Genomic DNA, 55,196 nt, shown 5'->3' with positions numbered 1-55,196 from the left:
CGGTCAGGAGGCGGTCGAGCTGGCCGATCGCCTCATGCCCGACGTGGCGTTGATGGATGTACGCATGCCGCGGCAGGACGGCATCGAGGCGACCAAGGGCATCAAGGCCTCGGTGCCGAGCACCCGCATCATCATGCTGACGGTGAGCGACGAGGAAGAAGACCTCTTCGAGGCCATCAAGGCCGGCGCGACCGGCTACCTCCTCAAGGACGTCCAGATCAACGACGTGCCAGCGGCGGTCCGCGGCGTCCACGAGGGGCAGTCGCTGATCAACCCGGCCATGGCGGCCAAGCTCATCAACGAGTTCGCCAGCATGAGCCGCAAGGAGACCGAACGCCCGCCGCAGGTGCCGGTCCCGCGGCTGACGGAGCGCGAGATGGAGGTCCTGCGGCTCGTCGCCAAGGGCATGAACAACCGGGAGATCGCCAAGCAGCTGTTCATCTCCGAGAACACGGTGAAGAACCACGTCCGCAACATCCTGGACAAGCTGCAACTGCACTCGCGCATGGAAGCCGTGGTGTACGCGGTCCGCGAGCGCATGCTGGAGATCACCTGATCCGCCCTAGCCCCGCCCGCCCCTCCCCCTGAGGGAGGGCGGGCTAAGGCGACGGCAGGCCCGGCGGCTCGCCAGCCCGGGAACCTCAGCGGGCCAAGGTCCCGCGAGGGGCGGCTCGCCGGCCGGGGAACCTCAGTGGGCCAAGGTCCCGCGAAGGGCGGCTCGCCGACCTGGGCAAGTCAGCGGGCCAAGGTCTCGGTCGGGTGGCTCGCCAGCCTGGGAATCAGCGGGCCAGGGTCGTGTTGAGTGCCTCGGCGAGCTCGGGTGGGTCGGCGCGTTCGACGCGTACGGTGTCGCAGCCGACCCAGGTGGCGGCCGATCGGAGCGCGTCGCCCATCGCCTCGACCCAGCGGGCGCTGGTCAGGCCCGGCTCCAGGCTGACCTTCCTGGCCACCAGCGTGGTGCCCTCGCGCGCCGGGTCCACCCTGCCGATCAGGCGGCCGCCGGCCAGCACCGGCATCGTGAAGTAGCCGTGGACCCGCTTGTGCTTCGGCACGTACAGCTCAAGCTGGTAGGCGAAGCCGAAGACGCGCTCGGTGCGGCCGCGGTGCCAGATCAGCGAGTCGAACGGCGAGACCAGGGTCGTGCGGTGGCGTCCGCGCGGCTCCGACTCCAGCGCGGCCGGGTCGGCCCAGGCGTTGGGCACGGCTCCGGACGCCGAGCCGTTGCGGCCGGCCCTGACGGCGGGCCAGCCGGCGACGCGCACCGGCGTCAGCCCGGCGGCGCCGCTCGCGAGGGCCTCGTCGAGGATCGCGGCGGAACGCCCCTTGAGGCGGAGGAAGTCGATCAGGTCGGCCCGCGTGGCGACCCCGAGTGACCGGCCCGCGATGCCCGCGAGCCGCACGACGCACTCCTCGTCGGTGAGGTCCTCGGCCAGCAGTCCGGCGGGCACCACGCGCTCGGCCAGGTCGTAGACCCTGCGCCAGCCCACCCGGCGGGTGCAGACCACCTCGCCGATGTCGAGCAGCCACTCCAGGCCGATCTTGGAGTCGGACCAGTCCCACCACGGGCCGCCGTTCTTGGCCCCGCCGACGTCGGCGGTGGTGAGCGGGCCGTGGTCGCGCACCTGCTGGAGCAGCTTGTCGACGCTGTCGGGCACCTCGTGCCAGCGGAAGCGGCGCTCGCGGTAGGCGCGCCGCCGGAACGCGAAAAGGGGCCAGTTCTCGATCGGCAGGATGCAGGCGGCGTGGCACCAGTATTCGAAGCTGCGGGCCGGGGCGTCCCAGTAGGCCCGCTCGACGGCGGGCCTGCCCACGGCGCCGAGCCGGGCGTAGGCGACGAGCTCGTGGGAGCGGGCGAGCACCGAGATGGTGTCGAGCTGGACGGCGCCGAGCCTGCGGAGCATGCCCTGCACCCCGCCCTGACGGCCGTCGGAGCCGAGCAGCCCCTGGGCACGCAGGATGAGCCGGCGCGCCTCGTCGGCGGTCAGTTCGGTCATGTTCGCGATTCCGTACGGGGGAGCATGGCCGGAATGCTAGCCGCGGCCACTGACAGAACGGGGCCCGGGAATTACCGTCAGCGGGCCCGCGTTCATCATGGGACGAACCCGTCGCCGTCGGGGGTGCTTCTCGGAGGGGCCGCCTCGACGGTGCCCGCTCCGAGGGGGAAACGTCAGCGGTGGTCTTCGGCGTTCAGCCCCACCCGGGGCGCGTCGATCACCACATCGGTGAAGATGTCGAACACGAGGGCGAGGATGCCGCCCACCACGAACAGGCCGACGCCGATCCAGACGACCATCCAGTTCTCCATGGTCAGGCCGAATCCGGCGACGACGCTGCCGAGCAGCATCACCGTCACGGCCAGCCATGAGGACGCGCGGCCGCCGTGGCTACCGAGATTCTCGGTCTGCTCCGACTTCTGTCCCTCAACCATGACAAATCCCTCCTTGCCCGGATATCCCGGTTATCGGGGCGAACCGGCCTTTGACCGGCGTACTATCAGCCCGCCTGACATTCTCCCAGACATGTCCTGCGCCCTTGTCGGCACGGTGGCTGTGTCTGGTTGGAGAACCGCCTACGATGGCAACGGGGAAGTTTGTCTCGGCCTCTCCTCCTGGCGGCGCCGCCGGGGTAGACCTGCGAGGAGCTTTACATAAAGTGGCAGCCATTCTCGACAAGATCCTACGTGCCGGCGAGGGCAAGACTCTGCGTAAGCTCAAGCGGATCGCAGACCAGGTCAACTCCATCGAGGACGACTTCACGAGCCTGTCCGACGCGGAGTTGCGCGCCCTGACGGACGAGTTCAAGCAGCGCCATGCCGATGGCGAGTCGCTCGACGACCTGCTTCCCGAAGCGTTCGCCACCGTACGCGAGGCCGCGCGCCGCGTGCTCGGTCAGCGCCACTTCGACGTGCAGATCATGGGCGGCGCCAATCTCCACATGGGCAACATCTCGGAGATGAAGACCGGCGAGGGCAAGACCCTCACCTGCACCCTCCCCGCCTATCTCAACGCGCTGTCCGGCAAGGGCGTCCACGTCGTCACGGTCAACGACTACCTGGCCAAGCGCGACGCCGAGAACATGGGCCGCGTCCACCGCTTCCTCGGTCTTGAGGTCGGGGTGATCCTGTCCGGCCAGGCGCCCGACGAGCGCCGCAAGCAGTACTTCGCCGACATCACCTACGGCACCAACAACGAGTTCGGCTTCGACTACCTGCGCGACAACATGGCGTGGGGGCTCGACGAGTGCGTGCAGCGCGGCCACAACTACGCCGTCGTCGACGAGGTCGACTCGATCCTCATCGACGAGGCCAGGACCCCGCTGATCATCTCCGGCCCGGGCGAGCAGTCCGGGAAGTGGTACCAGGAGTTCGCCAAGATCGTCCCTCGGCTCCGCCGCGGCGTCGAGGCGAAGAACCCCGGCGAGGAGAGCACCGGCGACTACATCGTCGACGAGAAGAAGCGCACGGTCGGCATCCTCGAGTCCGGCGTCGAGAAGGTCGAGGACTGGCTCGGCATCGACAACCTCTACAAGGCCGAGCACACCCACCTGGTCGGCTTCCTGAACAACGCCCTGAAGGCCAAGGAGCTGTTCAAGAAGGACAAGGACTACATCGTCACCGACGGCGAGGTCCTCATCGTCGACGAGTTCACCGGCCGCGTCCTCCACGGCCGCCGCTACAACGAGGGCATGCACCAGGCCATCGAGGCCAAAGAAGGCGTGAAGATCAAGGACGAGAACCAGACTCTCGCCACGATCACCCTGCAGAACTACTTCCGCCTCTACACCAAGCTCGCCGGCATGACCGGCACGGCGACCACCGAGGCCAACGAGTTCCACCAGACCTACAAGCTCGGCGTGGTCCCCATCCCGACCAACCGGCCGATGGTCCGCAAGGACCAGGCCGACGTCGTCTACAAGACCGAGGACGCCAAGTTCAACGCGGTGGTCGACGACATCAAGGAGCGCCACGAGCACGGCCAGCCCGTCCTCGTCGGCACCACCTCGGTCGAGAAGTCGGAGCGGCTGTCCAAGGCGCTCAGGCGCCGAGGCGTCACGCACGAGGTCCTCAACGCGAAGAACCACGCGCGTGAGGCGTCGATCATCGCCGAGGCGGGCCGCAAGGGCGCCGTCACCGTCGCCACCAACATGGCCGGTCGAGGCACCGACATCATGCTCGGCGGCAACCCCGAGTTCCGCGCCGACCAGGAGCTGCGCCAGCGCGGTCTCGACCCGGTCGAGACGCCGGAGGAATACGAGAAGGCCTACCCCGAGGCGCTGGAGAAGGCCAAGGCCGCGGTGAAGGCCGAGCACGACGAGGTCACCGAGCTGGGCGGCCTCTACGTGCTGGGCACCGAGCGCCACGAGTCGCGCCGCATCGACAACCAGCTCCGCGGTCGCTCCGGCCGCCAGGGCGACCCGGGCGAGTCCCGCTTCTACCTGTCGCTCGGCGACGACCTGATGCGCCTGTTCAACTCGGTCAGGGTCGAGGCGATCATGACGCGCCTCAACATCCCCGACGAGCAGCCGATCGAGTCCGGCATCGTCTCTAAGGCCATCGCCTCCGCCCAGCACCAGGTCGAGCAGCAGAACTTCGAGATCCGCAAGGAAGTTCTCAAGTACGACGAGGTGATGAACCGCCAGCGCAAGGTGATCTACGCCGAGCGCCGGCGCGTGCTGGAGGGCGCCGACCTGCACGAGCAGGTGCGCGGCTTCATCGGCAACGTGGTCGACGGCTACGTCGACGGCGCCACCTCCGACGGGTTCTCCGAGGAGTGGGACCTCGAGAAACTGTGGAAGGCGTTCGCCGGCCTCTACCCGATCTCCGTCAAGCTTGAGGACCTCCTGGAGGAGGCCGGTGGTCAGGAGAACGTCACCGACGACCTGATCAGGGAGCGGGTCAAGGCCGACGCGCTGGAGGCGTACGCCAGGCGCGAGGAGGAGTGGGGCGCCGAGGCGACCCGCGACCTCGAGCGGCGCGTCATCCTGTCCGTCCTCGACCGCAAGTGGCGCGAGCACCTCTACGAGATGGACTACCTGCGCGAGGGCATCGGCATGCGGGCCTACGCGCAGAAGGATCCGCAGATCGAGTACCAGCGCGAGGGCTTCGAGATGTTCAACGCGATGCTCGAGGGCATCAAGGAGGACTCCGTAGGCTTCCTGTTCAACCTGGAGGTGGAGGTTCAGGAGAACCCCATCGTCGAGGAGCAGGAAGACCCGGTGCTGGCCGAGACGCGCTCCATCATCGCGCGCGGCCTCCGCGGTCCCGACCGCCCGGCGGAGCTGGAGTACACCGCTCCCGGCGAGCAGGGCGACGTGGAACACACCCGCGTCCGCACCACCTCGGCCGAGCGCGCCGCCTACGGCAACGTCGAGCGCAACGCCCCGTGCCCGTGCGGCTCGGGCAAGAAGTACAAGCGCTGCCACGGCGACCCGAAGAACGCCGGCAACTGACGCGTGACACGAGGACCCCTCGCCCGGCGGACGGGCGGGGGGTCCTCGTGCGTCCGGCTCAGAGGTGGGTGGCGGCGGATTCCGAAACCCGCTGCACGATCAGGGTGGAGCAGCCGGTCTTCAGCGTGAGGAACGTCCGGTGGCTGTCGGAGGCGTCGGGCCGCCCATCCCCGGAACACCCTGCTCACCATGAGGTCCGGCGGGACCCGTCGCACCCTGGGGCCCCGTCTTGTTCCAGGTGAGCTCCGTCTCGCGGGGCACGAACCGCGCGTGCCCCGCGACACGATCTGGAAGCTCGGTTGGAGCCGGCTTGCCGTCAGGCGGTCTCGAAGTCCGTGCAGAGCCACTGCACGCCCCTGCGCTCCAGGCGCAGGGCCAGGACGCGGTCGCGCTCGCCGCAGTGGACCAGGAGGCACATCTCCACCACGCCGTCGCTGGGCTCCTTGACGTGCGGGACGCCGACGAAGGGCGGGCGGCGGGTGTCGAGCATGCGACCGGCCCGTACGAGCTCGCGGTAGGCCTGGCCGGTGAGGCGGTCGGCGACCGTCTCCGGGGGCCGACGGCCGGAGAGGACCTCGGCGAGCGCCTGGCCGAGGTGGCGCAGCCGGCGCTCGTCCGGGAGCGTGCCGGGCGGGCCCCAGACAAGGGGCGTGTCGAGCGCGAGCGAGCCGTGGACCTGGGGAGAGGGCGACATCGGGAGCCTCCGGGGGCGTTCCTGGTGAGAGACGGTACTAAGAGGTTCCGGCCGGGCCCCGGGATACACGGCACGCCAACTTCCCCGATCCATGCCCTGGTTCGCGGTGGATGGCGAAGAAGGTCAGCGCGAGTTGGGGTGGCCGCGTCCGGGTTGCGGACCCTCGGCCACGCCGCGATGTCATGACCGAATCGGGGTGGCCTCGCCCGAGTCCACGTCCGGTTCCGGCTCGCGGCCCGGGGTCATGATGTTCAGCCGTCTGATGAGGAAGCTGAACACCACGTAGTAGACCGCCCCGTACGCCACCCCGAGCAGCAGGATGCCCGGCAGGTTCTGGGTGTTGGACTTGCTGGCGTTGAGCAGCATGTCGAGCAGCCCGGCCGAGAAGCCGAAGCCGAGCTGGCCGCCGATCAGCGTGGTCAGCGCCATGGCCAGCCCGGTGAGCACGGCGTGCACGGCCAGCAGCAGCGGCGCGACGAAGATGAACGCGAACTCGATCGGCTCGGTGATGCCGGTGACGAACGAGGCCAGCGCCGCCGACAGCATGATGCCGCCCACCGTGGCCCGCCGGTGCGGGGGCGCGGCCCGCCACATGGCCAGCGCGGCGGCCGGCAGCGCGAACATCATGACGGGGAAGAACCCGGCCATGAACTGCCCCGACTCCGGGGCGCCGCCGAAGTAGCAGTTCCAGTCGCCGCCGAGCACCCGCCCGCCCACCTCGCAGGTGGGCACCACGTGCCAGACGATCGAGTTGACGAAGTGGTGCAGCCCGAGCGGGATGAGCAGCCGGTTGATCAGCCCGTACAGGCCGGTGCCGAGCGGCCCGAGGGTGGTCAGCGCCTCACCGGCGTGGCCGATCCACTCGCCGAGAATCGGCCACACCCAGCCGATGAGCACGCCGAGCCCGAGCGCCACGAAGGCGGTGAGAATGGGCACGAACCGCCGCCCGCCGAAGAACGCCAGCCACGACGGCAGCTTGATCCGGTGGAAGCGCTGCCAGAGCAGCGCGGTGACCAGCCCTATCAGGATGCCGCCGAGCACCTTGGTGGGGTTCTGCATGCCGTGGTTGATGATCTCGATGACGCCCTGGTCCGCGGCCTGCCGCAGGGTCACGGTCTCGCGGATGGCCGAACCGGCGAACATCACCTTGCTCACCCGGTCGAACACCAGGTAGCCGACCACGGCGGCGAGCGCCGTCGTGCCGTCGGACTTGCGCGCGAAGCCGATGGCCACGCCCACCGCGAACAGCAGCGGGAGGTTCTCGAACAGCGCCTCGCCGGCCGCCGCCAGCACGGCCGCGACCTCGGTCATCCAGGCGAAGCCCGCCACGTCGGCGAGCCCGCCGGGCTCGGCGCCGTTGGCGCCCAGCATGTCGGGCTGGCCGAAGCGGAGCAGCAGGGCGGCCGCGGGGAGGGCGGCGATGGGCAGCATGAGCGAGCGGCCCAGCCTCTGCAGCACGTTCATCAGGCGTGAGAACGGCGAAGGCCGGGCGGTGGTGGTCTCGTTCACCGGGTGTTCCTCCGGGTCGGGCCCTCAACCCCGTCTTGCGGGCATTTCGAGTATGGTGCGCAGCTGGTAGCGGTCCGCCCGGTAGGTGGACACGCCCAGCTCGGCGCAGACGCCTCCGGAGAACGACCTGCGCTGGAGCAGCAGCACGGCGCCGCCGCGGGGAAGTTTGAGCAGGTCGGCGTCGCTCGGATCGGCTATCCCCCCGTCTATGGTCAGCTCGCCCGCGTCCATGACCAGCCCGTAGCGGCTCTCCAGGAGCTCGTACAGCGATCTGCCGGTCAGGTCGTGGTCGGCCAGGTCGGGGGCGAGCTTGACCGGGATGTGCGCGCGCTCGATCGACAGCGGTTCGCCGTCGGCGGTGCGCAGCCGTTCGATGAAGTGGACCTCCTCGCCCGGCTGGATGCCCAGCTCCTTGGCCAGGTGGGCGCTGGCGCGCATGGTGCGCCGGTCGAGGTCGCGCGAGCCGGGCGCCATGCCCCTGGCGCGCATGTCCTCGGTGAACGACGTGAGCTGCAGGGCCAGCTCGATCTTGGGCCGGGCGACGAACGTGCCCTTGCCCGGCACCCGGTGCAGGCGGCCCTCGGAGACCAGATGGTCGACCGCCTGCCGCACGGTCATCCGCGACAGGCCGAAGCGCTGGCAGAGCTCGCGCTCGGACGGGATCGCGGCGCCGATGCTCAGCTCGTCGCTGTCGATGAGGTCGAGCAGGATCTCGCGGAGCTGGAAGTACTTGGGCACCGGGCTGTCCGGGTCGATGTGGGCCACGGGATCCTCCCTTCGCTCGGGCCAGTCTGATGGGTTATGGTTCTCACTGGTCTAGTCCGGACTAGACCACATGTCTTGAAACAGGGTCAAGTCCGGAACGCTAACTCCCCGAGGAATGAGCCCCCAGATGACCAAGATGCGCAGCGAGATCGCCGAGCAGCCCGAGGCGCTGCGGGCCACGATCGACTCCCTGCTGCCCAGGATCGACGAGGTGCGGGCGCTGGGTGAGCGGACCCGGCAGTTGTTGTTCGTCGCACGTGGCACCTCCGACAACGCCGCAGTCTACGGCCGCTATCTGGTGGAATCCCACGCCGGGCGGCTGTCCGCGCTCGCCGCGCCGTCCATCGCCACCACCTACCGCCGCAAGCTCGACCTGGAGGGCGTGCTGGCCGTCGCGATCTCCCAGTCGGGCCGTACGGAAGAGATCGTGGAGACGCTGGCCTGGGCCAAGGACTGCGGGGCCGCCACTGTCGGGGTCACCAACGGCGGCCCGGACAGCCCGCTCGCCCAGGCCGCCGACCTGGCGCTGTGCACGGTCGCGGGGACGGAGGAGGCGGTTCCCGCCACCAAGACCTACACCACGCAGCTCGCCGCGCTGGCTGTGCTGGCGATCGGGCTCGGCGCTGACGTGGACCGGGCCGACCTGCTGCGGGTGCCCGAGGCCGTGGAGAAGCTGATCGCCGAGCCCGGTGACGTGGACGCCGTCGTGGACGGGCTCGCGGACAAGCACGGCGTGGTCGTCTCCGGCCGCGGCCTGGCCTTCTCCACCGCGCTGGAGACCGCGCTGAAGCTTAAGGAGGCGTGCTACCTGCACGCCATGGGCCTGTCGTACGCCGACCTGCTGCACGGCCCGATCGCCGTGGTCGACCACGCCACCCCGGCGCTGCTCGTCGCCGCCGAGAGCGGCCCCACGCTGCAGGGCACGGTGGCGCTGGCCGAGCGGGTCGTCTCGGCGGGCGCGGCGGCGTACACGATCGGCGGCGGCAGGGCGCTGGCCGCGGCCGGCACGGCCGCGATGAACGGCCCCGACCTGCCCGAATGGGTGGCCCCGATGGGCCTCATCGTGCCGGGGCAGCTGCTCACCGAGGCGCTCGCCCGGCGGCTGGGCATCGACCCTGACGCGCCGCGCGGCCTGAACAAGGTCACCCAGACCGACTGAACCCGGCGCCTGAGTAGCCTGGTCGCACAGCCACGGACGAGGAGGGCCTGATGGCGGCGGACGTGAACGCGCTCATCGCCGGTCTGGGCGGAGCCGGCAACATCATCGACATCGAACCCTGCATCACCCGCCTGCGCACGGAGGTGCACGACACGTCCAAGGTCGACCAGGCCGCGCTCAGGGCCGCGGGCGCCCACGGGGTGATGGCGGCGGGCAACGTGATCCAGGTCGTCGTCGGCCCGGAGGCGGACACCATCGCGAGCGACATCGAGGACATCATCGGCTAGAGGGCGGGGCCATGACGACTGTTCTCGCCCCGGTGGAGGGCGCGGCGGTGGGGCTGGCCGCCGTGCCCGACCCGGTGTTCTCGGCCGGCATGGTGGGGCCGGGGACGGCGATCGACCCCAGCAGGGGGCCGGGCGAGGCAGTCGCCCCCATCACTGGAAAAATCATGAAACTGCATCCGCACGCGTACGTCATCGTGGGCGATGACGGCAGGGGCGTGCTGGTGCATCTGGGCATCGACACGGTGCAGCTCAAGGGGAGGGGGTTCCGGTTGCTCGCGGCGGAAGGCGACCGGGTGAGCGCCGGCCAGCCCGTCGTGGCCTGGGATCCCACCGAGATCGAGGCGGGCGGGCGCTCACCCGTCTGCCCCGTGGTGGCGCTGGACGCGCTCGACTCGGCGGTGACGGCTCTGGCCGAAGGCACGGTACGGGCCGGCGACGAGCTGTTCCAATGGACGTGACGCGACAGGGGTCCGGCTGGTCCGGACCGGAGAAGAAGGAGGAGCCCATGGGCGAACGGAAGGCGACCGTGGCCGCGGAGGTGGGGTTGCATGCCCGCCCGGCGGCCACGTTCGTGCAGATGGCGATGAAGGCACCGATGGACGTCACGGTGGCGCGGTCGTCGGGCGGCGATCCGATCAACGGCAAGAGCATCCTGCAGATCATGGCGCTCGATGTCCGCAAGGGCGAAGAGATCGTCATCAGGGCGGAGGGCGACGGGTCGGAGGAGATCCTCGACCGGCTCGCGGACATCGCCTCGACCCCCTGACCCCCGTCCCTGGCGGTCCTGTGGAAAAAGGGGACGGCGCATCCGCCGGTCATGGATAGCGTGGGATTCATGTTGCGACGGATCGGTACGGCGAGTCTCCTGGCGGTGGCACTCACGGCATGCGGCGGCGGGGCGGCGGACGTCGCCCCCGCCGCGAAGCCGCCCGCGTCCGAGGCGAGTCCCGCCACCGAAGCCACCGGCCGGCCCGCCGAGCCCACCGCCACCGGGTCCAGAGCCGCCCCGGCCGCCGACCCCGTCAAGCGGGCGCTGGCCGGGATGAGCGTTCGGGAGAAGGTCGGCCAGCTGTTCATGCCGGTCGTCTACGGCACCGCGGCCGACACCGTCTCCGGCGAGAACCAGGCCCGCTACGGCGCCCAGACCCCGGAGAAGGTCGTCGCCAAGTACCACCTGGGCGGCGTCATCCTGTTCCCGGCCAACGTCAAGAGCGTCGGCCAGGTTGTAGGGCTGACCAACGGGCTGCAGAAGTCCGCCGACCTCCCGCTGCTGATCGGCACCGACCAGGAGAACGGCCTGGTGTCGCGGATGTCCGCGGTGATGACCCGCTTCCCCGGCGCCGCCAGGATCGGCGCCACCGGCAAGCCCTCGGTGGCGCGCGAGGTGGCCCAGGCCACCGGCGAGGAACTGCGGGCTCTCGGCGTCAACCTCGACTTCGCGCCGGTGGCCGACGTCAACATCGATCCGAAGAACCCGGTGATCGGCGAGCGCGCGTACGGGAACCGGCCCGGCGAGGTGGCCAAGATGGTCGGCGCCGCCGTCAAGGGCTTCGAGGCCGCCGGGGTGGCCGCCACGGCCAAGCACTTCCCCGGCCACGGCGACACCCGGATCGACAGCCACACCGGCCTGCCGGTGATCAAGCACACCAGGGCCCAGTGGGAGCGCCTGGACGCGCCGCCGTTCAAGGCCGCCATCGCCGCCGGGGTCGACGCGATCATGACCGCGCACATCGTGTTCCCCAAGCTGGACCCGTCGGGCGACCCGGCCACGCTGTCCAAGCCGATCCTGACCGGGCTGCTCAGGAAGGAGCTCGGCTTTAAAGGCGTCATCTCCACCGACGCGCTCAACATGGCCGGAGCCCGGGTGAAGTACGACGACGGCGAGGTCGCGGTCCGCGCCGTGCTGGCCGGCGCCGACCTGCTGCTGATGCCCAACGACCTGCCGAAGCAGTATCAGGCGGTGCTGAAGGCGGTCGAGTCGGGCCGCGTCTCCAAGGCCCGGCTGGACGAGTCGGTCACCAGGCTCCTCACGCTCAAGAAGGAGCGCGGCCTGCTCGGCGAGCCGCCCGTCGTCTCGGCGGAGAAGGCGGCCGAGGTGGTGCGCTCGGCCGAGCACCGCAGGCTGGCCGCCCGCGTGCGCTGACGGCGGCGCCCGACCCTTTACTCTTTAACCTGATTTCCGTGAGTAGGGAGGCAGTGTGGTCACCGGGGTGCTGATCGACTGGGGTGGTGTGCTGACCACCAGCATGGCCGACTCCATCGCCAAGTGGATCGACGCCGACCGCATCGACGGTGAGCACTACCGTGCGGTCATGCGCGAGCTGGTCGAGGTCGCCTACAGCGGGGAGGACGAGGAGAACGCGATCCACGCCCTGGAGCGCGGCGAGCTCGACGGGGCCGCCTTCGAGCGCGACCTGGCGGCCCGGCTGCTGACGCTCGACGGCATGCCGCCCGTGGCCGAGGGCCTGCTGACGCGCATGTTCGCCGGGTTCGAACGGGCCGAGGCCATGTACGACATGCTGCGCGAGGTGCGCGGGCACGGCGTGAAGACGTGCCTGCTGTCCAACTCCTGGTCCAACACCTACGAGCGCGACGGCTGGGACGAGGTCTTCGACGCGGTCGTCATCTCCGGCGAGGTGGGCATGCGCAAGCCCGAGCCCCGCATCTTCCACCACGCGCTGGACCTGATCGGGCAGCCGGGCGAGTCGTGCGTGTTCATCGACGACATCGAGGCCAACATCGTGGCCGCCCGCGCGCTCGGCATCGCCGGCATCCACCACCGCGAACCGGACACCACCATCCTGGAACTCGAGTCTCTCCTCCGGCTCCCGCTGCGGCGGGCATGATGGTGCCCGTGCAAGCTGCGAAAGGTTCCTGATGCGCGTCTACCTGCCGTGCACCCTGCCGGCGCTGGCCAGGGCCGTCGAGACCGGCGAGCTCGGCCCCGCCCCGCTGACCGGCTACGCGGTGACGCCCGCGCTGGTCGAGTGGTACGCCTCGGGCGACACCGAGGAGCTCGAGTACGTCGCACTCACCGAGGCCGCCCGCGCCTCGCTGCGCATGCTCGCCGCCGATCTGGCCGACGGCGTGCACGCCGCGCCCCGCCGCGTCGTGGTGGCCGCCGAGGTGGCCGACGGCGCCATCCAGGCGAACGCCGACGTGGAGGAGAAGGGCAGGGTGCGGGTCGCCGAGCCGGTCCCGCTGGCCAAGGTGGCGGCCGTGCACGTCGACGACGAGTACGCGGTCGCCGACGTCAAGGCGGCCGTCGCCGCGCTCCCCGACGCCGACGGGGGCGACGACGACGCCCGGTTCGTCGTCGACGGCGCCGAGGCCCACGAGCTGATGTGGTACGCGACGCAGGAGATCCCCGACCTCCTGACCCTCGACCAGGCAGGCGGGTGACATGACGAAGCACATCGTGTGGGACTGGAACGGCACCCTCTTCCACGACATCGACGCCGTGGTCGGAGCCACCAACGAGGTCTTCAAGGCGTACGAGCTGCCCCCGCTCACCGCCGACGGGTTCCGCGCCGTCTACACCAGGCCCATCTGGGTCGCGTACGAGCGGATGCTGGGCAGGCCGCTGACCGAGGGGGAGTGGGAGCTGCTCGACGACGGCTTCCACGACGCCTACTACCGCCTGAGCGGCGTCTGCGGGCTGGCCGCCGACGCCGAGGTGACGCTGACCACGTGGACGGGTACGCAGTCGCTCTGCTCCATGGCGCCGCACTCCCATCTCGTGCCGAAGGTCGACTCGTTCGGCATCACCCGCCACTTCAACCGGGTCGACGGGCTGCTCGGCGTGACGGGCGGGGAGAAGGCGGCCCACATGGAGGCCCACATCGCCTCGGTCGGCGTGCGCCCGCGCGACGTGCTGGTGATCGGCGACAGCGTCGACGACGGGGTGGCGGCCCGCCACGTCGGCGCCCGCGCGGTGCTCTACACCGGGGGCATGTCGACCAGGGAGGAGCTGGAGTCGACAGGCTTCCCGGTCGTCGACACGCTCGCCGAGGCGCTCGACCATACCTGAAACCGGCGGAGGGCGGCCCCGGCGGCGGAGTTGGCCGTAACCTGGCAGGGTTCGCTTTCAGGAGGCTGCCATCAACCGCTTGGTGCTGTGGAACGTCGACCTCACGCTGGTCGACGTGGCGATCGTGACCAGAGACGCCTACGCCGAGGCGTTCCGCGCCGTGACCGGGCGGCCGCTGGTCAAGCTGGTGCCGCCGATGGGCCGGCCCGACTCCGAGATCATCTTCGAGACGCTGGCCGTCAACGGCGTCGTCGCCGACGACGACCACCTGCCGCGCTTCCTCGACGCGCTGTCCGCGGCCTTCGCCGACCGGCGCAAGCGGCTGGCCAAGGAGGGCCGGATGATGGCCGGGGCCAAGGACGCGCTCAGGTCCGTGGCCCGGCTCGACGGCGCGATCCAGGCCGTGCTGACCGGCACGATCAAGAGCAACGCGGTGCTCAAGCTCAAGGCGTTCGGGCTCGACAAGTACGTCGACTTCGAGCTCGGCGGCTACGGCGAGGAGCCCTACCCGAAGGCGAGCCTGCTGCAGGTCGCCCAGGGCCGGGCCAAGGAGCGCCTGGGCGTCCCGTTCACCTCGGCCAACACGGTGATGATCGGCGACTCGGCGCGTGACGTGCAGGCGGCCCGCATCGGCGGGGCCGGGATGGTCGCGGTGGCCTCGGGGCGCGCGACGGCGGCCGAGCTGCGCGAGGCGGGGGCCGACATCGTGCTGCCCGACCTGTCGAACGCCGCCGAGGTGGTGGCGGCGGTCGCCGCGCTGACCAGCCCGATGGACCGCAAGGCGGGCTGATCAGGGCGACCAGGCCGGTTCCGAAGGCGCGGGATGATCAGCTCAGCTCACGCAGGAAACGGGCCGCGACCGGGGCCGCCACCGCGGAGCCCGCGCCCCCGCCTTCCACCACGACGGCGAAGGCCAGGTCGCCCCGGTAGCCGATGAACCACGCGTGCGAGGGCGGCTCCTCGCCCGAGCCGTACTCGGCGGTGCCGGTCTTGCCCGCGGTGCCGGGCGGGAAGCGCACGGCGTGCGCGGTGCCGTCGGTGACGACGGCGGGCATGAGGTCGCGCAGCGCGGCCACCACGTCGTCCTCCAGCGGCCGCGGCCGCAGCGTGCGGTCGGGCACCGCCTCCTCGGCCACGAGCCGGGGTGGGCGCCAGGCGCCGTCGGCGATCGCGGCGGCCACCGACGCCATGTTGAGCGGGCTGGCCAGCACCCTGCCCTGCCCGATGGAGGCCGAGGCGAGGTCGGTGGCGTCCTTCGGGGCGGGGAAGTCGGCCTTGACCGCCGGCACCCCCGGGGTGATCTTCTCGCCGAAGCCGAAGCTCCGCGCCACCTCCGCCAGGCGCTCGGCGCCCAGGCCCGACACCGTCATGTCGCCGAACGTCGTGTTGCACGAGTGCGCGAACGCGTCACGGAACGACAGCGTGCCGAAGTCCTTGAACCCGGCGTTGTGGAACGGGAAGCCGCCGATGTTCTGCTCGGCCGGGCAGGACACGTCCGCGTCCGGCTCGGCCCCGCTGGCGACCAGCGCGGCGGCGGTCACCACCTTGAACGTCGAGCCCGGCGGGTACTTGCCGAGCAGCGCCCGGTTGAACCCGCCGGGCTTGTTCACCGCGGCCAGGATCTCCCCGGTGGAGGGCCGCAGCGCCACCAGCGCGGCCGGCTTGTCCACGTCCTCCAGCGCCGCGGCGCCGGCCGCGTGCACCTTCAGGTCGACCGTGATGCGCACGGGCTCCTTCTCGCGCGTCCCCGACAGGGTCTTGACCGGTTTGCCTCCCTCGTACAGCCGCACGAGGTTGCTCTTGGTCTCGGCGAACCGGTCGGGGTAGGTCTCGCGCAGCCCCGCGACGAGCTGCTGCACCGAGCCGGGGGAGCCGGGGGCGTCGACCCGGGTGCCGTCGGCGGCGAGCACCGGGGTGGCCTCGTCCTCGACCCGGATGAGCCTGATCGACCGGTTCCCGGTCAGCTCCGGGTGGAGCGCGGCCGGGCTCCAGTCGATCTTCCAGGTGCGGTCCCGCTCGACGACCTTCAGCTCCCCGCCGTACCTCCAGTCGCCCGCGCCCTGCACGGCGGCGGTGAAGCTGACCGAGCCGGTGTCCTCGGCGCTCGCGGCGAAGACGCCGTTGGGCACGTGCCGCCGCAGCGTGATGTGCTCGGCCTTCAGGTCGGCGAGGAAGCGGCGGTGGCGGCGCTCGAAGTCGGCGGGCGGGTCGGCGACCAGCTCCCGCATCGCCGCGTAGTCGCCCCCGCTCCACGCCGTCAGGTAGGCGTCGGCCACCTCTTCCGGCGAGCCCGTGGTGCGCAGCGCCCATACGGTCCCCGCGGCGACCACCGGCACCATGATCGCGGCCCCGATCCACGGCCACCTGCGTCTCCTGCGCCGGGGAGCGGCCTCCGGCTGCAGATATGCGTACATTTCCCCCATTTGCGAAGCCATGCGACGAGGACAGCAGAGCCCGACACAGCCTGTCCAATACTGATATATAGCCCTCATCGATATATATCTAGATATAGTGGCTGGCCATGGACCTGGTCCGCCACCTCCGCTACTTCACCGTCGTCGCGGAGGAGCTCCACTTCGGCAACGCCGCGATCCGGCTCGGCATGGCCCAGCCGCCCCTCAGCCAGCGCATCAAGCGCCTGGAGGAGGAGCTGGGCGTGCGGCTGTTCGACCGGGGCGGACGCCAGGTCCGGCTCACCGAGGCGGGCAGGCTGCTGCTCGGCGAGGCGAGGGAGATCGTGGCCAGGGTCGACAGGCTGCACGAGCTGGCCCGCCACGGCGAGGGCGCCGTGCTGAAGGTCGGCGTGCCGCCCGACCTGGCCGCCGCCGCGATCGCCGCCCTGGTCGAGGGCTTCCGCGAGACCAGTCCGGGCGTACGGCTCGCGCCGGCGGAGATCTGGACGGCCGACCAGGTGACGGCGCTGGCCGGCGGCACGATCGACGTGGGCCTGGTGCGCCACCCGGTGAACGCCCCCGGGCTCGGCTTCGGCCCGCTGCTGGTGCAGCCGCAGGGCGTGCTGCTGGCCGAGAGCGACCCGCTGGCCCGCGCGGGCGAGCTGCACCTGGCCGACCTCGGCGGGCGCGAGCTGCTGATGCCGCCCAGAGAGGGGGAGCCCGGCATGCACGCCGAGACGCTGGCCGAGTGCCGCCGCCACGGCTACGTGCCCGGCCAGGTCCACCAGGGCGCCGGGCTGGGCTTGGTGCTGGCCGGGATGGCGGTGGCGTTCGCGCCCAGGGCGGAGGTGCCGGGCCTGGCCTGGCGGCCGCTGCTAGGCTCCCCCATCGCCTATCGGGTCTCCACGGCCTGGCGGGCGGAGACGGAGGCGGTCAAGGGCTTCTCCGCGCTGGCCGTACGGATTCTTAAGGAGCGGGCCGGGATGACGGACGAGGCGGCGGCCCCCGTGCGGCGGGTCAGCCGGAGGCCGGGGATGCTGGCATGACCGGGCCGGCGTTCGCGGAGCTGTTCCGGGTGGCGGGCGTGACCGGCTGGCTGTTCGCCGCCGACCTCGACTCCGGGCGGGAGGTCGGCCACGACCCCGACGAGTGGCTGCCGATGGCCTCGATGTTCAAGGTGGCGCTGATGGTCGAGCTCTGCCGGCAGGCCGACGCCGGGCTGCTCGACCTGACCGGCCGGGTGACCGTCACCGCCGCCGACCGGGCCGCCGGCCCCACGGGGCTGTCGGCCATGCACGACGACGTGACCATGTCGCTGCGGGACCTCGCCTACCTGATGATCGCGGTGAGCGACAACACCGCCGCCGACGCGCTGCTGTCCAGGGTCGGCATGGACGCGGTCAACGCCATGCTGGAAGGGTTCGGGTTCGAGGCCACCCGCGTGCTGATGACCGCGGGGGAGACCAACGGGAGCATGGCGGTCGACACCGGGCACGGCTGGCCGTACCTCGACCCGGAGGACCTGGCCAGGATGCGGGCGCTCGACCCCGCCCGCACCAACCGCAGCACCCCGCGCGAGCTGGCCCGCCTGTTCGGGCTGATCTGGCACGACGAGGCCGCCTCGCCCGAGTCCTGCGCGTGGATGCGCACCGTGCTCAACCTCCAGGTCTGGCCGCACCGGCTGGCCGCCGGCTTCCCGTACGACGACGTGGCGGTCAGCGGGAAGACCGGCACGCTGCCGACGATGCGCGGCGAGGCGGGCGTGGTCGAGTATCCCGACGGCGGCCGCTACGCCGTGGCGGTCATCACCCGCGCCTTCAGCGCCGCACTCAACCATCCGCGCGCCGACGCGGTGATCGGCACGGCCGCGCGTATGGCGGTGGACCACCTGAGGCGCTAGCAAGTTATGTGGGAACGCGGGTATGAATCCCGCCCGGCCTGCCGACAGGATGGGGCACATGGTTGCTGAAGGTGCACTTCTCTGGGAACCGACCGACGAGATCGTGGCCCGCGCCGAGCTGACACGCTATCTGGCGTGGCTGGGCCGCCCCGGCGAGGCGTACGAGGACGTGTGGCAGTGGTCGGTCGACCACCCGGCGGAGTTCTGGTCGTCGATCTGGGACTACTTCCAGGTGGTCGGAGAGCGTGGCGACGGGCCCGTCATCTCTGGGACGATGCCCGGCACCGAATGGTTCACCGGGTCCGCCGTCAACTACGCGGAGAACGCCCTGCGGCGCACCGAGGGCACCGCGGTCGTGTTCGTCTCGGAAGACGGCGCCCGCCAGGAGATCTCGTACGCCGAGCTGCGTGACGAGGTCGCCCGGGTGCGGGCCGGCCTGGTGCGGCTCGGGGTCGGGCGCGGCGACCGGGTGGCCGGCTACCTGCCGAACATCCCGCAGGCGCTGATCGCGTTCCTGGCGACCGCCTCGCTCGGCGCGATCTGGTCGGCCGGCTCGCCCGACTTCGGGGTGCCGAGCGTGGTCGACCGGTTCACGCAGATCGAGCCCAAGGTGCTCATCGCGGTCGACGGCTACCGCTACAACGGCAAGAGCTTCGACCGATCGGACGCGGTCAACGAGATCGCCGCCGCGCTGCCCAGCCTGCGCGCCACCGTGTGGATCCCGTACCTCGCCGCCGCCGAGGACGGGCGGCCGCCGCAGCACGCCGAGCCCGCGCGGCCGGACACCGCCGAGGTGCCGCACGGCGAGGTGATCGGCTGGGAGGGGCTGCGCGCGGTGGCGGGGCCGCTGGAGTTCGAGCGGGTGCCGTTCGGCCACCCGCTGTGGATCCTCTACTCCAGCGGCACGACCGGGCTGCCCAAGCCGATCGTGCACGGCCACGGCGGCGTCGTGCTGGAACACCTCAAGTCGCTCTCCTTCCACCAGGACCTGGGTGAGAGCGATGTGTTCTTCTGGTACACCACGACCGGCTGGATGATGTGGAACTACCTCATCGGCGCCCTGCTGGTGGGGGCCACCCCGGTGCTCTACGACGGCTCGGCCGCCCATCCGTCGCCCGCCGCGCTGTGGCGGATCGCCGCCTCCGAGGGGGTGACCTACTTCGGGGTGGGGGCGCCGTACCTCATGGCCTCGATGAAGGCCGGGGTCGTCCCCGAAGGGCTGGAGCGGCTGCGCGGGGTCGGCTCGACCGGGTCGCCGCTGCCGCCGGAGGGGTTCGCCTGGGTGAGCGAGCGGTTGCCGGGGGTGCCGATCGGGTCGTTCTCCGGCGGCACCGACGTCTGCACCGGGTTCGTCGGGGCCACCATGCTCCATCCGATCAGGGCCGGGGTCATCCCGTGCCGGTCGCTGGGGGCGAAGGTTGAGTCCTTCGACCCCAGCGGCAAGGCGGTCGTCGGCGAGGTCGGCGAGCTGGTCATCACGGCGCCGATGCCCTCGATGCCGGTCGGGTTCTGGAACGACCCCGACGGCGAGCGCTACCGGGAGAGCTACTTCGACGTCTACCCGGGCGTGTGGCGCCACGGCGACTGGATCAAGCTGAACGACGACGGCAGCTGCGTCATCTACGGCCGCTCCGACTCGACGCTGAACCGGGGCGGCGTCCGGATGGGCACCAGCGAGTTCTACCGGGTCGTGGAGCGGTTCGGCGAGGTGGCCGACAGCCTCGTCATCGACACCGGTCAGCTCGGGCAGGAAGGGCGGCTGCTGCTGTACGTGACGCTCGCCGACGGGGCCGACATGACCCCCGAGGTGGAGCGGGCGATCCGCACGGCGCTGCGCAAGGAGCTGTCGCCCCGCCACGTGCCCGACGAGATCCACGCGGTGCCCGGCATCCCGCGCACGCTGTCGGGCAAGAAGCTCGAGGTGCCGGTACGCAAGATCCTGCTCGGCACGCCCGTCGAGCAGGCGGCCAACCCCGACGCCATGGCCAACCCCGAGGTGCTGCGCTACTTCACACCCTGAGCGGGCGCAGCGCCTTCGCCCACGAGCCGACCTGGTCGAGCATGACCGTGACGCGTTCCTCCTGGTGCGGACCGGGGGTCAGCACGCTCATGTTCTCGAAGTCGGTGTAGAGCGAGAGCGTGACCTGGGCCGGCACGTCGGCGATCTTGACCTGGCCGAGCACCTGCCGCAGGTGCTCGGCCGCCCGCGCCCCGCCGTCGACGCCGTAGCTGACCAGGCCCGCGGACTTGTCGCCCCACTCGTGGAAGAGGAAGTCGATGGCGTTCTTCAGCGCCCCCGTGTACGAGTGGTTGTACTCGGGGGTGACGAACACGAAGCCGTCGAGCCCGGAGATCCGCTCCGACCACGCCTTCGTGTGTTCACGCGCGTACTGGCCCATGGCGGCGGGCACCGCCTCGTCCAGGTGCGGCAGCGCGAAGTCCTGCAGGTCGACCAGCTCGTAGTCCGCGTCGCCGCGCTTGACCGCCAGGTCGTGCACCCAGCGGGCGACGGTCTCGGCCGCCCGTCCGGGCCTGGTGCTGCCGATGACGATGCCAATCCTGATCATGAAGTGCTCCTCAGAAAGTGATGATGATCTTGCCGCGGATCTCGCCGGCCTCGGCCCTGCGGTGCAGCTCGGCCGACGCGGTGAGCGGGTGGGTCTCGGCGATCTCGACGACGAGCTCGCCCTTGTCGATCAGCGCCGCCATCTCGGCGAGCTGGCCCGGGTCGGCGCGGCTGACGAAGTGGCGTGCGTTCGGGGCCTCGACCGGCGTGGCCACGGTGATGACCAGGTCGCCGAGCGGGGCCAGCGCCGCCGCGTCCGCGGGGGCCACGGCCGCCAGGTTGAGCACCACGTCCATGCCGCCGGGCAGCGGCTCCGCCGTGTAGTCGACGATCTCGTCAGGGCCCAGCCGGGCCACCGCCTCCCGGCTGCGCGGGCTCGCCGTGGCGGTCACGGTCGCCCCCGCCCGCTTGGCGAGCTGCACGGCGAACAGGCCGATCCCGCCGCCCGCGCCGTTGACGAGCACCCGCTGCCCGGCCCGGATCCCCGCCTCCTCGTACACCGCCTGCCAGGCCGTCAGCCCGGCGACGGGGATCGCGGCGGCGTGGGCCAGCGGGATGCCCTCCGGCGCGGCCGCCAGCTCGGTCTCGGACGCGACCGCGTACTCGGCGGCGCTCCCGCTCACCAGGCCGAACACCCGGTCGCCCGGCGACCAGCGGGTGACGCCCCGGCCGGTCTCGGCGACGGTGCCCGCCAGGTCCCAGCCCAGCGTGAGCGGCAGCGTCAGGTCGAGCATGTCCTTCAGGTAGCCCGCCCGCAGCCCCACCTCCGAAGGGTTGAACGAGGTGGCCGCCATCCGGACGAGCACCTCGCCCGGCCCGGGAGACGGTCTCGGCACGGCCTCGTAACGGATCACGCCGGCGTCGCCGTACTCATGGATGCGCGCGGCGCGCATCAGGGTCGTGGTCACGGAATCCTCCTCTGCCGCAAGCAACGGTAGGAGGGATGGGTGCGCCTTCCAATGCGTGAATGTCTGTCGTTTATACGCGATCGTCTTCCGGGCTAGACTCGCCCTGTGGACGTACTCAGCGATGTGATCGCCGGCATGCGGGTCGGCCTGCCCCACTCCGTCCGCGTCGCCTGGCACGCGCCGTGGGGTCAGCGGTTCCCCGCGATGCCCGGCTCCGCCGGTTTCCAGGTGATCCTGCAAGGGTCCTGCTGGCTGCTTCCCGACTCGGGCGAGCCGATCCAGCTCCACGTCGGCGACGTGCTCTTCTTCCCGCACGGCCATGGCTACGTGCTGGCCGACTCGCCGGCCACCGAGATCGCCGACAGCCACTGCGGTCCCGACGGGAAGATCGAGCTGTTCGCCTCCGCCTCGGCGGGCGGGTCCGGCGCGGTCACGGTGACGCTCTGCGGCGGCTACCGGCTCGACCAGACGCTCGGCCACCCGATCCTGCGCGATCTGCCCGACCTGATCCACCTGCCCGCGCGCCTGGGGGAGCAGCGGGAGCTCCGTGCGGCCGTCGACCTGCTCGCCGCCGAGATCGCCGACCCGCGGCTGGGCGCGGACACCATCGTGGCGTCCCTGCTCGACACCCTGCTCCTCTACATCATGCGCGCCTACCTGGACTTCGACGTCGAGCGCTGCACGGTCGGCCGCTGGGCCGCCGCCCTGGCCGACCCCGGCATCAGCGCCGCCCTGGAGGCCGTCCACGGCGACCCCGCCCGCCCGTGGACGGTCGCCTCGCTCGCCGAGCTGGCCGGGCTCTCCCGGGCCGCCTTCGCCCGCCGCTTCGCCACGCTGGTGGGGCAGCCGCCGCTGGGCTACCTGACCTGGTGGCGGCTCGCCACCGCCGCGCGGCTGCTGCGCTCGACCGACGCGCCGCTGAGCGAGGTCGCGCGCCGCGTGGGCTACGGCTCGGAGTTCGCGTTCGCCAACGCGTTCAAGCGCGCGCACGGGGTCGCTCCGGGCAGGTACCGGCGGGAGTCCTGCCCGCTGACACCGGCCCTTGCCGAGTGAAGTCCATCATGTACGGACGACGGCCGCTTTTCAGCGTTTCGTGGGTTTTTGACAGTCGAGAGAAAAGCGTTCGCTGACGCGGCCTTTCGGTGGAAATATACGGAACTATGCGTAGTTGGCCGTTTTTTCGACTTTCCATCACGACGCCGCGTCTCGAACTCCGCTATCCCTCACTTGAGGACCTGGACGAGCTCGCGGAACGGGCGGCCGAAGGCGTGCACGAAGCCGGCGTGATGCCGTTCCTGTTCCCCTGGTCCGAGGCGGCCCCGGCCGAACGGGCCCACAGCACGATCCAGTACCACTTCCGGCAGTGGGGCGAGCTGTCGCCGGCCAAGTGGTCACTGGACTTCGTGGTGGTCTTCGAGGGCCGGATCGTCGGCACGCAGGCGCTGGCCGGCCGCGACTTCACGCTCCTGCGCGAGGTGTCGTCGGGGTCCTGGCTGGGCCGCCGGTTCCAGGGCATGGGCATCGGCACCGAGATGCGCGGCGCGGTGCTCCACCTGGCCTTCGCCGGTTTGGGCGCCGAGTACGCGACCACCGAGGCGTTCGAGGACAACCACTCCTCGATCGCGGTGACCAGGAAGTTCGGCTACCACGATGACGGCATCACCCTGCACAGGCGGCAGGGCAGGCCGGTCGTCACCCGCAACTTCCGCCTGCCCCGCGCCGGATTGGACCCCGGTGGAGGGGATCGAGATCCACCACCTGGGCCCGTGTCTCCCGCTGCTCGGCCTGTAGCGGTCAACCCGCCTCCGCCAGCCGCAGGGCGAGCGCCGGGCACATGTCCACGGCCCGGTTCGCCTCCTTCAGCATCCAGCCGGGCACCGTCTTGAACGACGGGAACCCGTAGTCGTCCAGCGTCACGAACTCCGGCAGCAGGTGCGCGCAGAGCCCGTGCCCCTGGCAGCGGGTCCAGTCGACGTCCAGGCGGTACTCCGGCTCGTCCTCGCGCTCCGGCAGCGGCAGCACGCCGCGCACCGGCCGCCCGCAGGAGCCGTGCTCCAGGTGGAGCGCGATGTCCTCCTCGAAAGCGTCCAGCGACGACAGCACGAACCTGGCCGTGCCGTCCGGGTGGAAGCAGGCCCCCCGCCGCTCCACCGCGCGCACCGAGCGGCGCACCGCGTCGATCGAGCCCGTGCCGTCCGCCAGCGCCGTCAGGCCCCTGGCCACGTCGGGCAGGCCCAGCCGGCACGGGCCGCACTGCCCCGACGACTGGGCCGCGAGGTACGCGGCCACCCGGGCCGCCTCGCCGACCGGGCAGGTCGACTCGCCCAGAGGCACCACGATGCCGGCGCCCAGGCTGCCGCCCGCCTGCTTCATGCCCTCACGCGAGACGATCGCCGACATCGCCGTGCGGGAGTCCAGCCAGGCGCCGTGGTAGCCGCCGATGAGCACGCCGTCGCCGATCTCCGACTCGCACACGTCGAGCACGTCGATCAGCCTGGTGCCCGTCGGGGCCTCCACCACCGCCGGGTTCGCGGCCCCGCCGCTCACCGTCAGCAGCACGGTCCCGGGCTCCCTGCTGGTGCCCACCTTCGCGTACTGCTCGGCGCCGAGCTCGGCCAGCACCGCGAGCTGCGCGTACGTCTCGGTGTTCGACAGCAGGGTGGGCAGGCCGTCCACGCCGCTCGTGCTGGCCCGCCGCTTCCGGCCGGGCGGCACCGGCTCCAGGCCGTTGACGGCGCGCACCAGCGCGCCGCCCTCGCCGGAGATGAACCGCTCCTGCAGGCCGACGACGCGGATCCCGATGCGGCTCTCGGCGGCGCCCGCCACGTTGGCGGCGCGCCGCTCGGCCACGGCGGCGGTGATGGACGACTCGGCCACCTCGCCCGCCACGGTGGCGACCACCACCTCGCGGGCGTTGAGCGCCTCCGCGGCCAGCACGGCGCCGTCCAGCACCAGGTGCGGGTTGCGGACGAGCAGCATCGCGTCCTTGGAGCTGGCGGGCTCCCCCTCGGCCCCGTTCACCAGGACCACGCACTCGCCCGAGCCGGCGGCGTCGGAGACCGCCCGCAGCTTGCGCGCGAACGGGAACGCCGCGCCGCCGCGCCCGCGCATGTCCACCTCCTCCACCTGGGCGATGATGTCGTCCAGCGTGCGGGGCACCTGGTCGCCGTGGAGCGTGCGATGCGCCGGCAGGTCCAGCCGCCTGGTGTGGTCGAGTCCGGCGGTGAGCCGGGCCGGTCCCAGCCGCAGCACGCGCGGCACCGAATGGGGGATCACGGCTTCTCCTGGTCGATCATGGGCGGGGTCATCCCGCCTCCCGGTACTTCCGCCGGGCCTCGGCGAGGCTCACCGGCGCGTTGACCCCCGCGGGCACCTCGACGGGTGCGTCACTGGCCTCGGGCGCGTCGACCCACTCCGCGGTCTGCGGCGGCCGCAGTATCGTCGCGAGCAGGCGGACGAGCAGCGCAGAGGCGACGGCGGCCAGGCAGGCGATGTACGACCAGGAGACCCAGCTCGCCGCCCACCGGCCCGCGGTGAGTCCGTGCAGGATGGAGACCGGCCAGGCCACGTAGGCGGAGGCGTGCATCAGCCGCCACACCCACGGCCTGCCGGTCACCGCGAACCTTCCCCGTACGATCCCCGTGATCACGACCACGACCATCGCGTCGAAGGCGATCGTCCCGAACCCGACGTAGATCCCCTCGACGGGGATCACGGCGGCGGCCGGCGAGACGTGCTCCAGCGAGATCATGAGCGCGACGTGCGTGAGCAGGAACGCCGTCCCGGCGAACGCGGCGGCCCGGTGCGCGAGCTGCGCGCGGACCCGGTTCGCCGGGGACAGGAAAACACGTTCGGTGGTGAGCAACCCCAGGGCCACCGTCGCTGTCAGGGACACCAGCGCCAGCACGCCCGCGTAGTACTCGAGGAAGCTCACCCCTCGGCCGAGCATCTCCATGCCGCGATCCGTCAGTGTCAGTGCGAAGACCGACAGAAGGACCGCGGCGATCGACGCGCTCGCCCCGAGCCGGATGTTCCTGGTATCCAGCTGAGTGGGGGCGTGCCGGGGGTGTCGTCTGTGGAGCATCCATTCCCTCCAAGGTCGGATGAGGGTGCGACTCGGGAGGGCCTACTCGGCCTCGTTGCTGTTCCCGGGGACGGAGGTCAGCAACGACGGCCTCGGTTGATGCAGTTCACGACGTTGGACATGAGCCGCTCCGGCATCACGTTCACGAAGTCACCGTGGTCGGTGACCGGGTTGTGCAACTGCTCGGGGAAGGCGTCGAGGGCGAACGAGGGGCCCCTCGGCACCGAGTAGGCCAGAGTCATCCGCAGCTGCGGGACCGGCTGCGTGCCCTGCGGGCAGGCGCCGCTCTGGTCCGGGAAGACGATGTGCGTGCGGTGGTTGGCGCTGTCGTTGTTCTGGCCGTCCCAGCAGCTCGGGAAGTCCATGATCCGGAGGACCTGGCTGCCGCGCGGGCACAGGGGGTACTTGTCGGAGCTGATCCGGTTGGTGAAGCCGCTGCAGGACCAGCCGGCGCGGGCGTTGGCCGGGCCGTTGGTGGCCGCCTTGGCGTCGCCGGTGATGATCCGCAGGAAGCGCGGCATCGCCACGACCCGGGCGCGCGCGTTGCCGCGGAACTGCAGGGTCACCGACCGCGGACGGAGCACCTGGCCGACGTTGCGGTCGGGGTCGTCGACGTTCTCGTCGACCGTGCGGTCGCGCAGCACCGGCCAGAAGTACGTGGACTTGTCGCCCAGGCGGCACGTGGTGCCCGCGGCTTCCAGGCTCTCGTCGGTCGAGAAGGCGTCTGCCGACAGGTTGCCCACGTAGTCGTGCAGGTGGTGTGCCCCATTGCGCACTCCGGGAGCGACGATGAAGTTGTCGGGGTTGAAGTGGCCCTCACCGTTGGTGCCGCAGCGGGACACGAACGTGCCGCGCGAGCCGCCTCGGCCGATGCGGGCGTCCTGCCGGCTGCGCGGGATCTGCCTGATGTCCACGAAGTCGGTCACGAACGGGCCGATGTTCAGGCAGTCCGACTCCTGGCCTCCGGTGGGCGACGGTGAGGCGGTGCTGGACGGCTGCTGACTGGGCCTGGGCCTGTTCCGGCGGCGGTCGCGGTCCTGGTCCCGGTTCCGCTGTCCGAAGGTCTCAGCGGACGCCTCAGGGTCCGCCGGCGGGTCGACGAGGGCCCCGCCCCCGTTCTGGTCCTGCTGGTCCTGCTGGGCCCCCTGGTCCTGGCCCTGCTGGTCGTTCTGGTTCTGGTTCTCCTGGTTCTGTTGCCCGTCGCCGTTCTGGTCCTGCTGGGCTCCCTGATCCTGGCCCTGCTGGTCGTCGTCCCGGCCCTGGTTCTCCTGATCCTGCTCCTGCGGAGCCTGGCTCTGCTGCGGCTGGTCCTGTGGCTGGTCCTGCTGCTGGTCTTCAGGCTGGTCCTGAGGTTGGTCCTGCGGTTGGTTCTGCTGCTGACCAGGAGGCCGCTGTTCGGTGATCTCACAGTCGGCGAAGGCCGGTTGAGCGCCGCCGACGACCACTGCGGACACCAGCCCGCCGGCCACCACCGCTAAGGCGGATATGGCCGCGGCCATGCGTCTGGATCTCATGGTTGTCTCCTCGGGTCGACCGCCGCTGGGGCGGGTGCTGCCTGTGAGGGCAACGGGGGCTCCGGAAGCTCGTCGTAATTGACCAGGCCGGTGGACTCCAGCAGCGTCATGTGCCGCATGACCACGGTCACGGCCGTCCCGGCGAACTTCCTGATCTCGGCGTTGCGGGTGCCCGCCCTCACGTTCGCCACGACGGCGAACACCTTGCCATGTGCCGCACGCAGCAGGCGGGCGAAGTCCCTGTCGAATGCCGGACCGGTCTCGGACGCTAGCTGCGCCATCCACCGTTGCTGGTCAGGGCTCGGCCGATCGGGAAGCGGGACGTTGAGCTTCGCCGCCACCCGGCGTACCTGCGCGTCCAGCTTCGTGTGGTCCTCCACGAGATGTTGCCCGACGTCCTTGACCCGCGCGGAGTCCGCGCGCTTCTGGGCCCATTGGCCGACGGGGATCTCCCAGAGGCCGGCTTGCCGCACCTTGACGAGGAAGTCGCGGTCCGCGGGCCCGAGCGGGCCCGTGGACGTCTGCGTCACCTCTGTCAGCACGGCCGTGTTCGCCTGCGGCATGACCAGGAGGATCGTGACCGCTGCCGCGAGGGCGAAGCCGCCGAACATCACTACTTCGCCACGCAAAAGCCTGTGCATGGTGGGAGGTACGCGGCCTTATCACGGCCGGTTCACCCATCCTGAGGAATAGTTAGAAATAACTGGAGTTATCGGAGTGGCTACCGGACTGATAACGAAGGTGTAAAGATGTGCCCCGTGCTGAGTCACCTCGACGGCAGGTTCGAGAGTGCTGATGCCGAGGCGGAGCACCGCATCGCGGTGCTGTACCAGGAGTTCGGCGGCCCTCTACTGCGCCATGTACGTAAGTCGACCGGTAACGATCTGCAATGGGCTGAGGATGTGGTGCAGGAGACGCTCGTCCGGGCCTGGCGCAACTCGGCCAGACTGCAGTGGGAACCGGGCCTCCTCTGGGCGTGGCTGCTGACCGTGGCCCGCCGGATCGTCATTGACGGACGTCGGCGAAAGAGTGTTCGGCCTCATGAGGTCGAGCCCCCGGAAGTCGACATGATGGCGGTGCCCGACGGCTCCGAGAGAGCGCTGTCCGCGATCGTCGTGGCGGACGCTCTGCGCAGCCTGTCGGACGAACACCGCGAAGTTATTGAGCAGACCTACCTACGGGACCGTACGATAAGTGAAGCGGCGGCGATTCTGGGGATCCCGCCGGGCACGGTGAAGTCCCGGCTCTACTACGGCATCCGGGCTCTCCGTGAACTTCTGCGGGACAAGGGGGTAGCCGGCTGATGCATGACGGGGTGGCCGCCTACGTCCTCGGCGTGCTCGATGATTCGGAGCACGAGGCGTTCGAGCGCCACCTCGAGGTGTGCGAGCAGTGCCAGGCTGAGCTTGTCGAACTGGCCGAAGTGCCGGACCGGCTCGACGAGCTCAAGCAGGCGCCCTCCGCATCCGAAGACGACCCGCCGATGTCGATGTCACGTTGACGTCTTTGCCCTTTTCGGGTGGTATCGGTACGGCGAGGCGTGCGCCCGGTTTCGCTTCACCGGGGATGTGGGGGAGGTGTGCGGTGGGCATCGACGACGATGCGACCGTCCCTCGCGACAGGCAGTTCGGTGAGGAGGGCCGCCGGTTGTCCTACGGCGGCCGCCTCCGGCTGGTCGAGCAGGTCGAGGTCCTGGGAGACGATGACGCCCCCAGGACTTTCTTGCGTTCGGGGCCGATGTCCCGCCGGCCGGAAGTTTTCAGTCCATACGGGCATGTCCGTAGTGAAATGTACTATTTCCCGCTGTCGTGGGAACTCAAAGCCTGGCTCCAACCCCGCCATGGCTAACCCTCACAAAGGAGTGAGAGCGAAATGCCGCTCGACGAGGCCAAGGATGAGCTGCTCCAGCGAGCCGCGCAACGGTGCGCGGTGGGCAGCGACCATGTGAGCCCCGAGGAGGCACTGACCTTCCTGCGCGTCTACTACCGGCACGTGCCCCCCGACGACCTGCTCGACCGCAATCTGGTGGACGTGTACGGTCCGGCGATGTCGCAGCGGCAGCTGGCCGAGACCCGCCCGCAGGGCAGGCCGGTGGTCCGGGCCTACACCCCCACCCTGGACGAGAACGGCTGGGACCCCGGCCGCTCGGTGGTCGAGGTGGTCACCGACGACATGCCGTTCCTGGTCGACTCCGTCACGATGGAGCTCGACCGGCACGGCATCGGCGTCCACCTCGTGGTCCACCCGCAGATCCGGGTCCGCCGCGACCTGACCGGCAAGATCCTCGGCAGCGGCCAGGAGGACGTCACCGGGCAGATGCTGGTCGAGTCGTGGATCCACGTCGAGATCGACCGCCAGTCCGACCCCGCGCTGCTCAAGGCCCTGGAGACCGACCTGCAGCGGGTGCTCACCGACGTGCGCCACGCGGTCGAGGACTTCCGCAAGATGCGCGCGCTGGCCCTGCAGACCGCCGAGGACCTGGCGGTGAACCCGCCGCCGCTGCCGCCCGCCGAGGTCGAGGACAGCCTCGACCTGCTGCGCTGGCTCGCCGACGGGCACTTCACCTTCCTCGGCTACCGCGAGTACCGCCTGGAGAGCGGCGAGGAGGGCGAGACGCTGCGCGCCCTGCCGGGCGCCGCGCTCGGCATCCTGCGCGACGACAAGGTGCACTCCGACAGCTTCTCCGCGCTCCCCGCCGAGCTGCGCGCCAGGGCCCGCGAGAAGCAGCTGCTCATCATCACCAAGGCCAACTCCCGCGCCACCGTCCACCGCGACGCCTACCTCGACTACATCGGCGTCAAGCTCTTCTCGCCCGAGGGCGAGGTCGTCGGCGAGCGCCGCTTCCTCGGCCTCTTCACGCACGTCGCGTACAACGAGTCCATCTCCCGCATCCCGGTGCTGCGCCGCAAGCTCGCGGCCGTGATCGAGGCCGCCGGGCTGACCGCGGAGAGCCACGACGGCAAGGACCTCATCGAGATCCTGGAGACGTTCCCCCGCGACGAGCTGTTCCAGACCTCGACCGAGCAGCTGCTGCCGATCGCGCTGGGCGTGCTGCGGCTGCGCGAGCGCAAGCAGGTCAAGCTCTTCCTGCGGCGCGACGACTACGGCCGCTACATCTCCTGCCTGATCTACCTGCCGCGCGACCGCTACACCACCATGGTCCGCCTGCAGATGCAGGAGCTGCTGCTCAAGGCGCTGGGCGGCAAGGGTCTCGACTACCGGGCGTCGATAGGCGAGTCCGCGCTGGCCCGGCTGCACGTCGTCATCCGCGGCGAGCGGGGCAAGCAGCTCCCGGCGCCGGGCGTGGACGTCGAGGAGCTGGAGGCGCGGCTGGCCGCGATCACCCGCTCCTGGGAGGACGACCTCGGCGCGGCCATCAGGGAGATGACCTCCGAGGAGGAGGCCCCGGGCCTGGTCAAGCGCTACCACGTCGCCTTCCCCGAGGCGTACAAGGCCGACTTCCAGCCCCAGGTGGCCGTCGCCGACCTGCGCCGGCTGGAGCATCTCGTCGGCGCGGGCGACGACGAGATCGACCTCAACCTGTACGAGCCGTACGACGCGGCGGAGGGGGAGCGGCGGCTCAAGGTCTACCGGCTCGGGTCGTCCATCTCGCTGTCGAAGATGCTGCCGCTGATCCAGCGCCTCGGGGTCGAGGTGGTGGACGAGCGCCCGTACGAGATCGACCGCGACAACGACCCGGCCACGAAGAACGCCTGGATCTACGACTTCGGGCTGCGCTACACCCCGTCACCCGAGATCGAGCGCGGCGACTTCAAGCGGCTCTTCCAGGACGGGCTGATGGCGCTCTGGCACGGGCGGGCGCCGGCCGACGACTTCAACGCGCTCATCCTGAAGGCCGGGCTGACCACGGAGCAGGTCGAGATCCTGCGCGTCTACGCCAAGTATCTGCACCAGGCCGGCAGCAACTTCTCCCAGCGCTACATCGAGCAGGTCCTGCTGGGCAACGTGCGGCTGTCCCGGCTGCTGGTGCGCCTGTTCGAGTCCCGCCTGGACCCGCGCCGCGACGGCGAGGTGCGCGAGGACCTGACGGGGGCGCTCAAGGAGGAGATCCTGGGAGCGCTGGACGAGGTGGCCTCGCTGGACGAGGACCGGATCCTGCGCGCGTACCTGGAGATGATCGAGGCGACCCTCCGCACGAACTACTTCCAGACCGTCGACGGGAAGCGGAAGCCGTACATCTCGCTCAAGTTCGACCCGCAGGCCATCAGCGTGCTGCCGCTGCCGCGGCCGAAGTACGAGATCTTCGTGTACTCGCCCCGGGTGGAGGGCGTCCACCTGCGCTACGGCAAGGTCGCCAGGGGCGGGCTGCGCTGGTCGGACCGGATGGAGGACTTCCGGACGGAGATCCTCGGCCTGGTCAAGGCCCAGATGGTGAAGAACACGGTCATCGTCCCCACCGGCTCCAAGGGTGGGTTCGTGGTGAAACGTCCGCCCGTGACCGGTTCCCGGGAGGACCTGCTCGCCGAAGGCGTCGAGTGCTACCGGATGTTCATCTCCGGCCTGCTCGACGTCACCGACAACCTGGTCGACGGCAAGGTCGTGCCGCCGCCCGACACCGTCAGGCACGACGGCGACGACACCTACCTGGTGGTCGCGGCCGACAAGGGCACCGCGACGTTCTCCGACATCGCCAACGGGGTCGCCAAGGAGTACGGGTTCTGGCTCGGCGACGCCTTCGCCTCCGGCGGATCCATCGGGTACGACCACAAGGCCATGGGCATCACCGCCCGCGGCGCCTGGGAGTCGGTCAAGTACCACTTCCGCACCATGGGCGTGGACGTGCAGACCACCGACTTCACCGTGGCCGGCATCGGCGACATGTCGGGCGACGTGTTCGGCAACGGCATGCTGCTGTCCCAGCACATCCGGCTGGTGGCCGCCTTCGACCACCGCCACATCTTCATCGACCCCAGCCCCGACGCGGCCCGCTCCTACGCCGAGCGGCGCCGTCTCTTCGAACTGCCGCGCAGCTCCTGGGCCGACTACGACGCCTCGCTCATCTCCAAGGGCGGCGGCGTGTTCCCCCGTACCGCCAAGTCCGTCCAGCTCACCCCGCAGATCCGCGACGCGCTTGGCCTGCCCGGCGACGTGACCTCACTGGCGCCCAACGACCTGATCAGCGCCATCCTGCGCGCCCCCGTCGACCTGCTGTGGAACGGCGGCATCGGCACCTACGTCAAGTCCAGCGCCGAGACCCACGCCGACGTCGGCGACAAGGGCAACGACTCGCTCCGGGTCGACGCCGCCGACCTGCGCTGCAAGGTCGTCGGCGAAGGCGGCAACCTCGGCTTCACCCAGCTCGCCCGCATAGAGTTCGCGCTCGACGGCGGTCTCATCAACACCGACTTCATCGACAACTCCGCCGGCGTCGACACCTCCGACCACGAGGTCAACATCAAGATCCTGCTGGATCAGGTGGTCCGCGACGGCGAGATGACCGACAAGCAGCGCAACCAGGTCTTCACCTCCATGACCGACGAGGTGGCCGAGCTGGTGCTGCGCGACAACTACGCGCAGAACGTCGTCCTGGCCGCCGCCCGCGCCCAGGCCGTCGAGATGCTCCACATCCACGCCCGCTACCTGCGCCGCCTCGAACGCGACGGCCGGGTCAACCGGGGTCTGGAGTTCCTGCCGTCGGACAAGGCGCTCGCCGAGCGCCGCCAGTCCAGGCTCGGGCTGACCGCGCCGGAGTTCTCCGTCCTGCTCGCCTACACCAAGCTCGTCGCCGACGCCGAACTGCTCGGCACCGAGCTCCCGGACGACCCGTACCTCGCGCCCCGGCTCGTCTCGTACTTCCCGTCGGCGCTGCGCGAGCGGTTCCGGGCCTACATGGACGCGCACCCGCTGCGGCGCGAGATCATCGTCACCGGCATCGTGAACGACCTGGTCAACTCCATGGGGACCACATTCCTGTTCCGGGTCGGCGAGGAGACCGGCGCCTCGCTGCCCGACATCGTGCGGGCCTTCCTCGTCACGCGTGAGGTCTTCGACCTGGCCAGCTTCCACCGCAAGGTGGAGTCGCTGGACAACGAGATCGACACCGCCACCCAGCTCGCCATGCTGCTGGAGGCGCGCAAGCTGGGTGAGCGCGGCACCCGGTGGCTGCTCACGAACCGCCGCCCGCCGCTCGACCTGGCGGGCTCGGTCGGCTTCTTCGTCAAGGGCGTCAACGGCCTCCTCGGCCACCTGCCCAAGCTGCTCACGGGCCCCGACCTGGCCGCCTTCGAGGACCGCCGCGACTCCTTCGTGGCCCGCGGCGTCCCCGCCGACCTGGCCGAGCGGGTGGCCGCCATGGTGCCCGCGTACTCCACCTTCGACCTGGTGGAGATCGCCTCCATCAGCGGCCGCCCGGTCAACGAGGTCGCCGAGGTCTACTTCGACCTCGCCGACCGTCTCCAACTGGCCCGCCTCAGGGAACGCATCATCGCGCTGCCCCGCGACAGCCGGTGGAACGCGATGGCCCGCGCCGCCCTCCGCGACGACCTCTACGCCGCCCACGCCTCGCTCACCCGCGACGTCCTGGCCCACAGCTCCTCCGGGCTGCCCCCCGAGGAGCGGCTGGCCAGGTGGGTGGAGGCGAACTCGGCGGCGGTCGGGCGCAGCAGGCAGACGCTCTCCGAGATCTGGGAGAGCGACAACTTCGACCTGGCCACGCTGTCGGTGGCGCTCCGCGCCATCCGCACCCTGGTCTCGTCGACCAGCCTCCCGCGCACGGAGGCCTGAGCCCGTCGTCCGGGGCGGCGCCTGATCGGCCGGTGCCGCCCCGGACGAGGCGGGTTTCACCAGTGGTCCGGATGGACGCGCCTCGCGTCAAGTCTGCGCCACTTTTCACCGAATGAGGTGCTTTGTCCGAATTGCGGGTAGGGCATGCCGCGGCGAACAGGCACCAGCACATTCGGGTCTGTCCGCCTGCACTGCACCAGTGTTCGTCGAGATGGTGAGCGAGCGGAAGGAGCGCTGATCATGTCGAACAAGTTGCAGGTGGCCTTCGCCGTACTCGCCGGCTATTGCCTCGGAAGGCGCCGGAAGCTGCGCACGGCGGCGGCTCTGGCGGCGGCGGGGCTGGCGGGGCGTGCGAGCTGCGGCAACGGGGGCCCGCTCGCGCAGGGCGTCAAGGCGCTCGGCTCGACCCCGGAGCTCCAGCAGCTCACCGAACGCCTTCGTGGCGAGCTCGTGGAGGCCGGCAAGACGGCGGTCATGACCGCGGCGAGCAGGCAGATCGACTCTCTGAGCCAGAGGCTGCAGGAGCGCGCGGGGTCACTCGGCGGTGTCGGCGAAGCCGCGGACAAGGTCACCAAACAGGCGTCCCGCGACGAAGAAGGCGAAGAAGGCGAAGAAGAGGACTACGAGGAAGAGCCCGAAGAGGAGGCCGGCGAGGAGGAGGGCGAAGAGGAAGAGGCCGAGGAGCCGGCGCGGGCCAAACGGCCGGCGCGGACCCAGGAGAAGGCCGAAGGTGAGGGGGCACGTCGGCGCACGCGTCCCGTCCGGCGGGCCGGCCAGTCACGGGGGTGAGCGAAGTGGCTGATGCGGAGAGATTGAGGAAGGCGGCGACCGGTGCCGTCCGGGGAGTGGCAGGCAAGGCGGGGAGAACGGCCCGCCAGACCGGCGAAGCCGCGACGGAAACGGCCGGGGACCAGGTCAAGGACACCGTGGGCAAGGCGGCCGAGACCGGCCAGGGGGTCGCTGGGAAGGCGGCTGAGACCGGCCAGGGGGTCGCTGGGAAGGCGGCCGAGGCCGGCGAGGGAGTGGCCGGCGGCCTGCCGATGAGCCGGCTGGTGGAGTCGGCTCAGGGTCTCCTGCAGGCCGCGGGGACGCGAGTGCTGTCCTCCGCGGGGGACAAGATCGAAGGCCTGACAGGCCGGCTCACCGACTACGTGGAACACGGGGGCAAGAGTTTGATGAGCGCGGTGACGGGCTCGGACAAACCGGGCGGCTTCCTGGGCGGGGCTCTTAAGGGCGGGCTCAAGGGCGGGCTCAAGGGCGTGATGCAGAAGATCACCGGCGGTGGTGGCGGTGGCGGACGAGGCCACGAGAAGGTCACCAACATCGTGGAGGCGCTCGACATCGGCGCGCCCCGCCGTCTGGTGTACGACCAGTGGACCCAGTTCCAGGACTTCCCGACCTTCATGAAGAAGGTCGAGACCGTCAAGCAGGACTCCGACGAGGAGCTCACCTGGAAAGCCCAGGTCTTCATGTCGCACCGGAGCTGGAAGGCGACCATCATCGAGCAGATCCCGGACCAGCGGATCATCTGGCGCTCGGAAGGGGAGAAGGGTCGCGTCGACGGGGCGGTGACCTTCCACGAGATCACTCCCGACCTGACCCGGGTCCTGGTGGTGCTGGAGTACCACCCGCAGGGCCTGTTCGAGCGGACCGGCAACCTGTGGCGCGCGCAGGGACGTCGGGTGCGGCTGGAGCTCAAGCACTTCCGGCGGCACGTGATGGCGCACCTCCTGCTGAACCCCGACGAGCTTGAGGGCTGGCGCGGCGAGATCCGCGACAGCGAGGTCGTCAAGGACCACGAGACCGCGGTCCAGGAGGAGCAGGCCGAGCAGGGCGAGGAGGAAGAGGAGCCCGAGGAGCCTGAAGAGGGCGAGCGGGCGGAAGCCGAAGAGCCCGAAGGCGAGGAGGAAGAGGAGGAGGAAGAAGAGGAGCCTGAGGAGGAGCCCGAGGAAGAGGAAGAAGAAGAGGAAGAGGAACCCGAAGAGGAAGAGGAACCCGAAGAGGAAGAGGAGCCCGAGGAGGAGGAAGAGGAAGAGGAAGAGGAAGAGGAACCTGAAGAGGAAGAGGAGCCCGAGGAGGAGGAGCCGCCCAGACGGCCCGCCACCGCGCGGCGTCGTGGCACGACGTCCAGACGCCCGGCTCCCGAGCCCGAGCGGCCGGTGCGCCGCCGTCGGGCCAGATCCGAGTAGTCACCCGTCAGGGCCGGTCGGCCACTACCAGGGGGTATGACATGACCGTGCAACCTGCCGGTCGCGGCTCGCCTGCCGGCGGCGGCAGCTCGGGGACGAATCTCGCGGACGTCATCGACACCATTCTCGACAAGGGCCTGGTCATCGACGCCTTCGTCCGCGTCTCACTGGTCGGCATCGAGGTGCTGACCGTGGACGCCCGGATCGTCGTGGCCAGCGTCGACACCTACCTGCGCTTCGCTGAGGCGGTCAACCGCCTCGACCTGTCGACCACGCAGAAGGACCTGCCCGAGGTCGTCCAGGGCGTGACGCAGGCCAAGTCCGTCGACCAGGGCGAGGAGCCCGCGCTCGAAGCCGCCGCCGACGAGGTCGAGGACGTGCCCGAGGAACAGCCCCGCGAGGCACGCCTCAGAGAGGATGACTGAGATGTCACCACGCGGAGAGGCCGCCCGGCCCGCGGACACCTCATCGGCGGACGTGAACGGCACCGCGTCCTACGTGTACGGGATCGTACCCGTGGATGTCGAAGTGGAGCCCGGGACTGAGGGTGTCGGAGAACCCGGCGGCCAGGTGGGACTGGTGACCTTCGGCGAGATCGCGGCCCTGGTGAGCGACGTCCGGGCCGACCGGCCGCTGGGCCGGCCGCGGGACCTGCGGGCGCACCAGACGCTGCTCGACCAGACGGCGGCGGAGGTGCCGGTGCTGCCGTTCCGGTTCGGGGCGGTGCTGACCGGCTCCGACGCCGTCCTGGAGGAGCTGCTGAAGCCGTACCACGACGCGTTCGTCGACGCCCTGCGCGAGGTGGAGGGCCGGACGCAGTACGTGGTCAACGCCCGGTACGACGAGCGGACGATCCTGAGGGAGGTGCTGGAGGAGAACGAGGAGGCCGCGACGCTCCGGGAGCGGATCGCCGGCCTGCCCGAGGACGCGACGCGCAACGAGCGCATGCGCCTGGGAGAGATCATCGAGCACGCGATCGCCGGAAAACGGGAGACGGACACGGCGACGGTGCTGGAAGCCCTCTCCGACGTGTACGAACAACTGGTCGTACGCGACGTCGGCCACGAGCGCGAGGCCGCGCACGTGGCCGCACTGGTGGAGCGGGACAGACAGGCCGAGTTCGAAGAGGCCGTGGACGAGCTGGCCCGCCGGTGGTCGGGCCGCGTCGAGGTTCGCCTGCTCGGGCCGATGGCTCCGTACGACTTCGTGGGTACGGCCTGACCACGGACACGACGTCGTGGAGGAGTGAACATCGTTGGGACTGGGGACGCTGCTCTTTGGCTGGCCGCTGCTGCCGATCTACTCGGTCGTCAAGCTCGGCGAGCTCCTGAGAGACGAGGTCGAGCGGGAGCTGCGCGATCCGGCCGTGGTCCGGCGCCGCCTGGAAGAGGTGGAGCAGGCCAGGGCCGCCGGTCGGATCTCCGAGGAGGAGGAGGCCCGGGCGGTCGAGGAGATCCTGCAGGGGATGACCGGCTGGTGAGGCGGGGGCCGCACCAGCGGATACGGGGGTGATTTCGTGCCTGCCAGGCAGGGGACCGAGCGCAAGCACGCGTCAGGCGGAAAGGGAGCGGACGACGGCGGCGAGGAGCCGCCTCGCTCGCGTTCCGCGGACATCCCGGCCGCCGCGGCGGCCGACATGGGGCTGCGCATGATGAGCGAGCTGACCGGCAAGGACACCGAGAGCGTCACACGGGTAGAGCCGTCGGACGACGGGTGGCTGGTGGGCGTGGAGATCGTGGAGGACCGCCGGATCCCGTCGTCCGGCGACACCCTGGCTCTCTACGAGATCGACCTCGACATGGAGGGCGAACTGCTGTCCTACCGCCGGGTGCGCCGCTACAAGCGGGGCAGCGGCGACCCCGCCGAGAGCCCGCGGTGAGCGCCGTGAGGTCGGGCCCGTACGTTCCCGGGTCCTCGATGCAGCAGCAGGGTTACAGCGGCCGCGAGTCGGCCAACCTGGGGGACATCCTGGAACGGGTGCTCGACCGGGGCGTGGTGATCGCCGGCGACATCCAGGTGAACCTGCTCGACATCGAGCTGCTGACGATCAAGCTCCGCCTGCTCATCGCCTCGGTCGACACGGCCAGGGAGATGGGCATCGACTGGTGGGAGCACGACCCGTGGCTGACCGGCGACGCCCACGAGCTGGCCAAGCAGAACCGCAAGCTGCGCCGCCGCCTCGCGGCGCTGGAGGAGATCGTCGCCACGCGGGCGGAAGCCGCCCACGAGCCGGAGGCGGTCGAGCGTGGACGCTGAGCAGGGCGTCTACCTGTACGCGGTGACCCGTGACGAGGGCGGCGAGCCCGACGGCCCGGCAGGCGTCGCCGGTGCCCCCGTGCGCCGTCTGGCGCACCGGGGCCTGGCCGCCTTCATCAGCACGGTGTCGCTCCAGGAGTTCGGCGAGGAGTCGCTGCGGCGCTCGATGGAGGACCTCGCCTGGCTGGAGGAGATCGCGCGCGCCCATCACCGGGTCGTGGAGGCCGTCGCCCGCCGCGGACCCACGGCCCCCGTCCGGCTGGTCACCGTCTACACGGGTGAGGCACAGGTCCGGGAGCTCCTCGACGAGCGGCACGCCCAGTTCGAGGAGGTGCTGCGCCGGGTGTCGGGCCGGTGGGAGTGGGGCGTGAAGGCCTACGCCGTCGCGGGCCCCGCCGAGCCGGTGGCGGAAACCCAGGACGCGGCGCCGGGAGCCGCCTACCTGAACCGCCGCCGGGCGGCCCTGCGCGGACGTGAGGACGGCTGGCGCCGGGCCGCCGAGCACGCCCAGGCCGTGCACGAGGCGCTGATGGGCATCGCCGTGGCCGGCACCCGTCACCGGGCCCAGGACCCGCAGCTGTCAGGGCGGCGGGAGCAGATGGTGCTCAACGGCGCCTACCTGGTGGACGAGGCACGCGCCGCCGAGTTCGCCCGGGTGGTCGAGGACCCCGCCGAACGGGGCGTCACCCTGGAGCTCGTGGGCCCCTGGGCGCCCTACTCCTTCGCCGCGCTCGACCACGACGGTGAGACGGCGTACGGTGACGCCTCCTGAGCCGAGAGGGGGCCGGCTCGCCGCCGAGGGACGCCTGCCCGAGCAGCGGGTGGCGCTCGTCGACCTGCTGGACCGCCTGCTGGCGGGCGGGGTGGTGGTGACGGGCGACGTGGTGCTGTCCATTTCCGGCATCGACCTCGTACGGATCTCCCTGCGGGCGTTGCTGGTGTCGGTACGGGAGGGCGACGCGGTAGACGGAGGGATGCGGCATGACAGAGCCGACTGACCAGCCGGTGGTGAAACCGGGGGAGTGGCGGCTGGAGACCGACGCCGACTCGGTGCAGCGTGACCTGAGCCGCCTGGTGCTGACGCTGATCGAGCTGATCCGCCAGCTCGTGGAGCGTCAGTGTGTGCGGCGGATGGACCGCGGCGAGCTGTCCGGGGAGCAGCTGGAGGCGGTGGGGCTGACCCTGATGAGGCTGGAGGAGGCCATGACCGAGCTGTGCGAGCGGTTCGGCCTGACGCCTGCCGACCTCAACCTCGATCTCGGGCCGCTCGGCACCCTGCTCCCGGAGGACTGACCCCGGGCCGTCACTGCCCGGTCGCCTTCGTCAGCGCCCCTTCGTGGCCGACGACCTCCGCCGCGGCCGGGGCCGTCGCCGGGGGGACCGCGGTCACGTACGTGTGGATCTCGGTGAGCCGGAGGTTGCGCCGGACCACCGGCGCCGAGATCGACCAGCGCGCCGAGTCGGGCACCGGGATGTAGTCGTCCTCGGCCGTCTTGGTCGTCGTGGTGGTGGTGCGGGAGAGCGAGTATTGGATGATCGCGCCTCCGTCGCCGGTGCGCAGGGCGTACACGGGGTGGTCGCCGGCCTGGAAGATGGAGTCGTAGCTGAAGCCGGCCTTCTTGGCCTTCTGCCTGGCCTCGGTGATCTGGCTGGCGACGTCGGTGGTGTAGGGGCCGTCGGCGATGAGGCCGGCCGCGACGCCGTCGGTGCCCGTCTCGGCCACGGTGGCGTGCAGAGGGCCGATGAGCTGGGGGCGGATGGTGACGCTCCGGTCGTCGCCGGCGATCGCGGTGGCGTACCCCTGGTCGTCGAGGGCGACGTCGGGCCGGTGCGCGGGGTCGAGCAGCCGGGAGGCGGCGCTGAGCCGCCAGTCGCCGTTTCTGGCGAAGGTCAGCATGGTCGGCTCGCCGTCGCGGTCGGCCAGCACCGAGAACCACACCGCCTGGGCGCCCTCGGCGAAGCGCGGCACGTACAGGGTGGGGGAGCCCCACTCGTGACGGGGCGGCCGGCCGCCGCTGGACAGGTAGGCGACGGCGGTCAGCCGGGCCTCCGAGTCGCGTACGTACTCCATGGCGAGCCGCAGGTCGCCGGAGGCGCGCAGCACGCTGTCGGTGGCGACGAAGGTGGTGAACACCTCGCCCGCCTTGGCGAGCGTCACCTCGGGCTCGGCGGGCGTCGGGTCGGCGGACGGGCTCGGCGAGGCGGCCGCGGGGGTGCGCGAAGGATCCGCGGCGGAACCCGAGCAGCCGGACGCCCCCGCCAGCAGGACGGCGGCGAGCGCCAGCGCCTTACGCCGACCGTGTACACGCACCTGGCCATGTTATTCGGCACCCCCGCCGGTCGCGTACTCTAAGGAGGCGTGGCAGACATCGATCCGGCAGACGCAATCAACGAGCTCGCCGGCACGCTCCGCAGCATCCAGGACGTGCTCGACCTCGACTCCATGCGCAAGCAGATCGAGGAGCTGGAGACGCAGGTCGCCGCCCCCGATCTGTGGGACGAGCCGGACAAGGCGCAGAAGGTCACCAGCAAGCTCTCCCACCTCCAGGGCGAGCTCAACCGCGTCGACGGCCTGAGCCGCCGCCTCGACGACCTCTCGGTCCTGTACGAGCTCGCGGCCGAGGAGGCCGACGACGACACCCGCGCCGAGGCCGACAAGGAGCTGGTCTCGCTGCGCTCCGACATCGGCGCGCTGGAGGTCCGCACCCTCCTGTCGGGCGAGTACGACTCGCGCGAGGCCCTGATGACCATCAACTCCCAGGCCGGCGGCGTCGACGCGGCCGACTGGGCGGAGATGCTGCTGCGGATGTACCTCCGCTGGGCCGAGCGCAAGGGCTACCCCACGGAGGTCTACGAGACCTCGTACGCGGAGGAGGCGGGCATCAAGTCGGCCACCTTCGCCATCAAGGCGCCCTACGCCTACGGCACGCTCAGGGGCGAGCACGGCACCCACCGGCTGGTGCGCATCAGCCCGTTCGACAACCAGGGGCGCCGCCAGACCTCGTTCGCGGGCGTGGACGTGGTGCCGGTCGTGGAGCAGACCGACCACATCGACATCAACGAAGACGAGATCCGCGTCGACGTCTACCGCTCGTCGGGCCCCGGCGGCCAGGGCGTCAACACGACCGACTCGGCCGTGCGCATCACCCACCTGCCGTCCGGCATCGTCGTCTCCTGCCAGAACGAGCGCTCCCAGCTGCAGAACCGCGCGACCGCCATGAACGTCCTCCAGGCCAAGCTGCTCGAGCGCAAGCGGCAGGAGGAGGCGGAGAAGATGTCGGAGCTGCGCGGGGCGACGACCACGTCATGGGGCACGCAGATCCGCAACTACGTCCTTCACCCGTACCAGATCGTGAAGGACCTGCGGACGGCCACGGAGGCGGGCAACCCGAGCGCGGTGCTCGACGGCGATCTCGACCAGTTCATCGAGTCGGAGATCCGCTGGATGCGCCGCCAGGAGTCAGACGCCCAGTAGGTGTTCGAGCACCAGGGTCGCGAAGAGCGCCACGAGGAGGACGATCGCGATCAGGGCGGGTGACAGGCCGGCGAAGCCATGACCGTGCAGCCGCTCGCGGTTGGCTCGGCAGAGGGCGCAGCGGCCTTCGATGACGGGGTGCGCGCACTGCGCGCATACGAGGTGTTGGCAACTCATGTCAGCCCCAAGTCTAGCCGCACAATCGTTTTGTTTCCGTTATGGACGTTCCATGCCAGTCTTCCCTCTAGACTGTGCTCCAGCCAATCGGAACGTCGATCAATGGTAAAGCTGGGCGTCCCCGATCGGTGCGTGGCGGGAAGTGGGCATGTGCCACCCTCGCTTCCGTCCTGACCCCTAGACTGGCATGCCGTGATGCTCTCGTGATCCATTTCGATAATGTCACCAAGGTCTACGCGAACCAGAACAGGCCCGCCCTGGACCACGTCTCTGTCGACGTGGACAAGGGTGAGTTCGTGTTCCTCGTCGGTCCTTCGGGATCAGGCAAGTCCACCTTCCTCCGTCTGATTCTCAAGGAGGAGCGGCCCAACTCCGGCGCGATCCACGTCGCCGGCAAGGACCTGGCCCGCCTCTCCAACTTCAAGGTGCCTCACCTGCGCCGCCGCATCGGCTGCGTGTTCCAGGACTTCAGGCTGCTCCCGAACAAGAACGTCTACGAGAACGTGGCGTTCGCGCTCGAGGTCATCGGCAAGCCGCGGCGGTTCATCCGCAAGGTGGTGCCGGAGGTCATCGAGCTGGTCGGCCTGGAAGGCAAGGCCCACCGCATGCCCGACGAGCTGTCCGGCGGCGAGCAGCAGCGCGTCGCCATGGCCCGGGCGTTCGTCAACCGGCCCATGATCCTGCTGGCCGACGAGCCGACGGGCAACATCGACCCCGCGACGAGCATCGGCATCATGAAGGTGCTCGACCGGATCAACAGGACCGGCACCACGGTCGTCATGGCCACGCACGACGCGGCCATCGTCGACTCCATGCGCAAGCGTGTCGTGGAGCTGGAGGACGGCAAGATCGTCCGCGACCAGTCGCGTGGCGTGTACGGCCAGGCGTACTGACAGGGAGCAGTAGACACAATCATGCGGGCGAACTTCATCTTCTCCGAGGTCTGGATCGGCCTCCGTCGCAACCTGACCATGACGATCGCGGTCATCATCACCGTCGCGGTCGGCATGGCGATGCTGGGCGTCGGCTTGATGATCAACGCCCAGGTCGGCATGATGACGACCTACTGGTACGACAAGGTCGAAGTATCCGTCTTCCTCTGCACCAAGAACAGTGACATGCCCGCCTGCAAGGGCAAGGCCGTCACCCAGGCGCAGACCCAGGCGCTGCAGAAGCAGATCGAAGGGCTTCCCGGAGTCGAGCAGGTCTTCTACGAGGACCAGGCGACGGCCTTCAAGAACTTCCAGGAGGCCTTCAGCGCCAACCAGCCCATGCGCGACGCCACCAAGGTCGAGGACATGCCGACCTCGTTCCGGGTCAAGCTGGCCAACCCGGACAACTACCAGCCGGTGATCCAGGCGTTGCAGGGACAGCCGGGCGTCTCGCAGGTGGTCAACCAGAGAGACCTGATCAGCCAGTTCTTCACCATGCTCGACAAGGTGCGCTGGGCCGCCCTGATCGTGGCCGTCATCCTGGTGCTCGCCGCCGCGCTGCTGATCGGCAACACGGTGCGGTTGTCGGCGTTCAACCGCCGCCGGGAGACGGGCATCATGCGGCTGGTCGGGGCCTCCAACCTCTACATCCAGCTGCCCTTCGTCATGGAAGGCATGATCGCGGGCCTGATCGGCGGCGTGTTCGCCGCGGTCATGCTGATCGTGACCAAGGTCTTCATGTTCGACGAGGTCGCCCAGTATCTGTCGTCCGGCGGGGCGCAGATCGGCTGGGACGACGTGGCGTCGGTGATCACCCTGACTATGATCATCGGTGTGGTGATCTGTGTCCTGGCATCGTTCGTCACTCTCCGCCGATACCTCAGGGTCTGACGAAACGCCGGTAAGGTCGAAGCATGCCACGTGAGACCGGGCGAAAGGTCATCGCCCAGAACAAGCGTGCCCGGCACGACTACCACATCGAAGACACCTTCGAGGCGGGGCTGGTCCTGCAGGGCACGGAGGTGAAGTCGTTGCGGGAGGGCCGCGCCTCACTGGTCGACGGCTACGCCAGCGTCGAAGGCGGCGAAGCGTGGCTGTTCAACGTCCACATCCCCGAATACGCGCAGGGCACCTGGACCAACCACGCAGCCCGCCGCAAGCGCAAGCTCCTGCTCCACCGCAAGGAGATCGACAAGCTCGCCACCCGGGTCAAGGAGGGCGGGCTCACGATCGTGCCGCTCCAGCTCTACTTCAAGGACGGCAAGGCCAAGATCGAGATCGGCGTCGCGAGAGGCAAGAAGGACTGGGACAAGCGGCAGTCGCTGGCCGAGAAGCAGGCCAAGCGCGAGATGGCCCGGGCGCTGCGTCACCGCAACCGATGAACCGAGTCCGCCGCACGCTGGCCGCGACCGTCACGCTGGCGATCGCGAGCATGACCTTGACCGGCTGCTTCGAGGAGGCGTCGCCGCACGACGCGGTGCGCGACTTCCTCGTCGGCTGGCAGTCCAACGACTACGAGCTGGCCGCCTCCCGCGCCGACGGTGACCCCGCCGTCGTGCGCAAGGCGCTGTCGGACGCCAAGCTGCAGCTCGACGCGGCCTCGTTCCGGTTCCGCATCAAGAGCGTGCGGGTGACCGGCGACGAGTCGCAGGCCGAGTTCGGCGTCGAGGTCGACCTGGGCGACAACAACCCCTTGTGGACGTACGACAGCGTGCTCCCGCTCCGTCTGGACGACGGCATGTGGAAGGTGAAGTGGTCGCCTGCGGTGCTGCACCCCCAGCTCAAGGAGGGGCAGCGGTTCGCGGTCAAGGCCAAGCCGAAGCCGCGCCAGCCGGTCCTCGACCGCGGCGGCGACCCGCTGCAGCAGGACATGTTCCTGTACGTGGCCGGAGTGGTGCCCGCCCAGCTCGGCGACCGCGCCGAGGAGGTCGTCAAGCAGCTGTCCCAGATCACCGGATACGCGGAGGACCGGCTGCTCAGCCGGATCCGGTCCGCGCCGCCCAACGAGACCGTGCCGCTGATCACCTTCGGCCGCACCCGCTACCAGTCGGTGAGACAGAAGCTCGACGCCATCCCCGAGGTCAAGACCGTCACGGAGAAGCAGCCCGTCGACCCCGCGAGCCCCAAGCAGATAGTCGGCCGGGTCAGCGCGCTCACCCCGGAGACCGAGCAGAAGCTCGGCGGCCCCCAGCGGGCCGGCGACTCGATCGGCCAGAGCGGGCTCCAGCAGGCCTACCAGGGCTACCTGACAGGCTCCACCGAGACCCAGGTGATCATCCTCGACCTCAACACCGGCGAGGAGGTGGCGTCGCTGCAGCAGTGGCCCGGCCGTCAGAACAGGTCGGTGCAGACCACGATCGACAGCGGCGTGCAGGTCGCCGCCGAACGCGCCGTCTCCAGCACCCGCGCCAGCGCCCTGGTGGCGGTCGACAGCTCGACCGGCGAGATCAGGGCGGTCTCCACCCGCGGCCTGCACCAGCAGAACGACGCGCTGGCGGGCCGCTTCCCGGCCGGCACCGCGTTCTCCATCGTGGCGGCCGACGCCATACTCAAGGCCGGGGTGCAGACCAAGCAGAAGCTCCCGTGCCCGGCCGAGCGCACGGTCGGCGGTGCCCGGTTCGTCAGCGCGGCCCAGGTCACCGGCTCCTCGCCCACCTTCCAGCAGAACTTCGCCGCGGGCTGCGTCACCGCGCTGGCCTCGCTCGCCCGCCGGGTGACCGGCGACGACCTGGCCCGGAGCGCCGAGAACTTCGGCATCGGCCTGCCGTGGCAGCTGCCGCTCAAGTCGTTCAGCGGCTCGCGGCCGGCCTTCGACGGCGACGCGGCCAAGGCCAAGGCCATCGCGGGCCAGAACGTCGAGGTGAGCCCGCTCAGCATGGCCCTGGTCGCGGGGGCGGTGGCGTCCGGCACCTGGCGGCCGCCGGTGCTGGTCACCGCGCCCGACACCCCCGACGCCGCCGACGAGGTGACGCCCGCGCCGCAGCCCCCGCCCCGGCAGCTCGACCCGCAGGTCCGCGAGGCGTTGACGGCCATGATGAGGGCGGGCGCCCAGGGCACCCCCGCCCAGGCGGGCAGCGGTCGCGTCCACGGCGTGACGTCCGCCGCCACCGGCAAGGAGAACGACGCCTGGTTCGTCGGCTGGCAGGGCGACCTGGCCATCGCCGTGTTCACCAGGAACTACAACCCCGCCGCCGTGGCCGGCAGCTTCTTCGCGGCCCTCGGCGACACTCCGTGATTTTTTCGTGACAAGAAGCAACCATCGGACAGGCCGGTTGCGTCTTAATGAGTGACCGGTCCCGCTCGGGGGGTTGCGGGACCAGTCGTCGTGATGAGATCAGGACTTCATCTCGGGGGAAGTCCTGCCGTCATTGACCGGCTCGACCCTGCCGGTCGCCCCCGGGAGCGTGATGCTGCTGTGCTGCGCTTCCGGGGGCTCCACGGCGTTCGCCGGGAATCAAGTTGGCATCTGGGGTGTTGTCAGAGGTATCGTCGTCATGCTCGATCCTCCGGGATCGTGTTGACAACTCCACAGGGGGTGACTGGCTTCGACTTTGACCTTGCAAGTCAGGAGAAGCGGGCCGAGGACTGCGGACATAACCTCGTTAATCCTGTGACCGCAAACAACAAGTGCCAATTCTAAGCGCACTGAGGTCAGCCAGGGTTCCCTGGCTCTCGCTGCCTAAGTAGCGAAACCTCTGTCAGCCCGAGAGTGCCTTCGGCTCGGGATCTGGCATCGTCAGAAGGCTCAACCGATCGACCCGGCCACGGGGGTGATCGGGAAACCAAACAGTGGCTGAGCCCGTCGGCGACTCGCCTGCGTGATCGCCGGGGCTGAGAAAAGCACAGCAGGCTGCGCCCGGAGAAGCCCTGTCTTGGGGTTGAAGGACGCGGGTTCGATTCCCGCCACCTCCACTTCGAAGACGCGGAAAGCCCGGCCGGATCATCCGGCCGGGCTTTTCGCGTTCCGTCAGGAGTCCTGCTTGACCATGTCGCGCAGGCGGTTCTTGAGGATCTTGCCCGAGGCGTTGCGCGGCAGTTCGCTCACCACGACGGCCTTGGTCGGCTTCTTGTACGAGGCGAGCCGGGTCAGGCAGAACTCGGACAGTTCCGCCACCGTGGGCGGGTCGGCCTCGTCACGCGGGACGACCACGGCGACGGGCGTCTCGCCCCACTTCTCGTGCGGGCTGCCCACCAGGGCGATCTCGCGGACCTTGGGGTGGTCGGCGAGCACGGCCTCGACCTCGGCGCTGTAGATATTCTCTCCACCGGAGATGATCATGTCCTTGAGGCGGTCGACGACGTAGAAGAACCCTTCCTCGTCCACCCGGACCAGGTCTCCGGAGTGGAACCAGCCGCCCCGGAACGCCTCCTCGGTCGCCCCCGGGTTGTTCCAGTAGCCCGTCATGGTCTGCGGGCCCCGGTAGACGATCTCCCCGATCTCGCCCTGGGGCACGTCGTTCATGTCCTGGTCCACCACGCGCACCTCGACCAGGGGGACGGGCTTGCCGACCGAGCCGATCTTGCGGATGGCGTCCTCGCCGGGCAGGGACGTGGTGATGGGCGACATCTCCGTCTGCCCGAACACCGACACGTTGGGCACGCCGGGGAAGGCCGCCTCCATCGCCCGTAGGATCGCCGGGGTCGCGGGCGCGGCCCCCCACGAGATGGTGCGCAGCGGGATGTCGCGCTGCGGGAGCGTGGGGCTGGCGCAGACGGCCTGCCACTGGGTCGGCACGAGGAAGGCGTTGGTGACCCGCTCCGACTCGACCAGGTCGAGGAACGCCTCGGGGTCGAAGGCGCCGGTCGGCGTGATGACGGTGGTGTAGCCGAAGATGAGGTTCGGCACGATCACGCCGACCGCGGCGATGTGGAACATCGGTGAGGTGACGACGCAGATCTCGTCGGCGCCCGGACGCAACGTCTGCAGCAGGGTGATCGTCTGGCCGAGGAGGTTCTCGTACGTGAGCATGGCGCCCTTGGGCAGGCCCGTCGTCCCCGACGTGTACATGATCAGGGCGACCGCGCCGAGGTCGGCGGGGCCGCTCGCCCCGCTCGGCGTCGCGCCCGCGACGGCTTCCTCGTAGCGTTCCGCGCCCGCGCCGGCGGCGTCCGGGGCGTCGCCGACGACCAGGCAGGGCAGCTCGGCCTCCTTGCCCGCCCGCACCGCGGCGACCACCGGGGCCAGCGGCTGCTCCACCACGATCGCGCACGAGCCCGAGTCCTCGGCGAGGTACGAGACCTCGGCCGCGACCAGCCGGAAGTTGACCGGGACGGCGATGGCGCCGAGCCTGTTGATCGCCACCAGTGTCTCGACGAACTCGGGACGGTTGGTCAGGAGCACCAGGACCCGGTCGCCCTCGCCCACGCCGCGGGCTTCGAGCGCGGCGGACAGGCGGCGGCTGCGCTCGTCCAGCTCGGCCCAGGTCGTCGTCTCGCCCTTGAACCGTATGGCGGGCCGTCCTGGCTGTGCGCCGGCGTGTTTGGTCACCTGGTGGACCCAGGTGAGTCGCTGGTGGGGGTGGGCACTGTGGACCGTGCTCATGTTCTTCCTTCCCGTCCCTCGGCTGTAAGTGAGAACTTACAGCCGGGTGCCCGTCAAGGTCGAGAGTCGGCGGACGTCCTGGCCGGCACGCGGATCCCCAGCGCCAGCCACTGATCGTCCGTCCGGACCATGAGCCGTCGCCGCAGGCAGTCCGCGAGGAATGCGAGCACCTCCTCGGCCGTCGCCCCCGCGGCCGTGTCGGCGGCGACGGCCGCGCGCTCCGCCGTGACCCTGTCGCACCGGGCGTACACCGCCGCCCGCCAGCCGGTCAGCCGGAACGACACCGTCCGTTCGTCGCGGGTGTCGACCAGGACCAGCCCGCCGTCGGGGTGCGCCAGCAGCGCGAGCGTGCCGTTGCCGCCGCGCTCGATCCACCGCCGCACCCGCTTCATGACCGGCCCGGCGTGGTCCAGGGGGCGCATGCCGTCGGCGTAGTCGAAGTCGAAGTAGTACGCGATGCGCCGCAGGGCCTCGTCCGGGAAGGGGTAGAGGCACCGGTACACCTCCATGGGCCGCACGCCGGTCATCCCGAACCGCTCCGGATCCTGGTGGAAAGGGCTGAACCGGTCGAGCCGGATGGCGTCCATGCCGTCCGGCGGCTGGAGGAAGTCGCACGCGTCCAGCAGGGGCAGCATCGACGCGTAGTCCTCGGCGGTCTCCCCGGGGAAGCCGAAGAGCAGGTTCCAGCGCGCGGTGACGCCGAACTCCGCGCACCACTTGAGGAGCTGGATGTTGCGCAGGGCCGTGGTCCCCTTGCGCATCAGCGCCAGCACGTGGTCGCTGAGGCTCTCCAGGCCAGGCTGGATCTCGCGGACCCCGGCGTCGGCGAGCAGCTTCACCTGGGCGGCGCTGAGGTTGGCCTTGACCTCGTAGAACAGGTCGGCAGGCGCTCCGGCGGCGGCGAGCGCGGGCAGCAGCGTGGTGAAGTACCGCATGTCGAGGATGTTGTCGACGACGCCCGCCGTGGTGAGGCCGTGGCGCCGGGTCAGGTGCTCGATCTCGTCCAGCACGCGCTCGGGCGACTTGCTGCGGAAGGTCATCGCCTCGCCGTTCAGCCCGCAGAACGTGCAGTGGTGCCTGGCCCCCCACCAGCAGCCGCGCGAGGTCTCCAGCAGCAGGCGGGGGCGGACGGCGGCGCCCTCGCGCCGCAGACGACGTCCACGAACGGGAAGCGCGCGTGCAGCTCGTGGCCCATGTCGCCTTCCCAGTTGGCGCCGCCGAAGACGGTGACGACGCCGGGATGGCGTTCCTTGACCCGCCGGGCGAGCGCGAGCGAGGCGAGGTTCTGCTCGAAGGTGGAGGTGAACCCGACGTCCGTCCCGCGGACGAGGCCAGGCAGCGGTCGAGGAAGCGGGCGCAGGAGCCGCGCAGCCTCCGCAGCCTGGCGATCGTCTCCTGGGGCTGCCGGTGGACGCCGCGCAGGACGGTCTCGTCGTACGCGGCGTCGGCCGCCGGTCGTTCGCCGTGGAGCGCGGCGGCGAACAGCCACTCGCCGGCGAAGGCGGTGTGCGGCAGCCCGCCCTGCACCCACTGGTAGTCCGGCAGGCCGATGAGATCGGCGAGGTCGAAGCCGAGATAGCGGACGTCGCAGGCCACGCCGTCGCGCCGGAGCGCGGCCTGGAGCAGGCTCAGCCCGAGCGAGGGGCGGTCGAGCCCGTGCCAGGGCATGCTGACCAGCAGGACGCGGTAGGTGGACACGGCCGGGCCTAGTCGCAGTTCAGCCCGCGGATGGAACATTCGATGTAGGTGGTCTGGGCCGAGCTCTGGGCCGCGTAGGCGTCGATGAGCCCGCTGCCGGTCGCGCGGTCCGGCCCGGCCGTCGCCTGATGGTTCATGCCCGGGGCGTTGAAGCAACTGCCGGTCGTCACGTCCCTCGCCGTGGCCCTGAGGAGCTGCTTCATCCGGGTGGGCGAGATCCCCGGCCAGGAGCCCTTCACGAGGGCGCACACGCCCGCCGCCGGGGCTGCCGCCGCCGAGGTGCCGCTGAAGACCGCCCAGCCGTCGTCGGACTTGGTGTCGTCCGCGCTGTCGGCGAAGGTCTCGTCGACGAACGAGCCCGGCTGGGTGGGCAGCATGATGTACGAGGCGTTCGGCTGCAGGCCGACGAGGCCCACGACGTCGGGCACCCGCCGGCCGGGGAAGATGTCGCTGGTGAAGCCGCTGGCGTAGTCGGACGCCCGCAGGTTGCCGCCGGCGTCCAGATGGGCGCGCCGGCAACGACGAGCTCAACGGCAACAACGGGAACGACGACCTCAACGGGGGACCGGGCACCGACGACTGCAACGGCGGGCTCGGCACCGACACCGAGGCCGGCTGCGAGCCCTAGTGAGCGCCGGCTCACCTCCCGCCCCCGGGGAACCGGCGGGCGGGAGGCGGCCGGGCCGGCCGACGGCGGAATGCGGATATTTCGTCGCTCGTCCGGCTGCTGCGCGGTAAGGTCCGGGAGCAGCCGGTCGCGGGACTCAGGCGCGACTTCCGGAACCCGCCTATGAAGCGATGCTTCGCAGTTCGTGCCCCCATTCCCCGGCCGGCGCCGTCATCCCGGGGAGCCATGGACACCTACGCCGACCTGATCGAGTGCGAGGACGTGCTGCTGTTCGCGAACGCGGCCATCACCTCGACCGGGCAGCGGGAGTTCCGCGCCACGGCGGGCGAGCAGCGGCTGTCGCTGGACTTCCTGCACCGCTACATCCACGGCAACTATCCCGATCTGTACGCGGCCACGCTGGCGCTGGACGTCAACGACCACAACGCCGCGATGATCATCCACAACGTGCTGAAGGCCCGCGGCGACGGCCCGCTCATCTCCTGGCGGCTGGCCAGGATGAGCCCGCCACGCGTCTACCGGCTGTTCGGTGAGCTGCGGCGGGACGGCGTGAACAACCGGCGCACCAGGGCGGTCATCCGCGACTGGCTGCTGGCCCGGCCCGACCTGGCCTTCGACGCGGTCAAGTACCGCTCCGCGATGAAGGCGGCGGTGCGTCACGCGCACCTGCGGCCACCGGGCGAGCTGGGCGACTTCCTGTTCGCGCCGCACCGGCGCGCCCGCTTCGACACCCCGGTGCTGGAGGCCTGGCGCCGTGCCCACCACGAGAAGCAGGCGCTGTACGAGCTGCCGTACACGGTGGCGGAGGGGTTCGCGGCCCGGCACGGCATCCCCAGGGCGGTCTTCCTGGAGCGGATCGCGCCCCGCCTGACCCGTTCGGAGCGGCTGCGGCTGGCCGGCGCCCATGAGCGTGCGGGGATCCGGGACAAGGCCGATCTGGCGGCCATGCCGCTGGTGCGCGCGGCCTCGTACGTGCTGTCGCTGCCGTACGGCGAGCGGCGTCAGCACGTGGCGGCGCTGCGCGCGGCGGCGGCGCGGGCGGCGGGGCCGCGGCGTGGGACGTGGGGGAGCGTCGCGGCGGTGCTGGACGACAGCTTCTCGTCGTTCGGCTCGCCGGTGAAGCGGCGCAGGCCGCTGGCGGTCGCGCTGGCCTGCCACTACCTGCTGGAGGCGCTGGCCGGGTCCTACCGAGGGCTGTGGGTGTCAGGGCTCGCCGACCCGGTGATGGCGCGGCCGGACGGGCCGACGCCGCTCGGGCGGCGGGTGCTCGACGCGCTCGACCCGCGGCCGGACCGGCTGGTCATCGTCTCCGACGGGTGGGACAACGCGCCTCCCGGGCTGGCCGCGGAGGTCCTGCGGGTGTGGCGGCGCCGGCTCGACCCGGCGGGCGGGGTACGCGTCGTGCACCTGAACCCGGTGTACGACGCGGAGCGGTTCGAGGTGCGCAGGCTGTCGCCGCTGGTTCCGACGGCCGGGATCCGCGACGCCGAGGACCTGCCGGCGCTGGTCGAGCTGGCCGGGTTCGCGCAGGGCCGCACCGGGCCTGCCGAGCTGCGCGCGTACCTGGAGGAGAGGGCGGCGGCGCGATGATCGACCTCGCCGGGCTGGAGACCCGGCCCGCCCAGACCTGGGGAGCGGTGCGGCTGGTGCCGCTGGTCCGGCCGGAGCCGATCCTCGACCTGCGGCTGCACGCCCGGGTGTACGGGGACGAGCTGAGTGTCGTCGGCCTGCCGGACAAGTCGGTGTACGTGGCGTACGTCCCGCACGCGTTCGTGGCGTCGTGGACCGGCGACGGGAGCCCAGCCGCAGCGTACGGCACCCAGCTCGGGGAGCCGCTCGACCGCATGGACGTCAGGTTCCGCCGGCGGATGGCCAGGCGCGTGGACAAGAACCGGCTGCGCTTCCTGCCCCTGCACCTCGCCCTGGAGGGCTACCTGGCGCTGCACTTCCGCGGGCCCGTGATCGCCTGGGCGGAGTGGTCACGCCAGGCGGTCGCGCGGGGGCTGTCGCCGCGCGCCGAGGACGCCCGCACCGGGGCGGAGGTGCGCGGGCTGGAGGACGCGCTGCGCGTCTTCGAGATCCACCCCGGCCAGTGCGGGCTGCTGCTGTACGCGGGTGACACGCTGGCGAGCGCGTTCGTGGTGCCGCATCCTGACGACTACCGGGCGCTGCACCCGACCCTGGTACGCGACCTGTACGGGGAGCTCGTCCACGAGTACGCGACGTTCTACCCGGCCCGTGACTTCCCCGCGGTGATCGACGAGAGCCGGGTCTCCTCCCTGGCGGACCTGCGGGCCGAGGCGGCGCGGCAGGAGCGGGAGTGGGCCGGCTTCCACGACTCGGTCATGGCGGCGGGCCTGCTGGGCTCGCCGGACCGGGTGGAGGAGGTGTACCGGCTCGGCGGGTTCCGGCTGCGGCGTTTCCTGCCGGCCTTCGACCGCCGGGCGGAGAACCACATCGGGGAGACGATCACCGCCGAGGACGGGAGGCTCGCGTACCTGAAGACCTTCAGGCTGTCGCAGGCCCAGGTGCGGCGCGGCCACCTGCTGCGCGTGCTGCACGAGCACGACTGGCGTCTGGAGGACGCCGCCGCCGCTCTCGGCGGCACCGCGGCCCAGCTCGGGACGCGGCTGGAGCGGGCCGGGTTCGGCCACCTGCTGCGGCAGGACGTGCTGGACCGGTACCGCAGGGTCAACGGGCACAGCCGGCGAACTCGTCCAGCCGGCGGAGCATGACGGCCAGCATGGCGGGGAACATCGCCACGTGCGCCGCGATCATCACCCCGTGACCGTCGATGAGCCCCAGCCACAGCAGCGGGAAGAGCGGAACGGCCGGTGCGAACATGGCGGCGCACATCTCCAGCGTCGACCCCCAGCCGTGGCCGCGGAAGCGCATCCACACGGCCATGCCGATCGACATGTTGAGCGCCATGAGCAGGTACGCGGCCTCCGGGTGGGTCGCGTACGAGACGTGCACGCCGGCCATGGACCAGACGAGGTCCAGGAGGAACATGCCGGCGAACATCGCGATGATCATTTCGATGTAGTGCAGGGCGAATCGGCCCCAGTTGCGGCCTGTGGCGCGTGCGGTCGTCTCTGACATGTCTTCGACGGTGACGCCGTACGGGGCAGACGGGGAGGGGAGGGCGGGCTGCTGGTCTGGAAACTTGGGATCCTCGTCTTTCGGACACGGATACGCGCTCCGAGCGGGACGATCCGGACCTGGCTAATGTGTCTGCGGTGAGCGATCGGGTCATCGGCGGGTACGCGCTGCGGCGCGTCCTCGGTCGCGGCGGCATGGGCGAGGTGCACCTGGCCGCCACCCCCACCGGCGGGCTGGCCGCCGTCAAGGTCATCCACCCTAGGCTGGCCCGCGACCCCGCCTTCCGCCGCAGGTTCGAGCGCGAGGTGGCGGCCGCGCGCCGGGTCGCCCGGTTCTGCACCGCGCCCGTCCTGGACGCCGGCATCGACGGCGACGTCGCCTACCTCGTCACCGAGTACGTCAAAGGCCCCGACCTGGCGAGGGCCGTGCGCGACCAGGGGCCGTTGTCCGGGGGCAACCTGGAGGCGCTGGCGGTCGGCATCGCCACCGCGCTGAGCGCCATCCACGGCGCCGGGGTGATCCACCGCGACCTCAAGCCGTCGAACGTGCTGCTGTCGCCGCTCGGGCCGCGCGTCATCGACTTCGGCATCGCCCAGCTCGTCGGGTCCGACACCAGCCAGGCGATCCTCGGCACACCCGCGTTCATGGCGCCGGAGCAGGCGCGCGGCGAGACCGTCGGGCCGTTCACCGACGTGTTCGCCTGGGGCGGGGTCATCGCGTTCGCCGGAACCGGCCGCTCCCCGTTCGGCGGCGGATCCCCTGGCGAGGTGCTCAACCGCGTCGTCAACGAGAGGCCCCACCTGGACGGCCTGGACGACGGCGTCCGCGGGCTGGTGGAGCAGGCCCTCGCCAAGGACCCCAGGGCCCGCCCACCGGTGTCCCGCCTCCTCGCCGACCTCCTCGGCGGCCCCCCGACCAGCCCCGCCTCGGCCACCGAAGCCGTCGAGCGCACCTGGACCACCCCCCTCACCCGCCCCCCGTCCGCTCCGGCCCCTCCCGACCACGGCCCCCCGTCCGCTTCCGCCTTTCCCCATCTCTCCCCAGCGACTTCGTACGGCGGATCTGCGGTGAGTCCGCAGGGTAACCCCGCCTCCCAGAGTGCGGTTCCGTACAGTCCGGAGGCTTCCCCGACCTCTCGGGGTGCGGTCGCGTACGGGGGAGTCTCTGGGGCGGCGGGCGGTTCGGACGCGCTGCGT

The 55,196-nt window shown here is 70.7% G+C and carries 56 protein-coding genes, 1 other RNA gene and 2 pseudogenes (1 of these 59 running past the window's edge); 41 read left to right on the top strand and 18 right to left on the bottom strand.

Going from position 1 to position 55,196, the window contains the following annotated elements; translation table 11 throughout:
• Positions 1–556: the 3' portion of a response regulator transcription factor gene (locus ACIBF7_RS27565; RefSeq protein ID WP_148034218.1), read on the top strand. It extends 143 nt beyond the left edge of the window; only the last 556 of its 699 coding nucleotides appear in the window; its start codon lies off the left edge, out of view; its stop codon occupies positions 554–556.
• Between the two features lie 223 nt (positions 557–779).
• On the opposite strand, the gene ACIBF7_RS27560 is transcribed toward ACIBF7_RS27565, so the two are convergent.
• Both ACIBF7_RS27560 and ACIBF7_RS27555 read right to left on the bottom strand, forming a co-directional pair.
• Positions 780–1,994 (bottom strand): winged helix-turn-helix domain-containing protein, encoded by a 1,215-nt coding sequence (locus ACIBF7_RS27560; RefSeq protein WP_397198480.1) that lies wholly within the window; start codon positions 1,992–1,994, stop codon positions 780–782.
• Positions 1,995–2,167: 173 nt separating this feature from the next.
• The gene (locus ACIBF7_RS27555) at positions 2,168–2,428 is read right to left on the bottom strand and encodes an HGxxPAAW family protein (protein ID WP_148034216.1); all 261 of its coding nucleotides are present in this window, start codon (positions 2,426–2,428) and stop codon (positions 2,168–2,170) included.
• Positions 2,429–2,652: 224 nt separating this feature from the next.
• On the opposite strand from ACIBF7_RS27555, the gene secA reads away from it, so the two are divergent.
• Positions 2,653–5,448: a preprotein translocase subunit SecA gene (gene secA, locus ACIBF7_RS27550; RefSeq protein ID WP_219543558.1), complete on the top strand. Its 2,796-nt coding sequence runs from the start codon at positions 2,653–2,655 to the stop codon at positions 5,446–5,448.
• A gap of 316 nt (positions 5,449–5,764) precedes the next feature.
• Here the strand turns inward: secA and ACIBF7_RS27545 are convergent, their stop codons facing one another.
• The 3 genes from ACIBF7_RS27545 to ACIBF7_RS27535 form a co-directional block, all read right to left on the bottom strand.
• Positions 5,765–6,142, bottom strand: a complete 378-nt coding sequence (locus ACIBF7_RS27545; RefSeq protein WP_397198479.1) for an Rv3235 family protein — start codon at positions 6,140–6,142, stop codon at positions 5,765–5,767.
• 180 nt (positions 6,143–6,322) lie between these two features.
• Entirely contained in the window at positions 6,323–7,651 is a 1,329-nt protein-coding gene (locus ACIBF7_RS27540; protein WP_397198478.1) for a PTS transporter subunit EIIC, read from the bottom strand.
• 24 nt (positions 7,652–7,675) lie between these two features.
• A complete protein-coding gene (locus ACIBF7_RS27535) occupies positions 7,676–8,416 on the bottom strand; it encodes a GntR family transcriptional regulator (RefSeq protein ID WP_219543557.1) in 741 nt (246 codons plus the stop codon).
• 136 nt (positions 8,417–8,552) lie between these two features.
• On the opposite strand from ACIBF7_RS27535, the gene ACIBF7_RS27530 reads away from it, so the two are divergent.
• From ACIBF7_RS27530 to ACIBF7_RS27490, 9 genes are all read left to right on the top strand, one after another.
• Complete coding sequence (locus ACIBF7_RS27530) at positions 8,553–9,575, top strand: SIS domain-containing protein (RefSeq protein ID WP_378525255.1); 1,023 nt, start codon at positions 8,553–8,555, stop codon at positions 9,573–9,575.
• A gap of 50 nt (positions 9,576–9,625) precedes the next feature.
• Positions 9,626–9,862, top strand: coding sequence for a glucose PTS transporter subunit EIIB (locus ACIBF7_RS27525; protein ID WP_148034210.1), 237 nt, complete (start codon positions 9,626–9,628; stop codon positions 9,860–9,862).
• An 11-nt stretch (positions 9,863–9,873) separates the two neighbouring features.
• Positions 9,874–10,320, top strand: a complete 447-nt coding sequence (locus tag ACIBF7_RS27520) for a PTS glucose transporter subunit IIA (protein ID WP_148034209.1) — start codon at positions 9,874–9,876, stop codon at positions 10,318–10,320.
• Between the two features lie 47 nt (positions 10,321–10,367).
• Positions 10,368–10,628: an HPr family phosphocarrier protein gene (locus ACIBF7_RS27515; protein ID WP_148034208.1), complete on the top strand. Its 261-nt coding sequence runs from the start codon at positions 10,368–10,370 to the stop codon at positions 10,626–10,628.
• Between the two features lie 69 nt (positions 10,629–10,697).
• Positions 10,698–12,005, top strand: a complete 1,308-nt coding sequence (nagZ, locus tag ACIBF7_RS27510) for a beta-N-acetylhexosaminidase (protein WP_148034207.1) — start codon at positions 10,698–10,700, stop codon at positions 12,003–12,005.
• Between the two features lie 55 nt (positions 12,006–12,060).
• A complete protein-coding gene (locus ACIBF7_RS27505) occupies positions 12,061–12,708 on the top strand; it encodes an HAD family phosphatase (protein ID WP_271276704.1) in 648 nt (215 codons plus the stop codon).
• Positions 12,709–12,739: 31 nt separating this feature from the next.
• A complete protein-coding gene (locus ACIBF7_RS27500; RefSeq protein ID WP_148034206.1) occupies positions 12,740–13,264 on the top strand; it encodes a DUF6912 family protein in 525 nt (174 codons plus the stop codon).
• A 1-nt stretch (position 13,265) separates the two neighbouring features.
• Positions 13,266–13,892, top strand: a complete 627-nt coding sequence (locus ACIBF7_RS27495) for an HAD family hydrolase (RefSeq protein ID WP_148034205.1) — start codon at positions 13,266–13,268, stop codon at positions 13,890–13,892.
• 82 nt (positions 13,893–13,974) lie between these two features.
• Positions 13,975–14,682 carry an HAD family hydrolase gene (locus ACIBF7_RS27490; protein ID WP_148034924.1) on the top strand — a complete coding sequence of 236 codons (708 nt, stop codon included), beginning with the start codon at positions 13,975–13,977 and terminating at the stop codon, positions 14,680–14,682.
• A gap of 37 nt (positions 14,683–14,719) precedes the next feature.
• Here ACIBF7_RS27490 and ACIBF7_RS27485 read toward each other — a convergent pair whose 3' ends face one another.
• Positions 14,720–16,306 carry a penicillin-binding transpeptidase domain-containing protein gene (locus ACIBF7_RS27485; RefSeq protein WP_397198477.1) on the bottom strand — a complete coding sequence of 529 codons (1,587 nt, stop codon included), beginning with the start codon at positions 16,304–16,306 and terminating at the stop codon, positions 14,720–14,722.
• A 107-nt stretch (positions 16,307–16,413) separates the two neighbouring features.
• On the opposite strand from ACIBF7_RS27485, the gene ACIBF7_RS27480 reads away from it, so the two are divergent.
• Genes ACIBF7_RS27480 through ACIBF7_RS27470 form a run of 3 tightly spaced genes read left to right on the top strand, consistent with a single transcriptional unit; the run spans position 16,414 to position 20,205 of the window.
• Positions 16,414–17,331, top strand: coding sequence for a LysR family transcriptional regulator (locus ACIBF7_RS27480; RefSeq protein ID WP_397198476.1), 918 nt, complete (start codon positions 16,414–16,416; stop codon positions 17,329–17,331).
• A complete protein-coding gene (locus ACIBF7_RS27475) occupies positions 17,328–18,185 on the top strand; it encodes a serine hydrolase (RefSeq protein WP_148034202.1) in 858 nt (285 codons plus the stop codon). The genes ACIBF7_RS27480 and ACIBF7_RS27475 overlap by 4 nt, the downstream gene beginning before the upstream one ends.
• 58 nt (positions 18,186–18,243) lie before the next feature.
• Positions 18,244–20,205 (top strand): acetoacetate--CoA ligase, encoded by a 1,962-nt coding sequence (locus ACIBF7_RS27470; protein WP_397198475.1) that lies wholly within the window; start codon positions 18,244–18,246, stop codon positions 20,203–20,205.
• On the opposite strand, the gene ACIBF7_RS27465 is transcribed toward ACIBF7_RS27470, so the two are convergent.
• Together ACIBF7_RS27465 and ACIBF7_RS27460 are read right to left on the bottom strand one after the other, a co-directional pair.
• A complete protein-coding gene (locus ACIBF7_RS27465) occupies positions 20,195–20,752 on the bottom strand; it encodes an NAD(P)H-dependent oxidoreductase (RefSeq protein WP_364225760.1) in 558 nt (185 codons plus the stop codon). The genes ACIBF7_RS27470 and ACIBF7_RS27465 overlap by 11 nt on opposite strands.
• Positions 20,753–20,762: 10 nt before the next feature.
• Entirely contained in the window at positions 20,763–21,659 is an 897-nt protein-coding gene (locus ACIBF7_RS27460; RefSeq protein WP_397198474.1) for an NADP-dependent oxidoreductase, read from the bottom strand.
• A gap of 105 nt (positions 21,660–21,764) precedes the next feature.
• Between ACIBF7_RS27460 and ACIBF7_RS27455 the strand changes: the two genes are divergently transcribed.
• Together ACIBF7_RS27455 and ACIBF7_RS27450 are read left to right on the top strand one after the other, a co-directional pair.
• Complete coding sequence (locus ACIBF7_RS27455; RefSeq protein WP_397198473.1) at positions 21,765–22,712, top strand: AraC family transcriptional regulator; 948 nt, start codon at positions 21,765–21,767, stop codon at positions 22,710–22,712.
• A 107-nt stretch (positions 22,713–22,819) separates the two neighbouring features.
• Positions 22,820–23,545: a GNAT family N-acetyltransferase gene (locus ACIBF7_RS27450; RefSeq protein WP_397198472.1), complete on the top strand. Its 726-nt coding sequence runs from the start codon at positions 22,820–22,822 to the stop codon at positions 23,543–23,545.
• On the opposite strand, the gene ACIBF7_RS27445 is transcribed toward ACIBF7_RS27450, so the two are convergent.
• The 4 genes from ACIBF7_RS27445 to ACIBF7_RS27430 all read right to left on the bottom strand — a co-directional run bounded on the left by ACIBF7_RS27445 (position 23,454) and on the right by ACIBF7_RS27430 (position 27,886).
• Positions 23,454–24,935: an NADH-quinone oxidoreductase subunit NuoF family protein gene (locus tag ACIBF7_RS27445; RefSeq protein WP_148034197.1), complete on the bottom strand. Its 1,482-nt coding sequence runs from the start codon at positions 24,933–24,935 to the stop codon at positions 23,454–23,456. The two genes, ACIBF7_RS27450 and ACIBF7_RS27445, sit on opposite strands and share 92 nt — an antisense overlap.
• A 28-nt stretch (positions 24,936–24,963) precedes the next feature.
• The gene (locus ACIBF7_RS27440; protein WP_397198471.1) at positions 24,964–25,743 is read right to left on the bottom strand and encodes a hypothetical protein; all 780 of its coding nucleotides are present in this window, start codon (positions 25,741–25,743) and stop codon (positions 24,964–24,966) included.
• Between the two features lie 77 nt (positions 25,744–25,820).
• Complete coding sequence (locus ACIBF7_RS27435; protein ID WP_187281378.1) at positions 25,821–27,257, bottom strand: DUF1996 domain-containing protein; 1,437 nt, start codon at positions 27,255–27,257, stop codon at positions 25,821–25,823.
• Positions 27,254–27,886, bottom strand: a complete 633-nt coding sequence (locus ACIBF7_RS27430) for a DUF4142 domain-containing protein (RefSeq protein ID WP_261808830.1) — start codon at positions 27,884–27,886, stop codon at positions 27,254–27,256. The genes ACIBF7_RS27435 and ACIBF7_RS27430 overlap by 4 nt, the downstream gene beginning before the upstream one ends.
• A 120-nt stretch (positions 27,887–28,006) precedes the next feature.
• Here ACIBF7_RS27430 and ACIBF7_RS27425 point away from each other — a divergent pair, with 120 nt between their 5' ends.
• The 14 genes and pseudogenes from ACIBF7_RS27425 (at position 28,007) to ACIBF7_RS27360 (ending at position 39,739) form a co-directional block, all read left to right on the top strand.
• Positions 28,007–28,561 carry a sigma-70 family RNA polymerase sigma factor gene (locus ACIBF7_RS27425; protein WP_246639336.1) on the top strand — a complete coding sequence of 185 codons (555 nt, stop codon included), beginning with the start codon at positions 28,007–28,009 and terminating at the stop codon, positions 28,559–28,561.
• Positions 28,561–28,758, top strand: a complete 198-nt coding sequence (locus tag ACIBF7_RS27420; RefSeq protein WP_148034194.1) for a zf-HC2 domain-containing protein — start codon at positions 28,561–28,563, stop codon at positions 28,756–28,758. The genes ACIBF7_RS27425 and ACIBF7_RS27420 overlap by 1 nt, the downstream gene beginning before the upstream one ends.
• Before the next feature lie 83 nt (positions 28,759–28,841).
• Complete coding sequence (locus ACIBF7_RS27415) at positions 28,842–29,105, top strand: hypothetical protein (RefSeq protein ID WP_148034193.1); 264 nt, start codon at positions 28,842–28,844, stop codon at positions 29,103–29,105.
• A gap of 24 nt (positions 29,106–29,129) precedes the next feature.
• The gene (locus tag ACIBF7_RS27410) at positions 29,130–34,001 is read left to right on the top strand and encodes an NAD-glutamate dehydrogenase (protein ID WP_397198470.1); all 4,872 of its coding nucleotides are present in this window, start codon (positions 29,130–29,132) and stop codon (positions 33,999–34,001) included.
• A gap of 240 nt (positions 34,002–34,241) precedes the next feature.
• Positions 34,242–34,790, top strand: coding sequence for a hypothetical protein (locus ACIBF7_RS27405; protein WP_187281377.1), 549 nt, complete (start codon positions 34,242–34,244; stop codon positions 34,788–34,790).
• A gap of 56 nt (positions 34,791–34,846) precedes the next feature.
• Positions 34,847–36,190 (top strand): SRPBCC family protein, encoded by a 1,344-nt coding sequence (locus ACIBF7_RS27400; protein WP_397198469.1) that lies wholly within the window; start codon positions 34,847–34,849, stop codon positions 36,188–36,190.
• A gap of 41 nt (positions 36,191–36,231) precedes the next feature.
• A pseudogene (gvpJ, locus tag ACIBF7_RS27395) lies at positions 36,232–36,441 on the top strand (gas vesicle protein GvpJ); the annotation flags it as partial.
• A gap of 175 nt (positions 36,442–36,616) precedes the next feature.
• On the top strand, positions 36,617–37,411 hold the full coding sequence (locus ACIBF7_RS27390) for a GvpL/GvpF family gas vesicle protein (RefSeq protein WP_397198468.1): 795 nt from the start codon (positions 36,617–36,619) through the stop codon (positions 37,409–37,411).
• Between the two features lie 34 nt (positions 37,412–37,445).
• A complete protein-coding gene (locus ACIBF7_RS27385) occupies positions 37,446–37,670 on the top strand; it encodes a gas vesicle protein GvpG (protein WP_148034189.1) in 225 nt (74 codons plus the stop codon).
• 36 nt (positions 37,671–37,706) lie between these two features.
• The gene (locus ACIBF7_RS27380; protein WP_308248795.1) at positions 37,707–38,069 is read left to right on the top strand and encodes a gas vesicle protein; all 363 of its coding nucleotides are present in this window, start codon (positions 37,707–37,709) and stop codon (positions 38,067–38,069) included.
• Complete coding sequence (locus tag ACIBF7_RS27375) at positions 38,066–38,446, top strand: gas vesicle protein (RefSeq protein ID WP_378525242.1); 381 nt, start codon at positions 38,066–38,068, stop codon at positions 38,444–38,446. The genes ACIBF7_RS27380 and ACIBF7_RS27375 overlap by 4 nt, the downstream gene beginning before the upstream one ends.
• The gene (locus ACIBF7_RS27370) at positions 38,436–39,218 is read left to right on the top strand and encodes a GvpL/GvpF family gas vesicle protein (RefSeq protein ID WP_397198467.1); all 783 of its coding nucleotides are present in this window, start codon (positions 38,436–38,438) and stop codon (positions 39,216–39,218) included. The genes ACIBF7_RS27375 and ACIBF7_RS27370 overlap by 11 nt, the downstream gene beginning before the upstream one ends.
• The gene (gene gvpJ / locus ACIBF7_RS27365) at positions 39,205–39,444 is read left to right on the top strand and encodes a gas vesicle protein GvpJ (RefSeq protein WP_148034187.1); all 240 of its coding nucleotides are present in this window, start codon (positions 39,205–39,207) and stop codon (positions 39,442–39,444) included. Before ACIBF7_RS27370 ends, gvpJ (ACIBF7_RS27365) begins: the two co-directional genes overlap by 14 nt.
• Positions 39,428–39,739 carry a gas vesicle protein K gene (locus ACIBF7_RS27360; RefSeq protein WP_397198466.1) on the top strand — a complete coding sequence of 104 codons (312 nt, stop codon included), beginning with the start codon at positions 39,428–39,430 and terminating at the stop codon, positions 39,737–39,739. The genes gvpJ (ACIBF7_RS27365) and ACIBF7_RS27360 overlap by 17 nt, the downstream gene beginning before the upstream one ends.
• Before the next feature lie 10 nt (positions 39,740–39,749).
• Here ACIBF7_RS27360 and ACIBF7_RS27355 read toward each other — a convergent pair whose 3' ends face one another.
• Positions 39,750–40,757: a hypothetical protein gene (locus ACIBF7_RS27355; protein ID WP_397198465.1), complete on the bottom strand. Its 1,008-nt coding sequence runs from the start codon at positions 40,755–40,757 to the stop codon at positions 39,750–39,752.
• Between the two features lie 48 nt (positions 40,758–40,805).
• Between ACIBF7_RS27355 and prfB the strand changes: the two genes are divergently transcribed.
• Positions 40,806–41,921, top strand: coding sequence for a peptide chain release factor 2 (gene prfB, locus ACIBF7_RS27350; RefSeq protein ID WP_271279097.1), 1,116 nt, complete (start codon positions 40,806–40,808; stop codon positions 41,919–41,921).
• Here prfB and ACIBF7_RS27345 read toward each other — a convergent pair.
• Positions 41,907–42,098 carry a hypothetical protein gene (locus tag ACIBF7_RS27345; RefSeq protein ID WP_148034183.1) on the bottom strand — a complete coding sequence of 64 codons (192 nt, stop codon included), beginning with the start codon at positions 42,096–42,098 and terminating at the stop codon, positions 41,907–41,909. The genes prfB and ACIBF7_RS27345 overlap by 15 nt on opposite strands.
• 203 nt (positions 42,099–42,301) lie before the next feature.
• Here ACIBF7_RS27345 and ftsE point away from each other — a divergent pair, with 203 nt between their 5' ends.
• From ftsE to ssrA, 5 genes are all read left to right on the top strand, one after another.
• Entirely contained in the window at positions 42,302–42,991 is a 690-nt protein-coding gene (ftsE, locus tag ACIBF7_RS27340; protein WP_091079803.1) for a cell division ATP-binding protein FtsE, read from the top strand.
• Between the two features lie 21 nt (positions 42,992–43,012).
• Positions 43,013–43,921 (top strand): permease-like cell division protein FtsX, encoded by a 909-nt coding sequence (gene ftsX / locus ACIBF7_RS27335; protein WP_148034182.1) that lies wholly within the window; start codon positions 43,013–43,015, stop codon positions 43,919–43,921.
• Between the two features lie 23 nt (positions 43,922–43,944).
• Positions 43,945–44,412 (top strand): SsrA-binding protein SmpB, encoded by a 468-nt coding sequence (smpB, locus tag ACIBF7_RS27330; RefSeq protein WP_148034181.1) that lies wholly within the window; start codon positions 43,945–43,947, stop codon positions 44,410–44,412.
• Positions 44,409–46,265: a penicillin-binding transpeptidase domain-containing protein gene (locus ACIBF7_RS27325; RefSeq protein WP_148034180.1), complete on the top strand. Its 1,857-nt coding sequence runs from the start codon at positions 44,409–44,411 to the stop codon at positions 46,263–46,265. Before smpB ends, ACIBF7_RS27325 begins: the two co-directional genes overlap by 4 nt.
• 296 nt (positions 46,266–46,561) lie before the next feature.
• Positions 46,562–46,945: a transfer-messenger RNA gene (gene ssrA / locus ACIBF7_RS27320) on the top strand.
• Positions 46,946–46,997: 52 nt separating this feature from the next.
• Here the strand turns inward: ssrA and ACIBF7_RS27315 are convergent.
• On the bottom strand, positions 46,998–48,572 hold the full coding sequence (locus tag ACIBF7_RS27315; protein WP_271279098.1) for a long-chain-fatty-acid--CoA ligase: 1,575 nt from the start codon (positions 48,570–48,572) through the stop codon (positions 46,998–47,000).
• A gap of 53 nt (positions 48,573–48,625) precedes the next feature.
• Complete coding sequence (locus ACIBF7_RS27310; RefSeq protein ID WP_397198588.1) at positions 48,626–49,723, bottom strand: RiPP maturation radical SAM C-methyltransferase; 1,098 nt, start codon at positions 49,721–49,723, stop codon at positions 48,626–48,628.
• A gap of 26 nt (positions 49,724–49,749) precedes the next feature.
• Here ACIBF7_RS27310 and ACIBF7_RS27305 point away from each other — a divergent pair, with 26 nt between their 5' ends.
• Positions 49,750–50,109, top strand: a complete 360-nt coding sequence (locus ACIBF7_RS27305; RefSeq protein ID WP_397198464.1) for a hypothetical protein — start codon at positions 49,750–49,752, stop codon at positions 50,107–50,109.
• A 169-nt stretch (positions 50,110–50,278) separates the two neighbouring features.
• Here ACIBF7_RS27305 and ACIBF7_RS27300 read toward each other — a convergent pair whose 3' ends face one another.
• Positions 50,279–50,698, bottom strand: a complete 420-nt coding sequence (locus ACIBF7_RS27300) for a S8 family serine peptidase (RefSeq protein ID WP_397198463.1) — start codon at positions 50,696–50,698, stop codon at positions 50,279–50,281.
• Positions 50,699–50,784: 86 nt separating this feature from the next.
• On the opposite strand from ACIBF7_RS27300, the pseudogene ACIBF7_RS27295 reads away from it, so the two are divergent.
• From ACIBF7_RS27295 to ACIBF7_RS27285, 3 genes and pseudogenes are all read left to right on the top strand, one after another.
• A pseudogene (locus ACIBF7_RS27295) lies at positions 50,785–50,898 on the top strand (hypothetical protein); the annotation flags it as partial.
• A gap of 225 nt (positions 50,899–51,123) precedes the next feature.
• Positions 51,124–52,488, top strand: a complete 1,365-nt coding sequence (locus tag ACIBF7_RS27290; protein WP_397198462.1) for a hypothetical protein — start codon at positions 51,124–51,126, stop codon at positions 52,486–52,488.
• Positions 52,485–53,633, top strand: a complete 1,149-nt coding sequence (locus ACIBF7_RS27285; RefSeq protein WP_397198461.1) for an ARPP-2 domain-containing protein — start codon at positions 52,485–52,487, stop codon at positions 53,631–53,633. Before ACIBF7_RS27290 ends, ACIBF7_RS27285 begins: the two co-directional genes overlap by 4 nt.
• Here the strand turns inward: ACIBF7_RS27285 and ACIBF7_RS27280 are convergent.
• Complete coding sequence (locus tag ACIBF7_RS27280) at positions 53,590–54,000, bottom strand: hypothetical protein (RefSeq protein WP_148034168.1); 411 nt, start codon at positions 53,998–54,000, stop codon at positions 53,590–53,592. The two genes, ACIBF7_RS27285 and ACIBF7_RS27280, sit on opposite strands and share 44 nt — an antisense overlap.
• A 137-nt stretch (positions 54,001–54,137) precedes the next feature.
• Between ACIBF7_RS27280 and ACIBF7_RS27275 the strand changes: the two genes are divergently transcribed.
• Positions 54,138–55,196: protein kinase (locus ACIBF7_RS27275; RefSeq protein WP_397198460.1), on the top strand; the 1,059-nt coding region annotated here is incomplete at its 3' end.

It is taken from the genome of Nonomuraea sp. NPDC050478, assembly GCF_044458265.1.
GTDB classification, from domain to species: Bacteria; Actinomycetota; Actinomycetes; order Streptosporangiales; family Streptosporangiaceae; genus Nonomuraea; species Nonomuraea ferruginea.
The sequence above is the reverse complement of the archived record's forward strand: the minus strand, read 5'-3'. Positions and strand labels throughout refer to the sequence as shown.

What these genes read in the sequence shown, in the direction of transcription:
- ACIBF7_RS27560 (WP_397198480.1), bottom strand. Translation starts at nt 1,994, where the DNA reads ATGACCGAACTGACCGCCGACGAGGCGCGCCGGCTCATCCTGCGTGCC.
- ACIBF7_RS27555 (WP_148034216.1), bottom strand. Translation starts at nt 2,428, where the DNA reads ATGGTTGAGGGACAGAAGTCGGAGCAGACCGAGAATCTCGGTAGCCAC.
- ACIBF7_RS27545 (WP_397198479.1), bottom strand. Translation starts at nt 6,142, where the DNA reads ATGTCGCCCTCTCCCCAGGTCCACGGCTCGCTCGCGCTCGACACGCCC.
- ACIBF7_RS27530 (WP_378525255.1), top strand. Translation starts at nt 8,553, where the DNA reads ATGCGCAGCGAGATCGCCGAGCAGCCCGAGGCGCTGCGGGCCACGATC.
- ACIBF7_RS27525 (WP_148034210.1), top strand. Translation starts at nt 9,626, where the DNA reads ATGGCGGCGGACGTGAACGCGCTCATCGCCGGTCTGGGCGGAGCCGGC.
- ACIBF7_RS27520 (WP_148034209.1), top strand. Translation starts at nt 9,874, where the DNA reads ATGACGACTGTTCTCGCCCCGGTGGAGGGCGCGGCGGTGGGGCTGGCC.
- ACIBF7_RS27515 (WP_148034208.1), top strand. Translation starts at nt 10,368, where the DNA reads ATGGGCGAACGGAAGGCGACCGTGGCCGCGGAGGTGGGGTTGCATGCC.
- nagZ (WP_148034207.1), top strand. Translation starts at nt 10,698, where the DNA reads ATGTTGCGACGGATCGGTACGGCGAGTCTCCTGGCGGTGGCACTCACG.
- ACIBF7_RS27500 (WP_148034206.1), top strand. Translation starts at nt 12,740, where the DNA reads ATGCGCGTCTACCTGCCGTGCACCCTGCCGGCGCTGGCCAGGGCCGTC.
- ACIBF7_RS27495 (WP_148034205.1), top strand. Translation starts at nt 13,266, where the DNA reads ATGACGAAGCACATCGTGTGGGACTGGAACGGCACCCTCTTCCACGAC.
- ACIBF7_RS27485 (WP_397198477.1), bottom strand. Translation starts at nt 16,306, where the DNA reads ATGTACGCATATCTGCAGCCGGAGGCCGCTCCCCGGCGCAGGAGACGC.
- ACIBF7_RS27480 (WP_397198476.1), top strand. Translation starts at nt 16,414, where the DNA reads ATGGACCTGGTCCGCCACCTCCGCTACTTCACCGTCGTCGCGGAGGAG.
- ACIBF7_RS27475 (WP_148034202.1), top strand. Translation starts at nt 17,328, where the DNA reads ATGACCGGGCCGGCGTTCGCGGAGCTGTTCCGGGTGGCGGGCGTGACC.
- ACIBF7_RS27470 (WP_397198475.1), top strand. Translation starts at nt 18,244, where the DNA reads ATGGTTGCTGAAGGTGCACTTCTCTGGGAACCGACCGACGAGATCGTG.
- ACIBF7_RS27465 (WP_364225760.1), bottom strand. Translation starts at nt 20,752, where the DNA reads ATGATCAGGATTGGCATCGTCATCGGCAGCACCAGGCCCGGACGGGCG.
- ACIBF7_RS27450 (WP_397198472.1), top strand. Translation starts at nt 22,820, where the DNA reads ATGCGTAGTTGGCCGTTTTTTCGACTTTCCATCACGACGCCGCGTCTC.
- ACIBF7_RS27440 (WP_397198471.1), bottom strand. Translation starts at nt 25,743, where the DNA reads ATGCTCCACAGACGACACCCCCGGCACGCCCCCACTCAGCTGGATACC.
- ACIBF7_RS27435 (WP_187281378.1), bottom strand. Translation starts at nt 27,257, where the DNA reads ATGAGATCCAGACGCATGGCCGCGGCCATATCCGCCTTAGCGGTGGTG.
- ACIBF7_RS27425 (WP_246639336.1), top strand. Translation starts at nt 28,007, where the DNA reads ATGTGCCCCGTGCTGAGTCACCTCGACGGCAGGTTCGAGAGTGCTGAT.
- ACIBF7_RS27420 (WP_148034194.1), top strand. Translation starts at nt 28,561, where the DNA reads ATGCATGACGGGGTGGCCGCCTACGTCCTCGGCGTGCTCGATGATTCG.
- ACIBF7_RS27410 (WP_397198470.1), top strand. Translation starts at nt 29,130, where the DNA reads ATGCCGCTCGACGAGGCCAAGGATGAGCTGCTCCAGCGAGCCGCGCAA.
- ACIBF7_RS27405 (WP_187281377.1), top strand. Translation starts at nt 34,242, where the DNA reads ATGTCGAACAAGTTGCAGGTGGCCTTCGCCGTACTCGCCGGCTATTGC.
- ACIBF7_RS27390 (WP_397198468.1), top strand. Translation starts at nt 36,617, where the DNA reads ATGTCACCACGCGGAGAGGCCGCCCGGCCCGCGGACACCTCATCGGCG.
- ACIBF7_RS27360 (WP_397198466.1), top strand. Translation starts at nt 39,428, where the DNA reads ATGACAGAGCCGACTGACCAGCCGGTGGTGAAACCGGGGGAGTGGCGG.
- ACIBF7_RS27345 (WP_148034183.1), bottom strand. Translation starts at nt 42,098, where the DNA reads ATGAGTTGCCAACACCTCGTATGCGCGCAGTGCGCGCACCCCGTCATC.
- ftsX (WP_148034182.1), top strand. Translation starts at nt 43,013, where the DNA reads ATGCGGGCGAACTTCATCTTCTCCGAGGTCTGGATCGGCCTCCGTCGC.
- smpB (WP_148034181.1), top strand. Translation starts at nt 43,945, where the DNA reads ATGCCACGTGAGACCGGGCGAAAGGTCATCGCCCAGAACAAGCGTGCC.
- ACIBF7_RS27325 (WP_148034180.1), top strand. Translation starts at nt 44,409, where the DNA reads ATGAACCGAGTCCGCCGCACGCTGGCCGCGACCGTCACGCTGGCGATC.
- ACIBF7_RS27315 (WP_271279098.1), bottom strand. Translation starts at nt 48,572, where the DNA reads ATGAGCACGGTCCACAGTGCCCACCCCCACCAGCGACTCACCTGGGTC.
- ACIBF7_RS27290 (WP_397198462.1), top strand. Translation starts at nt 51,124, where the DNA reads ATGGACACCTACGCCGACCTGATCGAGTGCGAGGACGTGCTGCTGTTC.
- ACIBF7_RS27285 (WP_397198461.1), top strand. Translation starts at nt 52,485, where the DNA reads ATGATCGACCTCGCCGGGCTGGAGACCCGGCCCGCCCAGACCTGGGGA.
- ACIBF7_RS27280 (WP_148034168.1), bottom strand. Translation starts at nt 54,000, where the DNA reads ATGTCAGAGACGACCGCACGCGCCACAGGCCGCAACTGGGGCCGATTC.